The following is a 57,671-nucleotide window of genomic DNA, read 5'->3' on the forward strand; positions in this document are numbered from 1 at the left end:
AGGAGGTCGACCAGCCTGCGCTCCACCGCGGCCGCGCCGAGGCCGGCGGCGGTATACGCGGCACGGATTCTTCGTTCGTAGTCCCGCCGCCACGCGTCGTTGTCGTCGAGGACACGTATCTCCGTCATCAGGGCACTCCTGTCGCAGAGTTGGGGCCGGGTACCCGCAGGCACCGGGCGGGTCCAGGGGCACCCATCATGCAACCTCCCGCTCCGTGCCGGCGCCGCACGGCGAGGAACCTGCCCGCGCCCGGAGGCATGCGCGGCCCCGTGCGGGCGCGGGCCGCGCGCCTCGTGCCGGTCGGTGACCCGGCGGACCGTGACGGCCGGCTGCCACCGCGCGACAATCGGGCATGAGTCTCACCGCGCGTCAGCTCACCCTGGCCACCTTGGACCGTCAACTCCTGCTCGCACGCGAGCGCCTCGACGTGGCGGAGGCGGTCCGCCAGGTGTGCGCCCTGCAGGCGCAGAGCCCGGCGTCGCCGTACCTGGCGTTGTGGAACCGCGTGCGGGATTTCGCCCCCGGGGACCTCGACGCGGCGTTCGCGCAGGGCCGCATCGTGAAAGCAAGCCTCATGCGGATCACCCTGCACACCGTCCATGCCGAGGACTACACGGCGTATCACGCCGCCATGCGCGACACACTGCGGGCGCCGCGACTGTACGACCGCCGCTTCACCTCGACCGGGCTGTCCCCCTCCGACGCGGACGCGCTGCTCCCTGACCTCGCCGGGTTCCTGGCGCGGCCCCGTACCGGCAAGGAAGTGGAGAGCCGGATCACCGCGCGTTTCGGTGAGCACGCGCACCGCGTGTGGTGGGCGTTGCGGACCTACGCTCCGATCCACCATGTGCCGACCGGCGGCCCCTGGTCCTTCACCCTGCCGCATGCCTACCTCGCCTCACCGACGGACCCCGGGTCCGCCCCGCAGGACGCGGCAGCCGGGGTGCGGCGGTTGCTGCTCTCCTATCTGCGGGCGTTCGGGCCCGCATCGGCCCAGGACTTCGCCCGGTTCACGCTGCTGGGGCGCTCCGCGATCAGCCAGGCCCTGCGGACACTCGACGCCCGGCTCGTCCGGGTGGCGGGCCCGGACCGCGCTCCCCTGTTCGACCTCGCGGATGCCACGGTGCCGGCTGAGGACACCCCGGCACCGCCGAGGCTGCTGCCGATGTGGGACAGCACCCTGCTGGCTCACACCGGCGCAGGGCGGATCGTGCCCGAGGAGTACCGGCCGCTGGTCGTACGACGCAACGGCGACGCCCTGCCGTGTGTGCTGGTGGACGGGCAGGTCGCCGGAGTGTGGCGCGCGGTCGACGGCGGGCTGGAGATGACCGCCTTCCACGCACTGGGCAAGGCCGCGTGGCGAGGCCTGACCGAGGAGGCGGAGAAACTGCTGGCGCTGCTCGCCGAACGGGACCCGGCCGTCTACCGGCGCCACGGGCACTGGTGGAACAAGGGGTTCCCGGGTGTGGAGAGCCTGGTCGTCACGGGCTGACGGCCGGTGCGCCCCCGTCATGTGGCGATGTCCCGGGTGAGGGGGATGGCCCGGGAGAGGTGGAAGGTGCCGAAGACGATGAGGAGCACACCCGCGAACTCGGGCACGATCCACCAGCCGGTTCGGATGCTCTCGGAATACAGCACGATGCCGAGGATAAGGCTCACGGTGGCGTCGCCGAGGGTGAGGGCGGGCTGCGAGGCCGCGATCGGGCCCGCCTGCAGGGCGTTCTCCAGAAGGAACACCGCAGCGATGCCGCTGGCGGCGAACGTGTACGTCTGCCAGGACGTCAGGAACGCGACGAAGCCGTGCCGGGAGAAGGTGTTGGCGGCGGACTTGATCAGAGCGGCGGTCAGGGCGTTGCCCACCGCCGCAGCCGAGCCCAGAAGGGCCGCCCGGGCCGCGCCGGACGGCAGGCGGCTCGCCGGCAGCACAGCAAGGCCCATCGCCCCCGCGCATGCGGCGACAGCCGTGATCCACCATGCCGTGGAGGCCGGGGCCCTGCCACCGCTCGGGTCAGCGGCGCCCAGGGCGATCACGAGCCCGGCCACGACGCAGGCGACCGCGACCCAGCCGGACCGGGGCAGGGCCCGGTGCAGTACCGGCAGGGCGATCAGCAGCGCGAAGGGCAGTTCCAGGATGAACACCGGCTGGGCAAGGGCCAACGGCCCCTCGACCAGCGCCAGCGCCTGGAAGAGAGCCGCACCGGCGACCCCACGATGCCCAGCAGCCACACCGGCTGCCGCACCATGTCCAGCAGCAGCCGGGCTCGCAGGGCGTCGCTGCCGGGGACGGCGAGGGCGGCCTTGCGCTGCAGCACCGTGCCCGTCGCATTGCTCGCCGCTCCCAGCACGGCGAAGACCACGCACAGGATCAGCAGGTCGACCTCCCACGACGATTGCGGCCCCCGGGCCGGCTGCGTAGGCGGCGCTCCGGATGGGGACCGTGTGGCCTCAGCATCGCCGCCACGGGCCGCCGAGGGGTTCACTGTCACGCGACCGGCCCCACTCTTCACCCGATCGACGGCCGCGTGCGAGGCGGCAAGGGGCGTGTCTCGTCCGGTCGACGGCCGCGTGCGAGGCGGCAGGGGGCGTGTCTTGTCCGGTCGACGGCCGCGTGCGAGGCGGCAAGGGGCGTGTCTCGTCCGGTCGACGGCCGCGTGCGAGGCGGCAAGGGGCGTGTCTCGTCCGGTCGACGGCCGCGTGCGAGGCGGCAGGGGGCGTGTCTTGTCCGGTCGACGGCCGCGTGCGAGGCGGCAGGGGGCGTGCCTCGTCCGGTCGACGGGCGCGCCTTGTCCGTCGACCCGCCCCACAGGACCCGACCCGGACGGGCCGTCAGGAGCCGTCCGATACCGCAGCGGGCCCCGGACACGGCAGTGCCCGCCGGGGTCGTTCAGCCGGGCGCGCGCCGTTCCCCGATGCCCCGGGCGACACGGACCGGCCCGGCGAAAGCCAGCCGGCACGGTCCCCGGGCGTGGGCGGATCTCCTTCCGGTCCGCTCGTCACGGGGCGTTCCACGCCTGGCCCGTGGGCCCGTGGGCCCGCAACCAGGGGCGAGGTCGTCGGGCCCGCCTGATCCGGCGCCGCACGGCCGCCGCGTCCTGCGCGGTGGCCGGGTCGGCGGGGTCGCCCCGGGCGTCGGGCCCACGCGAGCGGGGACCGGCCAGAGAAGGCAAGGCCTGTGCACAGGGCGGGTCTGCGGAGGGGAGCAGCCCCCGGAAGCGGTCGTCGACATGCGGGAGCCCGGAGGTTCCCCGTGGCCGGGCCCGTGTCACGTGATGATGGGGGCGGGCGAGACCTTGGGCCCTGTTGTGCCGACGTCCGATGCGCGCGTCGGCGGGGTCGAAGCGCGCTGCCGCCCCCCGCGCTGCTCGTTCTTCGCCCCGCCGGTGCGGGAAGGCTGAACGTAACCCGTGATCCATTTCGTACTCCTCGTCGTCTGCGCGGTGGCGATCTACCTGTCCTGCGAGTGGTTCGTCAACGCGGTGGAGTGGCTCGGCCGGCGACTGAACGTCGGGAGGATGGCCGTCGGTACGGTCCTCGCCGCGTTCGGCACCGCGCTGCCCGAATCCGTCGTGACCCTGGTCGCGGTCACCACGGGCGCGAACGAGAACGCCAAGGACATCGGTGTCGGCGCGGCCCTGGGGGGTCCGCTGGCCCTCTCCACCATCGCGTACGGCGTGACCGGCGTGATGCTCCTGCTCAAACGCCGCCGGGGCCGTCTGAAGGAGCCGGCCGAGACCGGCATGCCGCCCGGCGGTCCTGAGGGCGACCGGGTTCTCGGCGACGAGAGGGACATGAAACGCCTGGCCAAGGACCAGCAGTGGTTCCTGCCGATCTTCGCGGTGAAAGTCGCTCTCGGACTGGTCGCGTTCGCCTTCAAACCCACTCTCGGCCTGCTGTTCTTCGCCGCCTACCTGGTCTACTTCTGGCGCGAGATCCGCGGTGGCCATGACGAGAGCGACGACGCGGACGAACTGGAGCCGTTGAAGTTCCAGCCCAGGACCGCTTCCCCCGCGACCTGGGCCGTCGCGGCCCAGACGCTGCTGACCCTGGCGGTGATCTTCTTCGCGTCCCAGCTCTTCGTGAAGCAACTGGACGCGATCGGACCGATGATCGGGCTGTCCACCACGGTGACCGCGCTGCTGCTCTCGCCGGTCGCGACCGAGCTGCCGGAGGTCATGAACGCGGTGATCTGGGTGCGCCAGGGCAAGACCCAGCTGGCGCTCGCGAACATCTCCGGCGCCATGATGATCCAGGCCACCGTGCCCAGCGGCCTGGGCCTGCTGTTCACCACCTGGTCGTTCGACGGCGCCCTGATCTGGTCCGGTGCCGTCACCATGGCGGCGATCGTCTACCTGCTCGCGACGATGCGCGCCCACCGGCTCACCCCGGGCCGTCTGGCCGTCGCGGGGGGCTTCTACGTCGTCTTCGCGCTGGGGCTGATCCCCATCCTGTCCTGACGCGTCGGCGCGCGGCCGGGCGGGCACACCGACGGTGGGGCAGCCCTCGGCCGCGTTCACCTTCCCGCGGTCCGGGCCCTTGTCCTTCCCGGCGCCGTCCCCACCGCGGCGATCCGCTCAGGGCTCCGGCCGCGCCACGCCGGAGGCCGCCCCGCTGAAGTGGCGCCGGGGATTGTCCACGAGCATCGTGTGGATCTGCTCCTGGGTGACTCCCGCCTCACGAAGGGCGGGCAGGATCGTGCTGTTGATGTACGTGTAGTTCCAGTTGGGCATCAGCTCCCCGCGCACACCGGGCGGGAACCAGGCGACATGGCACGAGGCGTCGTGCGAGAGCACCATCCGGTCGGCGAATCCCTCCTCGGCCGGCTTGGCCACCGTTGCCACCCGTCGGTCGGCCGGGAGGAGGATGTCCAGACCGAAACGGTCCATGCCCAGGTAAGAGCCGTTGTCGATCAACCGGTGAAGGTGGTCGAGGTCGTCGGTGTCACCGCGGTGACCGATCACCAGGGCGCTCAGGTCCACGCCCTCCTGCCGGAAGACGTCCTGCGCGATCAGTCCCGTACGCCGCGCGGCGTCGGTGTGCACGGTGACCGGGGCACCGGTGCGCTTGTGGGCCTCCGCCACCGCCCTCATCACACGCTCGACCCCGGGCGTCAGTTCGTCCTCGATGGCGCACTTCAGGAACGCTGCCTTGATCCCGGTACCGGCGATGCCCTCGGTGAGCTCCTGGACGAACATCCCGACCATGCGCTCGTCGCCACCGAGCAGTGTGCCGGGCCCGTTGTACTTGAAGAAGAAGGGGACGTCGCTGAGGGTGAAGAGTCCGGTCGCCGCGACGATGTTGATGTCGACGTGCTCGTTGACCCGGGCGACACGGGAGATGTCCCGCCCCAGACCGATCGGTGTGGGGTCCACGATCGTGTCCACACCCAGCGCCGCCAACTCCCGCAGTCGAACGATGGCGTTGGCGACCTGCTCCTCCTCGTCCCACAGTTCGGGAAAACTCTTACGGATCTCCTCGGTGAGAACGAAGACATGCTCATGCATCAGGACCGTTTTGAGGTCGTCCACGGCGATCGGGCCCCTGACCGTCTCCACCTGTTCCATGGTTGCCTCCTGCTGTCATCAGGCTCGGCTCGTGTCCCGGGGGTACGGGCCGGGGACGGGCGGTGGGAGACCGCTCCGTGCGGCCGGGCCGGGCGGTTCAGTTCGTGATCAGCGACGCTGCGCGTTCCGCTGTCGCCAGCACGCTCGCGTTGATGTTCGCCGACGGGACGGACGGCATGACGGACGCGTCCGCGACGCGCAGTCCCGCGACCCCCCTGACGCGGAGCTCGGGGTCCACCAGTGGCTTCGGTGTCCACGCCCATGCGGCAGGTCCCGGCCGGGTGGAATTACGAGTTCGTGTTGCCCCGGACCTACGCGCGCGTCGAGGCGGCGTCCTGGAGGTCGCCGGGGCGGGCTTCGCGGGACCGCCACGGATCGAGGGCTTCGGCCGCGCCCAGCGCGCGGGCGCGATCGATGCCGATCAGCATGCGGTCGACGTCCCGCTCGTCCGTGAGGTAGGCCGGGTCGATGGCGGGAGGATCGTCTGGATCGGGGCTGCGCAGGCGCACGGACCCGCGGCTGGCGGGAGCCATGACCGAGACGAGGACGGAGTATCCGCCCGCCGCTACCGACCGCCCCGGGCCCACCATCCCGGGGGTGAAGCCCAACTGCAGGTCGGGTGCGGCATCGCCGGCGCTCCGGAAGAGCACGTGCGGTGGCAGCGACCAGGCACCCGGTGCGGGCAACCGGTCCGCCTCGTAGGTCACTTGCGTGATCGGATGATCCTGCAGGTTCGCTCCCACGCCGGGCAGGCCGACGAGCGTGCGCACGCCCACCTCTTCCAGGTGGGCCGCAGGTCCGATCCCGGAGACCATCAGCAGTTGGGGGGGAGCCGACCGTGCCGGCCGCGAGGATCACCTCCTGATCGGCGTACACCGTGTGCATAGTGCCGTCGAGCGCTTACGCGACGCCCCTGCAGCGTCCGCCGCTCACCAGCAGCCGGCGTACGTGGGCCGACGTGACGATCGTCAGGTTCGGCCTGTCGAGCACCGGGACGAGGTACGCGTCTGCGGCGCTCTGGCGTTTGCCGTCAACCACGTTGGCATCCGTCCAGGACACGCCCTCGGCGTCGACCCCGTTGCCGTCGATCGACGGGGCATGGCCCATGTCCACGGCGGCTCGGAACCACGCCTCCTGCAACGGGTCGGGCGGGGGCCGTCGTTCGATCAGCATGGGGCCGGAGTCGCCGCGCACCGCGGGATCGCGCCCCACCGCGTTCTCGCTCCGCCGGAAGAACGGCAGCAGGGTGGCGTAGTTCCAGCCGCTCGCACCGGCCTCCTCCCACGCGTCGTAGCTCGAAGGGTGCCCGCGGATGTGCGCCATTCCGTTGATGCCGCTTGAGCCGCCGAGGAGCTTGCCGCGGGGCCAGTTGTGCCGCTGTCCGGACGTGCCGTCCTGGGGTGTGGTGACGTAGGTCCAGTCGACAGGTGTGGACCACAGGGCGAACCAGGCCGCGGGGTCACTGGCGGACTCGGGGCCCTGGTCGGGCCCCGCCTCCACGAGGAGGACCTCGCGATGCGGGTCCTCCGAGAGCCGGGAGGCGAGTACGCACCCCACCGTGCCCCCGCCGACGATGACATGGTCGTAGGAAACCATGCTGTTTCCTCCACCGGAGGGGTTGCCGAACCATTTGGTTCGGCCCGTTTCTTTGAGGTCTTTCCGAACTGTCCGGTTTGGCGATTAGGTCTCCCCATGCGTGCATCAGGAGAGGCCACCCGGCAGCGGATCCTCGAAGCGGCCAAGCAGGAGTTCTCCCGGCACGGCCTCGCGGGCGCTCGGATCAACCGCATCGCGACCGAGGCCCGGGCCGGCAAGGAGCGGCTCTACGCGTACTTCCCGAGCAAGGAGACGCTCTTCGCCGCCGTCGGGGACCGGCTGATCGCCGATGTGGCCGGGACGGCGGCCCTTCGGGGGGAGGATCTCCCCGGCTATGTCGGCGCGCTCTTCGATGTCTTCGTGGAGGATCCGAACAACGCGCGCCTTCATGACTGGTACAGCCTGCAGGCCGGCGGCGACGTCCCGGACGCGGGTGGCGAAGCGCGACTGCAGCCGAAGATCGACATGATCGGCGAGGCCCGACTCGCCGGTCATGTCGATCCCTCGTGGAATCCCGTCGGCCTTATGCTGCTGCTCATCGACATCGCCCGAACCCTGGCGATCCCGCACGCGATGACGGAGCCACTGGCCCGTGCCGACGGCGAGCCCAGCGATGTCGCGACACGCCGCCGGGAAGCCGTCGCCGCGGCGCGACGCCTCATCGCGCCGGCCGGGCCGGCTCCTGCCGGGGGCCCCGCACCGGACGGGATCGAGGGGCTGAGACCGTACGGAAGGCCGGAGCGCGGCGGCTTCCAACGGATCTGAGACCGGGAAAGAAGCCCGGTGCCGCGCGGCCGGCGGAGGCGGTGCGCGGGGCAGGGGCGGCCCGGTTGGTGGGAAGCGCTATGCGATGGGCGAGGCAGCCGTACGCCCGATGTGGCCGCGATGTATGGCCCGCGCGGGCGGCCTACGCGTCCGCGAAGCGGGTGTCGGCCGGTGCGCCCAGCAGGGACAAGCAGTTGCGCCACACCGCTTCCACCTGGCCCGGATCGTTGAGCAGCTTCGCGAACAGCACCTGACCCTCCAGTTGCGCGACGATCGACCGCGCGGTGTCGCGGGTGTCGGTGGCCTTGGGGGCGTCGCCGCGCTGCCGTGCTGCGACGACGACCACCTCGATCATGTCGATCTGCTCCTCGAAGATCTCCTGCAGCCGGGTCCTGACGGCCTCGTGCTGGTTACTCAGCTCCAAGGCGAGGTTGCCGAACAGGCACCCGATCACGGCGCCGTTGGGCCGCTGGCCGACGCGCTGGACCGCCTCCGTGGCCACGAACAGGTCGTGCAGTGCCCGCAGCGGCGGTCCGTCACCGCTCAGTGCGAGAGTCCAGTCCTGCCGCTGCGCCACCCAGTGCTCGTCGATGACGGCAAGGGCGAGAGCCTGCTTGGAGTCGAAGAAATGGTAGAAGCTGCCCTTCGGCACGCCCGCCGACGAGCAGATCTCGGCGACGCCCAGCGCTGAGTAGCCACGCTCTTCGAGCAGTGTCTGTGCTGTGGCGAGGATCTTGTCTCTCGCGTCACTCGTCCGTCCCATGGTTGCCAGCATACGACCAGTCGGCTACTTTCTTACTAGACCGGTCGGCTACTTCGCGGATCCGGCGAGACGATGGAAGGAAACGGGCTCATGGAGCAGGTTCAGGGTCAGAAGGTCGCGATCATCACGGGTGCCTCGCAGGGCATCGGCGCCGGGCTGGTCGGCGCGTACCGGAAGCTGGGGTACGGCGTCGTGGCGAACTCGCGGTCGATCGCTCCGTCGGAGGACGCGGACATCGTGACCGTCCAGGGTGACATCGCGGAAGCCGACACGTCCCGCCGGGTGATCGAGGCGGCGCAGCGCCGGTTCGGCCGTATCGACACGGTGGTCAACAACGCCGGCGTCTTCATCGCCAAGCCCTTCACCGACTACACGGAGGAGGACTTCGCCGGGAAGATCGGGATCAACCTGGCCGGGTTCTTCCACCTCACCCAGGGTGCCCTGAAGGTCATGGAGAGCCAGGGCGGCGGCCATGTCGTCAGCATCACGACGAGCTTCACGGACAGCGCGAACTCGAACGTCCCGTCCGTCCTCGCCGCGCTGACCAAGGGCGGGCTGAACTCCGCGACGAAGTCGCTGGCCATCGAGTACGCGGCTCGCGGCATCCGGGTCAACGCCGTGTCGCCCGGAGTCATCAAGACGCCGATGCACCCGGTGGAGAACCACGAGATGCTGGGCGGTCTGCACCCCGTCGGTCACATGGGTGAGATCGGCGATGTCGTCGACGCCGTGCTCTTCCTGGAGAACGCCCCGTTCGTGACCGGCGAGATCCTGCACGTCGACGGCGGCCAGAGCGCCGGTCACTGAGAGGGCGCGCCCCCTTCGGGGCGCACGCCCCTTCCCGGGCGGCCGGCCCCGTCGCCGCCCGGTGCGGCATCCGGGGAGGACGGGCATCGGCGGCACGCACGGCCCGGGCGGGCCGCCGGAGCGTGCCGCCGGGCGTGGTTCCGCGGCCGCCCGCCCGCTGACCGGCCGACGCACGGCACGGCCGCACCGCCCACGCGCGGCCGCATCACTTCACGACGCAGAAGGACCCCGCGATGAGCAATCCGATGCACGACGTCCTGGCGGACTGGAAGGCCGCCTTCGACGGCCACCGGATCGACGACATGGCCGATCTGTTCACCCCGGACGCCCTGTTCCAGGGCTTCGACCCCGACGTCAAGGTGGGCAGGGACGCGGTACGCGCGTACTACGCCGCCGTTCCGGACGACCGTGCCGCCGACGTCACCGTGCTGGCCGCCTACACCATCGGTGAGGAGACCGTTGGAGGATTCGCCGACGTCGTCTTCCGGGATCCCGCAGGCTGGCGGGCGTCCGTCCACCTGTCCCTCGTACTCCGGCGGGAAGCGGGCTCGTGGCGGATCCGCCAGTACCACGTGTCCCGGACCGGCGCCGAGGACTGACCCGCGCCGGGGGCGGGCCGGCGTCACTGGCCCGGCCCGGCCCCGTCTGCCGCCGGTGGGGGGCAAGGGGGCCCCGACGGGGCTGTCCGTTCCCGGCCCGGGCGGGCGTACGGGCATCCCGCACGGCCCGCCCCGGCGGCCGGTGTCACGAGGCGCGTACGGATTGAGTGGTCCCGCGTCCGCCCGACGCTGACGTCTCTTCCGTCTCTTGCGTCCCTTGCGGCACGCTCGTGGCAACGGGCGCCGGGATCGGGGGCTTCGACCGTGCGATGGCGACGCGCAGGACGAGGGCGAGCACGGTCAGGCCCAGCACGACGAGCGTGTACACCTCCGTCGTCGGCCGCAGTCCGTAGTGGGTGTCGGCGAAGCCCGCGACGACGGCGGGGATGCTGAAGGCCAGGTACGAGATGACGTAGACGACGGCGATGAGGGCGCTGCGCTCGTGCGGCATGGCGATACGGGCGACCGTGCCGAACCCGGCGAGCGCACCGGCGCCGAATCCGGCGCCGGCGACGACGGTGCCGGCGAAGGCGAAGGCCACGTGTCCGCTGTGGACCCCGGCGAGCGTCAGGATCGTGCCGATGCCGAGGGCTGTCGCGGCGGGCAGGAGGAGGCGCGGTGCCGGTACGGGCCGCAGCAGGAACGAGGTGATCGCGGCGACGCCGCAGAGCAGGGCGATCACGATGCCGCCGATGAGATGGTTGCTCAGGCCGAACACGCCCGCCGCGACCGAGGGGCCGAGGGAGAAGTAGAGGCCGCCGAGGGCCCAGCCGGCGATGAGGACGGGTATGACGGGCGCGAGGTCGGCGCGCAGGTGCCCCGGGATCTTGGCCTTGGGGGTGAGCGATCCCAGTGCGCCGTGCCTGCGGGCCACGGTCTCGGGCATGAGCAGGACGGCCAGTCCGGAGACGGCCATGCCGGCGAGCAGGACGACGTAGACGAGGTGCGTGGGGGCGGGGCCGAACTGCACGAGGGCTCCGCAGCCGACCGCGCCGAGGGCGAGTCCGCCGGTCGGGGCCACGGAGTTGACGGCGCCCGCCCGGTGCTTGGCGTGCGGCGGTGCGAGGTCGACGAGCGCGGCGCCGAGGACCGAGATCGCGGCTCCGGTCGCGATGCCCTGGAGGAGTCGTGCCACGGACAGGGAGGCGGTGTCGCCGGCGAGCAGGAACAGGACGAGGGAGAGGCCCTCCAGAAGGATCGCCCCGGCGAGGACCGGACGGCGTCCGACATGGTCGGAGAGGCGGCCCACGACCAGCAGGGAGCCCAGGAGCCCGAGGACGTAGATGGCGAAGATGACGGTGAGGATCGTGGGGGAGAAGCCCCACATGTGCTGGTAGACGACGTACAGCGGGGAGGGCGCGCTGGAGGCGGCCATGAAGAGGGCGACCACGGCGCTGGTGACGCCGAAGAAGACGGTGTGGCGGCGCGTGTGCGTCTGCTCCGGCCCGGAGGTCGGCGGGCTCGTGGACAAGGGTTCTCCCAGGATTCTTAAAGCTGAGGTCTGTGCGTTTACGGGGAGCCTACACTAAAGCACAGACGGCTGCGTTAGTTTATCGCAGTGATCTGTGCGAACATGGGGTCATGTCCAGTGATACGACCGTTACCGGTGGGACGGGTACGGCTGTCCCCCCGGACGCCATGGCCGGACGGCGCCCCGGTGGCAGATCGGCACGGGTGCGCGCGTCCGTGCACGCCGCGGTGGTGGAACTCCTCGCCGACGAGGGCGGAGAGCCGCTGACCATCCCCCTGGTGGCCGCGCGCGCCGGCGTGCACGCCACCACGCTGTACCGGCGGTGGGGGTCCGTGGCCGACCTGCTGGGCGATGTGGCCTCCAGCAGGTTCAGTGGCGCGAACGGCGAGATCGTCGTCCCCGACACCGGGAACCTGCGCGACGACCTACGGCAGTGGGCCTCCGACGTGGCCACCGACCTCGCCGACCCGGACGTCCTGACGCTGATGCGCGCCACCATCGGCTCGGGGGAGTCGGGCGGCTGCGTGTGCCGGGGCGACCGGATGGACCAGCTGCAGGCCATCCTCGACCGGGAGCGCGAGCGCGGTGGGGAAGCGCCGGACGCGGAGCACGCGTCGGACATCCTGCTCGCCCCCCTGTACTACCGCGCGCTGTTCACCGAGACCCCGGGCACACCCGCGTGGGCCGCTTCGCTCGTCGGCAACCTGGCCTGAGAGCCGCGTCGTCGCGCGGTTCGCGTACGGCCGGCGCGGGGAAGCGGGGAACATCACGCCCGTGCCGCGTCCGGCGGGGAGCCCCGTCGCGGAGGCGGGCACGACGGCGGCCGTAACATGACGGGACGCGTTCGCGTGGCCTGGCGTGTGCCCCGGTGGCAGGACGGCGACGGGCCCGGGAGCTCCGGACACGAACCACCGACGTCACGACTGCCCTGACGGGGAACCCATGCCCTCACATATCGCCCTGGTCGGAATCGGCCGCATGGGAACTCCCCTGTGCGGACGCTTCGTACGCGCCGGTCACCGCGTGACCGCCTTCGATCTGCGCCCCGAACGGCAGGAGGCCGTCCGCGCCTCGGGCGCCGACTGGGCGCTGTCCGCGGCCGAGGCCGCGGCGGGCGCGGACGTACTGATCACGGTGCTCCCCGGACCGGCCGATGCCGGGGAGGCCCTCACCGACGCCGTGTTCGCGGCCCTGGCCGCCGGGGCGGTGTGGATCGACATGACGAGCAACACGCCTGAGGCGGCTGCCGTGCCGCGCGCCCGGGCCCTCGCGCACGGTGTCGATGTCCTTGAGGCGCCCATGGGCGGCGGCCCCGCCGACGCCGAGCACGGCCTGCTCCGCCTGTTCGTGGGCGGTGACGCCGAAGTGCGGGACCGGTGCCTGCCGTTGCTGGAGTCCGTGACGACCCGGGACCGGATCAGCCACCTCGGCGGTCCTGGCACCGGCTACCTGGCGAAACTCCTCGTCAACCTGCTCTGGTTCGGCCAGGCCGCGGCGAGCGCCGAGGCGCTTTTGCTGGGGAGCAGGGCGGGCATCGATCCGGGGGTGCTGCGCGACGCCCTGGCCGGCAGCGCGGCGGGCAGTGACTTCATCCGCCGGGACCTGTCGTCGCTCTTCGCCGGGGACTACCTGCGTTCGTACGGGCTCGGCCGCATACACGACCAACTGGAGGCCGTCACCGACGCGGCCCGCGACCTCGGCACACCGCACGAGTTGGCCGACGCGGTTCTGCGTCTGCACCGGCGGGCCCTGGAGCGCTTCGGGCCCGTGGACGGCGAACTCCTGGCCGTGGCCCTGCTGGAGGAAGCGGCGGGCATCACCCTGCGGGCCTGAGTACCGGTGAGTGGGCCCTGCGGTCGTCGCGGTGCCCGGGAGGCCGAGGCTTCCCGGGCACCGCACCGGACCGGAACCGACCGGTGTGTCACCGCTGTCGGACGGTCACCCCTGGGGGCCAGAGGCCGCGGCCGGCGCGTGGTCGTAGCCCGCGACGCCCTTGACCACCTGGGTGAACTCCTTCCCGCTGGTCGTCAGGTTGAGCTCCACATCGATCTCCCACCGGCCCGCGGCCGGGGTCGGTGCGACCAGGTTCGCGGTCGCGGTCGTGTGGCCCGACGCGTCGGTGGTCGCTGCCGCTGCCACCTGCTGCACGACCGTGCCGTTCGGGTCGAGCAGCCAGAACGTCATCGGGTTGTCCGCGCTCGCGTCCGGCGTCCTGAAGCTGACGTCCAGGTCCGTCTTGCCGGCCGGCACGTCCAGGTTGTACGTGCTGATCTGGCCGACCTGACGTCCCACCGTACTGGTGATCGTCGTGTCGAACGCGCCCCCCGCCGAGGGGATCAGCGTCCGGCGGGCGACCGGAACGGACGTCCGGGCACCGTTGTCGGCGACGAACTGCACCGACTCCGGGTGGTCACCGGGCGCCGTCGGCAGGCTCACCCGCAGCGGGACGGTGGCACTGGAGTGCGCCTTGATCCGCACCCGGTGCGCCGCCGGGGCGGTCACGTAGTGCTGACCCGTGGTCCGGAACGAGACGGTGCCGGTGTACGTGCCCGGCACGATCGGCGGCTCCTGCAGGTGGGCGCGGCCGTTCGCCCAACGGATCTCGGCCCGCCACTTGCCCGCCACCGGTGCGGTGACCTCCACGTGCTGGATGTTGGACACCGTGCCCAGCCGGCCCGCCCTGGTCGACGCCGTGCCGTAGTCGTACGAGATCTGGGTCAGACGGCCCTTGGGGTCGATCAAGGTGTACGCCAGGACGGTGGAGTTGGTCGGGTCCGGGATGATCATGTCGGCGTCGAGCCGGTCCAGGCCCTTGGGCACCTCGAACGTGATCGGCTTGGCCGCCTGGGCGCCCTGGGCCGGGACGGGCAGAGCCGGGTCCGGAGCGCTGACGGGCTCGGTGACGGTCCTGCCGATCTGCTGTGCGCGGCTCAGCGAGCGGTAGGCGGCGTTGACCTCGGTGTCCTTGCCGCTGGTGTTGAACAGCGTCACCGACTGGGCGCTCACGCCCGCGTTGTGGGTGATGTCCAGCTGCGTCGGCGAGCTGACGACAAGGCCCTCGGAGCCGGCCTGCTTGCCCTGGTGGGAGAGCGTGGTGCCGGGCTCCTGCTGGGCGGCCTTGACGGCCGCGTCGACGTTGAGCAGACCGGATCCCTGCTGGTCGGACGGCGCGCCGATGTCGGTCGCGGTGCTGGTGAGGATCTGCTTGACCAGGGCCGGGGCGGGCTTGGCGCCGTGGTGCGTGTCGGCGTATGCCTGGATGACGTCCGCCGCGGCGCCGGCCACGATCGGACACGACTGGCTCGTGCCGCCGAAGGCCTCGGTCTGCGTGTTCGTCGGGCAGTCACTGCCGTTCGGATTGCACGCCGCCTCACCGCCGTAACCGGGCGCGGCGAGGTCGACGACGCGGTTGTTGGGCGCCGTGCCGCCGGAGGACAGCGGGGTGATGTCGTTGTTCGTCCACTTGGTGAAGCCGGTGGCCTGCGCGTTGAGGCGCAGCGTGTTCGTCGCGCCGACGGCGATGGCCAGCGGGTCGGTGGCCGGTGAGGAGACCGTGCCGGAGTCCCCGCTGTCGCCGGAGGAGACGACGACGGTCACGCCCGCCGCGATGGCGGCGTCGTTCGCCGCGTAGAAGGCCGCGTACCGGCCGGGGCGCGGGGTGAAGCCGTAGGACTCGGAGATGATGTCGGCGTGCTCGGTCACGACGGCGTGGTCGATGCCCGCGATGACCGCGGACTCCGGCTGCTCCACGGCGCCGTCGGCGCCGCTGGGCGGGGTGTCGATGACCGAGGTGTCGACCAGCGAGGCGTCCGGGGCGACACCCTTGATCGTGAAGGTGCAGCCCTTCGGCAGACCGGAGAAGGGGAGTTCCTTGGAGTAGTCGTAGACGACCGTGCCCTGTCCGGCGATCGACGAGGCGTCACCGTAGTATTCGCCGTCGCTGTCGTCGGCGGCCGGGTCCGGTGCGTTCAGCACGACGGGCGTGCCGTCCTTGCGGATGAAGTTCGGGTTGCCCGCGAGGTCGTTGATGCCGTCGTTGGCGACGATCACGCCCTTGCCGGTCGCGATGTCGTTGCCTTCGGACCTGTCCTTCGGGTCGTCGGACGAGGCGTGCACGACCGAGAGAGCCTCGGGCTCGGTGAACGGCTTCTTGGGATTGGCGGGGCACAGTGCCGGGTTCAGCTTGGCCGGCTTGGCACGCGCCGTACTCGACCCGGGGTCGACGGTGATCGACGCGTCGGGGAGGACCTCGGTGACGGCGGGGTTGGCGCGCAGCCGGGCGACCTCCGCGGCGGACAGGTGGGCAGCGACGGCGTTGACGCTCACCAACTGGCGTACGCCCGTACCGCCGTTGGCCTTGATGTCGGACACGATCGACCGCTGGTCGGAGCGGGTGGCCGAGGTGCGGGAAGCGCCCTGGGCCTTCAACGTGAGGTTGGCGTGCTGGTCGGCCAGTATCACGATGACCGGCCCGCCCGCGCCGGCGCCGTCCACCGCCGGAGCGAGGGGCGCGGCAAAGGCGCCACCGGTTCCCATGGCGGAGAGGGATATGCCGGCCACGAACGCCGTTGCCAGAGTAGCTGAAAGAGCTCGATTCACAGAACCCTACCTTCGTCCGGGTATGTATGTCCCGGGTGCATACGGCACGGAAGTCAACTCTTTTCACATGCGGCAAACACAATCAAACGAAAGTAATACCATCCGTCGACCAACGAGGGCCACGGCCGTCTCAGGATCATGGATGAGGCTTTGCGAACGGCAGCGGGGCGCGGCGGCGGATGAGGGCCGGGACGTGTTGCGGCCGGGTGTCGGTCATGTCAAATCGCGCTCGTCAGCGCCCTGTTGACGTCGATGCGCGTGGCCCCGACGACCCCGGCCCGCCGCCACCCGACGCCGAGTGGCGGGCGTTGATATCCATGGGGCGTGTGAGACGTAAGGCTACGCGTGCGACGAAAGCGGTGTGTGCGATGAAGGCGACGCGTGCGATGAAAGCGATGTGTGCGACGAAAGCGGTGCGGGTGCCGTGGGTGCCGCGGGTAAATGCCGGCACCGTCCGTCACGTGAAAGCGAATGCGGAAATGCGGTGCCCCCTCACACCAGGGAGCGCGATGTCATGCCGACTTCTTCGACGCCCCGTCAACAGTTCAAGGCACCGGTCCGTACGGAATGGCGGAGGGAGCCGGCTCCCGGAGCGGGCGCTTCGCGCGATGAGCCCCCGTGCCCCGTGCGATGAGCTCCCCGTGCGATGATCCGCGGCCGATCGCCGGACCCTCCCGCGCCCCGGGAACACGACCACCTTCCAAGATCCCTCCCACGCCGTGGATACGTCGCCGTGCGCTTGCCGCCGAGCCCTCGCCCGAACGCCTTCCCGACCTGGAATTCCTCTCCTCGGTCAGGGCCGCCCTGGAGAGGTACGCGCCGGGCGTGGCGCGAGGGACCGAGCTCAAGGGCAACTCCCTGAGCAGCCCCGACGGGTGGGCGATCGGTGTGATGCCGCCCCTGCACGGCGGGCCCCGCCACTACGACCTGATCGCCCTGCCGGACACCGGTCTCCAGCCCGACGTGCCGTGTTTCACGGACTGCGTCGTGGCGATCGGCGGGGATGCCGCCCAGGGCGGCGGACACGTGGGTGCAGACTGCCGGTGCGTGCCTGCTGGAGCTCCTGGAGCGGCGCCATCACTTCGCCGGCCATGCCGGCCCCGATGACGAACGCGGCATCCCCGGCCGGTACTGCGTCGCCTCCGGAGCCGTGGGTCTCGGCGTCGATGCCGCGGAGATCGTTCGCCTGCAGAAGTCCCTGGTCGAGGCGAACGTGTCCGGTGACGCGCCCCACCGGGATCGCGTAAGGCGGACTGCGCGACGCGCCCGGCAGGTCCGGACGCGGTGGCGTGCCGAGAACCGGGTTCACTCCCGGGACTCCGGCCCGTGGGGACGGCGCCGCCCCGGGCCCTTCGGATACGGACCTCGTCCGGGCCCCGCTTCGCGTTCACCGCTCGCGTCGCCGCTCCGTATGCGTCACCGGAGCGGCGGTCGGTCGCGGAGACGTCCTACGCCAGCAGCCCGACGAGCCGTTCGTGGACGCCGTCCTTGCCCTCCGCGCGGCTCGACACCAACTGCGCGCGGTCGTCCGGCTTCCGGGTGAGTACGTGGAGCCGGCCGTCGTGGCGGGCGAGCACCAGGTCGGTACTCTCACCGGCGATCTCGGCCGATCCCTGCGCGGTGTACCGGGTGACGGTGACCAGCGCGGAGCGGTCGGAGACACCGAGCACGGCGTCGATGTCCAGCGCCGGATCGGGGTCCGACGCCGTACCGCGGGGCAGCCAGTCGATGAGCATGTCGAGGCCGTCGTCGAGCTTGTACAGCCCGATCTGGTGGACGCCGAGTGCGTCGATGCGGATCATCAGGCAGATGTGTTCGGGCTGGGGGAGCAGCAGGATCCGCCACGGCTCTCCGGGACCCGAACCCGTGATGCGGGCGTCGAGCACACTCCTCGCCCGCTGCTGGAACGCCACCGCGATGCCCAGGTCCCCCCGTACCTGGACCTGGTCGGCAGTGGAGCCCGCCACCAGAAGCTGACGTGCTGTCAGCGAACGGACCGCCTCGGCCAGCACCTCGTCCGACGGCCGGGCCTCCAGGAAGTCCACCACGGCGTCCACAGCGGTGAGTTCGGCGATGGTGTACGCGCCGAGCAGTACCGGTCCGGTGTTCACCAGGTTCACCACGGCCGAGACCAGCCCTTCGGGCACGGCTGCCTCGCCGGCGCCCGTCGGCGCCGGGGTGTCGGGATGATCGTCGCTCATGGTGAGCCTCCCTTCCGCAGGATGTCCACTTCGGGCGGCCGGTGGTGTTCACGCAGCACCGCGGCGGCGCCGCTCGACGGTGTTTCCGTGATCCACACCTCGGAGTTGCCGAACAGGCCCCGGCCGGACCTGCCGGGCAGCGTCTCGCCCAGCTCACTTGTCAGGTCCGCCCGTTCCGGGGGCGGGAAGCGGGCCGCCAGATCCTGGGACATGGACGTGACGTCGTCGTCCTTCTCGATCCGGTGCAGCGCCTGGGCCAGTGCCCGGGCGACCGGCGGGGTCAGGGACGTGGGCAGGGCGAGGTTGGGGGACAGGTACATCGGGCGCCGTTCCGTCATCCGGGACAGGCCCCAGGGGCCGACGTTGCTGCGGGTGACGCGGTACACCACGTAGTCCATGAGGTGGCGGAAATCGCTCACACTGGGCAGCTTGCTCTGGCCGAAGGCGGCCGGTGTCTTCTCCAGTTGCACCCACGTGCCCTGTGCCGTGCGGCCGTGCAGTTTCTCCCGTACGACATGGCCGCGCATCCCGATGTCGGGATAGACGCTCTTGTCGATGTCGTGGTGGTGGCTGGAGATACGGGGGTGGCTGACCTTGGCGAACCGCCACTCCTCGTACAGCCGGGGATCGTCGACCAGTACGTGGCCCCCGCACAGCACGTCGTGCAGTTGCGGCACCTGCAGGCCGTTGCGCTCCAGGTCGGCGATGATGACGGCTTCCTCGGGGCTGAGGCGCTCGGCGGCCTCCAGCAGCCCCTTCCGGTACGCACCGGCGCGGGCCGTGATCTCGATCATGAGGCGGACCCGGGTGCGTACCGTGTCGGCCCGCCGGGCGCGCGCGGCACCGGCAGGTGTCCCGCCGGGCGGCCCGGCGTGCGCCTTGAACGCGAAGGGGTGCTTTCGGTCCACCCGGCCAGTACAGCACGGGAGGCAGTCACGCGCTTCCCGCGCCGGTGGGGGCCGGTACGGGCAGCCGGTGGGTGCGCCGCGCGCCTCGCCGGGCCGTTGCGGCCGGGCCCGGCGCGCCGCGGGGGCCGGTGGGACGCGATCGTCGACGGTTCACTCCCGGAACGCGCCACCGGCAGTGCCCTCCGTTCGGAGGACGGCCGGTGTGACCCGGCTCGTGGCGCGGTGGCCCGGCGCCCCGCGGCTGCCGGCTCGGCGACGCCGTCCCTCCCGGTGCCCCTTCCACGGCACGCGACGGACCGTGGAAGGGGGGAGAAGCCCGCGCACTCAGCGGCCCGTCCCGCGCGTCACTCGGCGCCGATCACCACCTCGCTCATGCCCCCGTCCTCGCGCCAGCGTTCGAGCAGGGCGTGGAAGGCGACCGGGCCGTCGCTGAAGGACTCCCGCCGCTCCCTGGGCCGGCCCTCGTTGTTGTAGTAGCCGGGAGTGCACTCGGCCTGGAAGGCGTACAGGTCCGGCGCCTTCGCGCGGATCGCGGCCACCCAGGCGGACTCGGCAGCCTCGGTCGGTTCTACGTAACGGGCCCCGCGCTTACGGGCCTCCCGGACGACCTCGGCGACGTGGACGGCCTGTTCGTCGAGGATGTGCACGTAGTTGACGGCGCTGGCGTTCTGCAGCGGGCCGAGCTGGAAGAGGTTCGGAAAGCCGTGGCTGTAGAAGCCGTGCAGGGTCTTTGGCCCGTCGCGCCACGCCTCGGCGAGGCTCACGCCGTCCCGGCCGTACACGGGCAGCCGCCCCGAGAGGATCCCCGACACACCGACCTCGAAACCGGTCGCGAAGATGATGCAGTCGACCGGGTACTCGGTGCCTCCGACGACGACGGAGTCCTCGGTGATCCGCTCGACGCCGTGGCTGTCGGCCGTGTCGACGAGGCTCACGTTGGGCCGGTTGAACGTCTGGAGATAGGAGTCGCTGAACGTCGGCCGCTTGCACATGTAGCGGTACCACGGTGTGAGTGCCGCGGCCGTCGCCGGGTCCTCGACGACGCTCTCGACGCGGGAGCGGATCTCGTTCATCTTCTGGAAGTCGGCGAGTTCGTAGAGGCGTTCGCGCTCCTCCCGCGGCACGTCCGTGTACGCGTCGCTCGGGACGAGCTTCTGCTGCAGCCGTGCGGTGCTGGTCCAGCCGTCGGACACCAGGTCCTCGTCCACCCGGCCGCCGGTGACGAGCCTGAGGAAGTTGTCCCGGCGACGCCGCTGCCAGCCGGGGGTCAGCGACGCGGCGAGCGCGGGGTCGGTCGGGTGGTTGCCGCGCACGTCGACCGAGGACGGGGTCCGCTGGAAGACGTAGAGGTGCCCGGCGTCCGCGCCGAGGTGCGGGACACACTGGATCGCTGTCGCACCGGTTCCGACGAGCGCCACCCGCTTGCCGGTGAGCCCGCGGAGGTCCCCGTCCGCACTGCCGCCGGTGTACGCGTAGTCCCAGCGGCTGGTGTGGAACGTGTGACCCGTGAAGGTCTCGATCCCGGGGATGCCGGGGAGTTTGGCCTGACTCAGGGTCCCACTGGAGATGACCACATGGCGTGCGCGAATGCGGTCTCCCCGGTCCGTGGCGACGAGCCATTCCCACGCCTCGTCGTCCCACCGCAGTTCCGTCACCCGGGTCTGGAAGCAGGCGTCGCGGTAGAGGCCGAAGTGGTGTCCGATGGCGCGGGCGTGCTGCCGTATCTCCTCGCCCGGCGCGTACTTCCACTTCGGGAGGTAACCGACCTCCTCCAGCAGGGGCATGTAGATGTACGACTCGATGTCGCAGTGGATCCCCGGGTACCGGTTCCAGTACCAGGTCCCGCCGAAGTCGCTCGCCTTGTCGATCACCCGGATCGACTCCACACCGGCCTGGCGCAGCCGCGCTCCGGCGAGCAGACCGCCGAAGCCGCCGCCGACGACCACCACGTCGACGCGGTCGTCCAGTGGTTCCCGCGGTGCCGTCCGCTCCGCGTACGGGTCGTCGGCGTAGTAGCCGAACTCCCCCTCCGTGCGCCGGTACTGGCCACTTCCCTCCGGGCGGATCCGGCGGTCGCGCTCCGCGCGGTAGCGGGCGCGCAGAGCCTCCGGGTCGAGGTCCGGGTAGTGCGGATCCCGCGGAACCGGGTCCGGGCCCAGGCCCGGGCGCGGGGAGTCGGGGGACGAAGCGTGGGGGGCGGACATGGGTGTCCTCTTCCTCTGCGAAGAACGGTGGCCGGGTGCCGTGCCGTGGGCTGGGGACCGGGGCGTTGGTCGCTCCGCCGTGCCGTGCGCCGGCGGTGCCGGCGGCGGTGCCGCCGGCGCACCCTGGCGACGCGGCGGCCGTGCCGGAGATCCCCGGTGGAGACCGGTGGAGACCGGTGGAGACCGGTGGAGGACGTCCGCGGCCGGAGGTGTCGCCGCGCTGCGAGGGCCTGCCGCCGGCCCGGGCATGGGGGCCGGTCACCCTCTGTCCGACCCCGGTGTCCATCGCGCCTCCATGCCGGCCTGCTCACGGAACCCGTGCGCCTGCCGGAGTGTCCGGCGGCGTGCGGAGCCAGCCTCACAGAATGATTCCCACCGTGCAAGTTTGCGCAATGGGCAAATATCCCGTTCTCGCGTATGCTCACCCGCGATGACAACCGGCCTGCGCGAACGCAAGAAGGCGGCGACCCGCCAGGCGCTGCACGCCGCCGCCGTGGACCTGGCGATGCGGCACGGCGTCGAGAACCTCACGGTCGAGGCCATCGCCGACGCCGCCACCGTGTCCCGGCGCACCTTCTCCAACTACTTCGCCAGCAAGGAGCAGGCACTGCTGCACGGCGACAGGTCACGCACGGTCCGCCTCGTCGAACTCCTCCGTGCCCGCCCCGAGCAGGAGAGCCTGATGACCGCGCTCATCGGGGCGGCGGAGGCCTACTCGGCCGAGTACGACGCCGAGCCTTCGCTGGAGCAGTCCTACCGGGCCCTGCGCCTCCACCCCGCACTGCTCCCCGAGCTGGTCGCCACCTACGCGGCCGGCGAACAGGAACTCGCCGCCGTCATCGAGCGGCGCCTGCCCGCGGAGCCGGACAACCCGCTGCGCGCCTGGGTCCTCGCCGCGACCTTCCTCGCGTGCCTGCGCGTCGTGGGGCAGGCGGCCCTGGAGAACGGCGCCGAGCAGAACATGGTGGACCTCGTCCGCCAGGCCCTCGCCATCACGCGTGAGGGCTTTCGCTGAGGGGCCGAATCGTTCGGGTCGCGGCGGGGGGCGGCAGGTCCGAGAAGCCGCGGTGGCGGGGACCTGGAAACCCTGCGACGGCCCCGGCCCACCCCGCGCGTGCCAGGCCGAGCGGGCGGCGCGTTCGGCGGAGCGGGATGCCGCCCCGTGTAGCGTGTTCCCCCGTGTCAGCCTCCCGCCCGCACCGTGTCGCCGTACTCGTGCTTGAGGGCGCGAAGCCGCTCGATGTCGGCATCCCCGCACAGGTGTTCACGACGCGCGCGAGCATGCCGTACGAGGTGCGGGTCTGCGGCGCGGCACCCGGTCTCGTGACCGGCGGTGACGGCCTGTCGTACCACGTCGCCCACGGACTCGACGCGCTCGGATGGGCCGACATCGTCTTCATCCCCGGCTACCGCCACCCGGACCGCGACGATCCGCCCACGGCCGTCACCGACGCGCTGATCGCGGCCCACGCCGGGGGCGCCCGGCTCGCCGCCATCTCGACCGGCGCCTTCGCGCTCGCCGCCACCGGGCTGCTCGACGGCAAGCGCGCCACGACGCACTGGCACTACACGCGGGCGCTCGCGGCGAAGCATCCGCTCGTCAAGGTCGACGAGAACGTCCTCTTCGTCGACGAGGGCAGTGTGCTGACGTCGGCCGGCGCCGCGTCCGGAATCGACCTGTGCCTGCACATCCTGCGCGGCGACCTCGGGGTGGCCGCGTCGAACCACGCGGCCCGGCGCCTGGTGGCCGCTCCCTACCGCAGTGGCGGTCAGGCGCAGTACGTGCCGCGCAGCGTGCCGGAACAACTCGGTGAGCGGTTCGCCGGCACCCGCGAGTGGGCGCTGCACCGGCTCGGCGAGCCCCTGAGCCTCCAGCTGCTGGCCCGGCACGCGGCGGTGGCGCCGCGCACGTTCTCACGGCGCTTCGTCGAGGACACCGGGTACACGCCGATGCAGTGGGTGATGCGCGCGCGTATCGACGTGGCCCGTGAACTGCTGGAGCGTTCGGGCCGCAGCGTCGAGCAGATCGCCGGGGACGTCGGCCTCGGCACGGGTGCGAACCTGCGGCTGCACTTCCAGCGGATCCTCGGCACCACGCCGAGCGAGTACCGGCGCACGTTCGCCAGCGGCGAGTAGCCCGCGCGCTCGCCGGGCGAGATCCTTTCGAACCGTGGCGCTCACACCGCTGTCCCCGAGGGAGAGTGCGCGCGAGCATGGACAGTGAACGGAAGGGACACACTCATGACTCGCATCGCCATCAACGGCTTCGGTCGCATCGGACGCAATGTGCTGCGCGCGCTTCTGGAGCGCGACAGCGACCTCCAGGTCGTCGCCGTCAACGACCTCACGGAACCCACCGCCCTCGCGCGTCTGCTCGCCTACGACTCGACGGCCGGCCGGCTCGGCCGGCCGGTGACCGTCGACGGGGACACCCTCGTCGTCGGAACACACCGCATCAAGGTGCTCGCCGAGCGCGAACCGGCCCAACTGCCGTGGGCCGAGCTCAACGTGGACCTCGTGCTTGAGGCGACCGGCCGCTTCACGTCGGCCAAGGCCGCCCGCGCACACCTCGACGCGGGCGCGCGGAAGGTCCTCGTCAGCGCCCCGTCGGACGGCGCCGACGTGACACTCGCTTTCGGCGTGAACACCGACGCGTACGACCCGGCGGTGCACACCATCGTCTCGAACGCGTCGTGCACGACGAACGCGCTCGCGCCGCTGGCCTCGGTGCTCGACCGGTTCGCCGGCATCGAGCACGGCTTCATGACGACGGTGCACGCCTACACGCAGGAGCAGAACCTGCAGGACGGTCCGCACCGTGACCCGCGCCGCGCCCGCGCCGCCGGGGTCAACATCGTGCCGACCACGACGGGTGCCGCCAAGGCCATCGGCCACGTGCTGCCGAACCTGGAGGGCAAGCTGTCGGGCGACTCGATCCGCGTACCGGTCCCGGTGGGTTCGATCGTCGAACTCAACACCACCGTCAGCCGCGACGTGACGTGCGAGGACGTGCAGGAGGCGTACCGCGCCGCCGCCCAGGGGCCGCTCGCCGGCATCCTGGAGTACTCCGAGGAACCGCTCGTGTCGTCCGACATCACGGGCAACCCGGCCTCGGCGATCTTCGACTCGGCCCTCACCCGTGTCGACGGACGCCACGTCAAGGTGGTCGCCTGGTACGACAACGAGTGGGGCTTCTCGAACCGCGTGGTCGACACGCTCCAGCTCCTCGCCGCCGGCTGACCGTCCGGGCCGCTCCGGCGGCTCTGGACAGCCGGAAGCGGCCGGGTCGTGCGGACGACCGGGCCGCTCATGGCGACGGCGGCGCGATGGCGGGGGCGCGGGAACCGACGGTTCCGGTGCCCCGACGGGGGCCCGCCGCCGGCCTGCCGTCCGGGATCAGCCGCTGACGACCGCGCCGAGCTGACGTACGGTCTCCGCGATGGCCTCGCCACCGCGGGACAGGTAGCGCCGGGGGTCGCTCGCGGCGGGATCGGCCGCCAGCGCGTCGCGGACCGCGCGGGTGAAGGCGATGCCGAGCGCGGTGCCGATGTTGACCTTGGCGATGCCGGCCGCGACGGCCCGGCGCAGTTCGTCGTCGGCGACACCGGACGAACCGTGCAGGACCAGGGGTACGGGCACGGCCTCCCGCAGGCGCCCGATCAGCGCGTGATCCAGCGTCGCCGAGCGCTCCGTCATGGCGTGGCTGCTGCCGACCGCGACAGCCAGGGCGTCGACACCGGTGTCGGCCACGTAGCGTGCCGCCTCCTCGGGGTCGGTGCGCACACCGGCCGCGTGCGCGCTGGCCGGGGCGCCCGGCTTGCCTCCCACGTAGCCGAGTTCGGCCTCCAGCCACAGTCCGGCGCCGTGCGCCCAGCGCGCCGCGGCGGACGTGGCGGCGAGGTTCTCGGCGTACGGCTGGGCGCCCGCGTCGAACATCGCGGAGGAGAACCCGGCGTCGGCCGCCTTGTGCAGCAGCTCGATGTCCGTGACGTGGTCCAGGTGCAGTGCGACGTCGCCGCCGCCGGCGCGGGCGGCCTCGGCGGCGGCCCGCGCGATCGGCGCGACCTGCCCGCCGTGGAACCGTACGGCGTTCTCGCTGATCTGCAGGATCACCGGGATGCCCGCTGCCGCGGCGCCCGCGGTGACCGCCTCGGCGTACTCCAGCGTGATCACGTTGAACGCCGCGACGGCCCGCCGTTCGGCGGCGGCCGCCGCGACGAGTTCTCGCGTGGATACCAAGGACATCGGTTGTTTCCCTTCGCTTGTGTGGTCGGCCCGCCGCGTGGGAGCGGCCGGTACGGATGACGCACATCCGTACCGGCCGGTCCCTGGGTGGAGGCGGTCAGGTCTTCTGGACGACCGGGACGCTGTCCGGGATGTCGGCCTGCGCTCCCGGGGCCACGGGGTCCTCCCCGCCCTTCTCGTCGCTGTAGACCATCAGGGTCGAGCCGACGAGGGCCAGCACGATGCCGATGGTGCCCCACACACTGGGCAGGGTCTGGTAGACCGCCAGTGACAGCACGATCGTCAGGACCGGGGCCAGCGCGTTGGTGACGGGAGCCACCACGGAGGCCTTGCCGCGGCTGAGTGCCATGACGAGGAACAGCGCGCCGACCGCGTTGAGGACCTGTGTGACGGCGGTGAGCGCCGGGGCCTGCCAGGGGGCACCGGAGGGGAAGCCGCCCATCATCACGAAGGCCACCGGCACCAGCAGCAGGCCGCTGATGGTCATCCAGCCGAAGGTCGTCGCGTCGTTGACGCCGATGAGCGCCGCCTTGCGCATGCAGAAGGCCTGAGCGCCCCAGGCCACGCATATCAGGATGGCCAGCAGCAGCCACGGGCCGTGCGAGTTCGAGCTCCCGCCGCCGCCGGGGATGCTCAGCAGCACGATGGCGGCCAGCGCCGCGACCACGCCCAGGACAGCGAGCTTGGCGATCCGCTCACGCAGCAGGGCCGTCGCCATGAGCACGGTGATCACGGGGGAGAGGGAGACCACGGGGAAGATCAGGTACGCCGGGCCGTCGGCTAGGGCCTTGAACAGCAGCAGCTGTCCGCCGGCTCCGGTCAGTCCGGCGAGCAGGCCCCACAGCGCTGCCGAGGGCCGCCGGTCGAACCGCTTGCCCCGCATCGCGAAGTACGCGGGGATCAGCATGGTGAAGGCCCAGATGACGTAGATCATCTCGTTGGGGTACCCGTACCGGGTGTTCGGCTGGCTGGAGAAGGCACCCCAGACACCCCAGAAGACAACCAGCAGGGTCGCGTAGAGCATCCAGCCCTTTTTGGCGTTGAGCATCAGTGGTCCTCTCCCGAGGCAGGGGGCACCGGGGCTGTGCGCAAAGCGTCGAGCGCGTTCCGGTCCAGTGGGGTTCCAGCGAGTTTCGCCGCGTAGAGCGCGGCGCCGATGACCGGTTCGTACAGCGGGTGCCGCAGCTCGTAGCCGGTGGTGCGGTGAGCCTTCAGCGCCGTGGTGAACGCCTCCAGGACCGCGGTGGCGGCGAAGGTGCCGCCGGAGTAGGAGACCGGCACGGTCTCGTCCGGGGCGAACCCCAGCCGCTCACGGGTGACGTCGACGAGCAGGGCGAGTTCCCGGCCGGCCTCGGTCAGGATCGCCGCGGCGCTCTCGTCACCGAGAGCGGCGGCCTCGGCGACCTGGCGGCTGAGCGCGGCGATCTGGCCGCGGTTGCCCTTCCAGCGGTTGTAGACGACATCGATAACGTCGAGGTCGGACCCCGTGTCGAGGTGCTGGCGGAGTACTCCGGCCAGCGGGCCCTCGGGCAGTCGGCCGTCGCTCATCCGGGAGAAGGCCGCCAGGCCGCGGATCGCGATCCAGTAGGCGGACCCCTCGTCGCCGAACAGCTCGCCCCACCCGCCGATGCGCACCCCTCGGCCGAGCCGCTCGCCGTAGGTCATCGAGCCGGTTCCGCTGATCACGTTGATGCCGTCGACGGCGCCCAGCGAGCCGGCCCAGCCGCAGACCATGTCGTTGTCGCACGCGTAGCGGTCGTGTCCCAGCACCGCTCGCGGAGCTGCGTCCAGGACGGGGACGTCACCGGACGACTCGCCGTAGCCGGGAATGGCGAAGAACGCGTAGTCGATCTCCGCCGGAGCGAGCCCGGCCGCGTCGCAGACCTTGTCCACGCCCTCTTTCAGGACGCGTCCGACCAGCTCGATACCCTCCGAGAAGTAGTACGAACTTGCCGCCGTCGCCCGCCCGCGCACCTGACCGTACCGGTCGACCAGGCAGAACGCGGTCTTTGTACCCCCGCCATCGACACCCAGGAACATCGTTGTACCTCCGTCCGGCGTCCGTGTTCGACGCCGTCTAGCCGACTTACTCAGTTGTGCAGGGAGTGCAGGATCACGCCCTGCACCACCCGGTTGACTTCACCCGAGGGGAACGGATTGTCCGGTCGGATTCCCCGGCCCAGCGACGAGCGCAGGGCCAGAAGCTGGGCGCACACCACGGCGGGCAGGGCCAGGGCGACATCGTCGACGCCTTCGAGGTCCGGCAGCAGCCAGGTGTCGGCGCTGCCCGCCTGCGATGGGGTGCGGGGGCCGGCGGAGACTGTCACGACGCTGCCGGGCGCGAGGCCCGCGCGCAGCTCGGCGACGATGTCCTGGTCGTACTGGCGGGTGTACGGGTCGTTCGACACGTACACGACGACGGCCGTTTGTCCGTTAAGTACCGCCTTGGGCCCGTGTCGGAAGCCTAGTGACGATTCGGACATGGCCACGACAGCACCGCCAGTGAGTTCGAGCACCTTCAGCGCCGACTCCTCGGCGAGGCCCTTGAGCGCCCCGCTGCCCAGGAAGACGAGGCGCTCGGGGGCGCGGTCGACCAGAGCGGCGATGGTGCGCTCGACACCGGCGTCCTCAAGGACCCACTCGGCGGCGCGCGCCAGGCGCTCGGCGATGCCACCGGGGGCCTCGCCGCCCAGGGCGAGCAGCGCCGCGAGCGTCATGCAGGTGAAGCTCGACGTCATGGCGAAGCCCTGGTCGTTCGACGCGGCGGGCATCAGCAGCACGCGTGAGTTCGGCCGGTCGGCGTGGTTGCGCGCCAGGCTGCCCTGCGGGTTGCAGGTGATCACGAGGTGGTGCACATCGGAGAGCACCTGGTCGGCCAGGTCGGTGGCGGCCACGCTCTCGGGACTGTCGCCCGACCTCGCGAAGGACACCAGCAGTGTGGGTACGTCCGCCGCGAGGCACCCGCGGGGGTCGGCGACGAGATCCGTGGTGGACACCGCGTCGACGCGCCGTCCCAGACGCCGCCCCAGTGCGCTCTGCAGCACCCGGCCGGCGAACGCGGAGGTACCCGCGCCGGTGAGCACGACGCGCAGGTCCGCGCGGGCCGTCAGCGGGAGCAGGAACGCGTCCAGCGACGGCCGGGCCTGGGCGACGATCCGGTCGACCTCCCGCCACAGGGCGGGCTGCTGGGCGATCTCGCGGACGGTGTTGGCGGCCCCGTTGTCGACGGGCAGGCTGCCGGAAAGGGAAGTCACGCGCACTCCTTGTGATTCGGGTCGCAGGCCTGGCCGTAGTCGCGAAGGACATCGCGGACGTGGTCCACGGCCAGGTCTCGGGGGCCGGCGGCGATCTCTCCGCGGCGGACGCGGGCGTACTGGTTCGGAAGGTGGGCGCTCAGCAGCGGCAGCGGGATCTCCAGCGCCGCGAGGTTGTCCAGCAGCCGGGTCTGGGCCGCGGCGATCTCGGCGTCGGGCCAGTAGTAGCGCAGCCGGTCGCTGAAGCTGTAGCGGCGGGCGAGGCGCTGTTCGTCCGCGCTGCCCGGGTAGTAGCCCTCCCACATGGCCGGTTCGGCGAGCATCCGCCGCTCGACGACCTCGGGCAGGCGTGAGCGGTCGGCGGCCGGCACCAGCTCGTCCTCGATCGCGGCGAGCGCGAACAGCGCCTCACGCAGGGCGAAGGTGAGCCCGGGGCCGACCTTGAGGACCGCCCAGTGGTCCTCGACCAGCGCGGTGAGCGCCTCGGGCCTCTGGTAGTCGGTCGAGTGCGCCTCGAAGACCATCGCGGGTTCGTCGTCGAGGACCCGGCGCAGTTCGGCCGTCCCCTCCCGCCGGTAGTCGACGACCCGCAGGTGGTCGAACTCCACCGCGGGCTGGACGACCAGGGCCATCACCCGCGGCCAGACGCCGGTGATGCCGTGTGCGGCGAACGCCTTCCGGTGCTCCTCCAGGGTGGTGCGCGCGGCCTCCGCCGTGGTGGGGGCGAGGACGCCGAGGTCCTCGTGCGCGCCGCCCGGGGTCGGGACCTCGGTCCCGATCACGTAGCGGATGCGCTCGGCCTCCCGCTCGCCCACGGTGTCCTCGGCGGCGCGGATCATCCGCGCGGCGCGCTCGGCGACCACGTCGTCGGTCAGCGGGGCGGGGTCTCCGGCGCAGGGGAAGCTGCAGTCGAGGTGGATCTTGGTGAAGCCGGCCGCGGCGTAGGCGGCGACCAGGGCGCACGCCCGCTCCATCGCCTCGTCGGGCGACAGGGCGCGCCACCGGTTCGGGCCGAGGTGATCGCCACCGAGGATCACCCGGTCCAGTGGCAGACCATGGTCGGCCGCGATGCCGTGCACGAGGTCCCGGAAGTCGGCGGGTCGCATACCCGTGTAACCGCCGTACTGGTCGACCTGGTTGGAGGTCGCCTCGACCAGCGCGTCGCCGCCGCTGTCGAGTGCCTGCACCACGGCCGCCTCGATGACCAGCGGGTGGGCCGAACACACGGAGGTGATGCCCTGCGGCCGTCCCGCCTTCTGGTGCTCGACCACTTTGTCCAGTGGACTGCGCATAGCGCGCTCCTCGCCTTCTCTTGCCACGTTCTGGGCGCATTTGACCGCTTAGCCCGGAACTCGAATGGAACAGTACTGGTCTTGATGGTGGCCGTCAATGGTCCATATCTGGTATGCTTCTGGTATGTCTTCCACGGAATCGACGTCGCCTTTTCCCCGGGGCCTGCTGGCTGACGACACCCTGCCGCTGTACGCCCAGGTCGCGGCCCGACTGTGGGCCGATGTGTCGGCCGACGGGGCCAGGGCCGGGGACCGTCTGCCGTCGGAGCGCACCCTCGCCGCCCGGTACGGGGTGTCGCGCGTCACCATGCGCGCGGCGCTCACGGACCTCGCCGCCAGGGGGATGGCCGAGTCCGCCGCGGCCCGCGGCTGGTTCGTCGCGGGACCGGCCGTCTCGCCGGACCCGGTCGACACCTTCGCGGCCTCCGCAACTCCCGGTGCGGACGCGCACATTGTCGAGGGCTTCGCCGACTATGCGGCCAAACACGGGCTGGTCACCCGCAGTCGGGTCCTGCAGTCCGTGGTCCGGCCGGCGACCGTCAGTGAGTCCGAGACGCTGCGTGTCGGCCCCGGTGCCGCCCTGTTCGAAATGCGGCGGCTGCGCTTCCTCGACGACATCGTGGTCGTGCTGGAACACAACCGACTGCCGCTGGCGCTCTGCCCCGCCCTCGCCGAGACCGACTTCACCGAGGCATCGCTCTTCGCGACGCTGCGCGGTGGCCGGCCCCCCCAACTGCCCAGGGTCGCGGACTACTCGGTGGAGGCTCGACAGCCCGACGCCACCGAACGCGAACTCCTGGAGATCACCGACGCGACTCCGGTGCTCCTCGCGCACCAGCTCGCGTTCAACCAGGACGGCCGTCCCCTCGAACTCACCCTGGCCATCTACCGCGGCGACCGCTACCGCTTCCGGGCGTCCATCACCTCCTGAAGGCGGGGGTGTTGAGTCAGCGGGTGGTGGGTGCGTCGCCGGGCGGGCGAGCGGGGGTGTGTCCGCAACCGCTGCCCGGGGGCCCCGGCACAGGGCCGCTCCCGGGCGGGCGGGACGGAACCGGCGGCCCGTTGGGGGAGGTCGGACGCGACGTCACGGCCCGAGGCCGTCTTCCTCGCCCGTCGGGGCCTGTTGGTCACGGCCGCGCACGGGAGGGTCCGCTCGGTGGCCGACGCGGGGGGCGCGCCGCCGGAGCCGTGGGTACGGTGCGCCGGCGTCGAACGCACACAGGTGTGTGACCCGTGCGGTGGGTGATCCGCCCCACCGCGGTCCGCTCGTCGCGCGGCGCCCGCCCCGACGCTCGCGGATACCGGCGCGCGGCTGTGACGGTACGGGGCGACCGGCTGCCGGGCGCATCGCCTGAACGGCCCGGCCGCCGCCGGGGAGGTCCCACTCGCGGGCCAGGCCCGGCAGTGTGCGCCGGGCCTGGCGGGTGCCGCGCCGGATCTCGGCTCAGCCGCTGTGGGAGACGGTCAGTCCGTAGAAGGCGACGCGCGCTCCGTTGGTGGTGCTGTCCGAGGACGACTGGTTGTAGGAGCCGGCCTTGAAGTACTGCTTGTAGGCGTCGAAGGACGACGGGATGGCGTAGTGCGTCGTGGTGCCGTTGACCGTCAGATCGATCGTGTTGCCACCGGAGACGGCGATCGTGTAGGTCCACGTCTTGCCGATCGACACGTGGCCCACGGTGTGCGTGGTCTGACCGCCGGACGGCGAGTTCTCGGTGCCCGCGATGATGTCGCCGTTCGCGTGGTAGTAGAGCTCGATCAGCGGCTTGGTGGACGAGCCGCCCGTACCCAGGTGGATCTGGCCGACGCACACGTTCGACGTCACCGACACCACCCGCAGGGTGGCGCTCAGCTTGTGGCTGCCGCTGAGCGACCAGTTCGCGGCGCTGCCGTTGGTCATCTCGCGGAGCTCGGAGCGGGCGTAGTTGGAGTTGGGTGTGGTCACACCCTTCTCCGGCGCCCAGAAGGTCATCGCGCCGTCGCGTGTGTCGGTGTAGAAGTACGAGTCCTGGAAGCCGTCGTCCCCCTGCAGCCGTGAGGACGAGATGGTGGTCGGGGAGCCGGGGGAGCCGACGGGCTCCTGCAGTTCCCACTTGGAGAGGTCGAAGTTGCCGCCGGGCGCGACCGTGGGGGACGCGGCGCTGGCGCTGCCGCCGAGACTGAGCACGCCGGCTATGCCGACCGCGGCGGCTGCGGCGAGGAGCTTGGAGTGGAGTTTCATGTGGGGCCCTTCCGACGCTCGAAGTTCAGCTATGTGAACTAGGTCTAGTCCAACGAGGCGCCTGATCTGGATAGCACGACCCCTTCCCGCCGTCAACGAATCGCGCACGCAACGGAGTTGGTCTTCGCAGCTCAACGCGCCCAGCTGGGGGAAGGAGAAGCGTGACAAAGAGACGTTCGCTGCCTGGTCGGAGACTCGCGACCCTCCGGAAAGCTTCTTCGGGCGCGCGTGAATGTTCATATAGGTGAACGATGATCCGTCATGCGACAGACCTCGGGCAGGGTGGGGCGCGGTGCCCTGCCCGGGCCGCATCAGTCGCGTGTCAGGCCTGTTGGGCCCCGCGCGCCGTGAAGACCACGGCCCGTGCGCGGCGCGGCGTCATCACCGGCGCCAGCACCGGGTCGGTCAGGAGGACGACGGGGGCGATCCGGTGCGGTGACGCTGCCTGCCACGCGGGCAGAGCCAACTCGATGACGGTCCAGGCCTCGTCTCCCGATCCGCGGGACGCCAGCAGCCGCGCGGTGTCGAGAGCCTGCTGGAAGGCCGGCGGCTCCGGCAGGGGCGGCGCCTGATAGCGCGTCGCCCACTCCTCCCAGGCCGGTCCGATGGCGGCTCCGGTGGCGGTCAGTGGCAGACCGGGAAGGTCGGGCAGGAAATCGCCGAGGACCCGGGCCGCCCAGCCGGCCGCACCGGGCCGGTCGGCGGCGGCACACCGCAGGAACAGCGGCACCGCCTCGGCGCGGATCTGCTCGCGGCCGATCGCGGCCACCACGTGCGGGCGGTGCAGCACACCCCGCAACTCGTGGTGGGTGAACCTGCTGTCGAGGAACGCGGAGAGGATCACCTTCAGGTACGCCGCGGCCCCCGACCCCTTCTCCGCGGCGGTGCCGAACGCCGAGAGCGCCACGTCCACCTCGCCGCGCAGCGCCGCGTCCCGGCCCAGGGCGAGGTGTTCCTCGGCGCCCTCCGGACGGACGGGACGCCCCTCCTGCCCCCGTATCCGCTCGAACGAGGCACGCTCCTCGGCGATGAGTTCGGCGAAGGAGGCGAAACGTTCACCGAGTCCCGGATACCAGCTGGCCCAGATGTGGGCGGCCCACTCGCCGTCGGGCGACACGTCGGCCGGGTCGAGCAGCCAGTACTGGGCGTCGCCCTGCCCCGAGACCAGGACCACGCGGTCCATGAACTCCCGGTCGTCCGCGTCCTCGTCGTCCTCGCCCCGCAGGATCTCCCACGTGTCGGGTTCGGCGTCGCGCAGCAGGCCGACGGTCGCGGTGTCGCGCAGTTCCGCCATGAAGAGGCTGATGTTCCGCCAGCCGTCGGAGGTCGCCAGGAAGGACCGGTAGCTCGGTGGAAGGACGGAGCCGAGCCGCTTCTCCAGCGCGACCAGTTGCTCCTCGGACGCTCCCGGACGGCCGAGCCAGGACGCGTCGCGCTGTCGCGGTGTGATGTCGGCGAGCTCACCGTCCGCTGCGACGCGCAGCATGTCGCGGCTGTACTCGGCGAGGTAGGGACGCCAGCGCTCGACGGTGTCGAGCCGCACCGACCCCGGTTCACCGGCCACCCCCTCGTAGGGCACCGGTGCCTGCCCCGCCCGGCGGTGGTGGCCGGTGAACGAGACCGGGACAGGACCCGTGGCGTGGAACCGCACCTGCGAGAGCTGGGTGTGCGGGGAGCCGGAGTTGCCGACGATCTCCAGCCGGAGGTACCGGTAGGGCTCGGACCCCGCCCGCTCGGTGATGTCGAAGCCGCGCTCCATGTGCCTGCCGGGGAAGAACTCCTCGGTGCGTATGTCGAGCGTGACCCACGTCCGCCCGTCCGCCGAGCCCTTGAGGATCCAGGAGCGCGGGTCGCGGTCCGGCGCGTCGTTGGCCGAGGAGAGCACATAGTGCCGGACGGTGACCGGCCTGAGCAGGGTGAAGCGGAGCCAGTCGCCGCCCCGGCCCCGGACCGTGAGCCACTTGCTGCTCGTCCTGTCCAGCACGTTCTCCGCGACCTCGCCGGCCGCGGGGTGCTCGCCGCTCGCCTCCACTGCCCTTATCTGGGCGGTGAGTTCGCCGCCATCGAGGTCGCGGGTGTGCAGTGTGACAGCGCCACCGCCGCCGGAGCGGTCGGTCCAGCAGATGCGTACGACCGGCGCGCCGCCGTCCTCGATCAGCACCCGCAGCTCGCCCGCCCCTTGTGGACGCAGGGCCCGGAACCGGTACGGGGGACGCTCCGGCGGCTCGCTGTCCCGCAGGCCCCGCCAGGCGTACGACGTCCCGTCCGGGTCGAGCCGCACCCCGAGGAACCGGTCCATGCCCCCGTCGAAGTCCACGGTGGCCTCCGCCCCGTCCCGGTCCCGCCAGCCGAGCTGGGAGAGGGCGACGGCTTCCCCGGGCGCGAGCATCAGTGTGACCCGTCGGTCACCCACCCACTCCTTTGATCCGGGCCGCTGCCGCTCCGTGCGGAAGGCGAAGGCCCGCGGTGTTGCCGTCATGCTGAGCTCCTGACGCTCTGTGTCCGACTCCGGTACCGCAGAGGCTAGGAGCACCCACTGACAATCGGCCCTTTGAAGGGCGCTGTTGGGGGCGGCCGGCGGACCCGTCCTCGTACGTCCGGCACGAGGGGCCCTGCGCGGGGGGCTGTCGTCCGCTTCGCAGGGCCCGCCGCCCGGTACTACGCGTCGGGCCCGGGGATCAGGACGATCTTGCCGCGCGTGTGGCGGAGTTCGAGCGTCGCGAAGGCGTCGCGGACCTGTTCGAGGGGAAAGGTGGCGGCGATCGGGATCTCGATCCGCCCGGCCGCCACGAGCGCGGCCACTTCGGTGAGGACTTCCCGGGAGGACGCCTCGGCGCTGCCCGCGCTCCTCGTGCCGAACTTCGCCGCCTCCTCGAAGGAGATGATCGTCTCGATGCGCTCCGGCGGGATCCCCAGGTCGATGGCGAGCCGTACGTACTGCGGCCCGAACAGGTCGATGAAGGCGTCGATCCCGCCGGGCGCCGCCGCGGCGAGATCCGCGGCGAGCCCCTCGCCGTACCCGACCGGTCTTACCCCGTGCGCGCTCAGCCAGGCAGCGTTGGCCGGTGAGGCGATGCCCAGGACGCGGGCGCCGCGCACGGCGAGGAGCTGGACGACGATGCTGCCGACACCTCCGGCCGCCGCCGACACGGCGACGGTCTGTCCCGCGGCCGGTCCGATCGCCTCGACGGCGGCCCACGCCGTCGACGCGGCGACGTAGAGGCTGCCCGCCACGGCCCAGTCGAGTGCGTCCGGCTTGCGGATCAGCTGGGTCACCGGCACGACGGTGTGGGTGGCGTGGCTCGATCGGCGCCAGGAGTAGCCGAGGACCTCGTCGCCGACGGCGAAGTCGCTGACGCCGTCCCCCACGGCGACGATGACACCGGCGAGGTCGCTGCCCTGCCCGAACGGGAAGGGCGCGGGAAATCTCTCGTGCAGCGCGCCGGTGCGGATCGAGGTCTCGCCCGGGTTGATGCCCGCCGCTCTGACCTCGACGAGGACCTCGCCGGTGGCGGGACGGGGCATCGGTACGTCGGCGATCCGCAGAACGTCGCGGTCGCCGTACTGGTCGATGCGCACGACGCGCGCCCGCTGGTGGTCTTCCTTCATGACAACTCCTCTGGGGTGGCGGTGCCTTGTCCGGCGCCCGGTCCGGGGCCCGTGCCGTGGGGCACCGGGGTGCGGAGCGTGGCGAGTGCGGCGCCGAGGCGGTCCAGTTCGCTTTTCGGCAGGGGGCCCGCCAGCCGTGCCGCGAGTTCGCGGTCGAAGATCCGCCCGGCCGACTCGGCGAGGTCCCGGCCCGTCCGGGTGAGCCGGACGAGCGAGGAGCGGCGGTCCCTGGGATGGGGCTGCCGCACGCACAGGGCCCGCTTCTCCAGGCGGTCGACGGCCTGGCTCGCGCCGCCGATCGTGATCGACAGGGCGCCCGCGATGTCGTTGACGCGGCAGTCCTGCAGACGGTCGATCACGCGCAGTACCTCAAGGCCGCCCAACGACAGGTCGCTCTCGCGGCGCAGTGCGGTATCGATCCCGTTCCACAGGTCGGTTTCGAGGCGCACGAGGTGGTCGAAGATCTGTCGTAGATCCACGGGCGTCCCCCTTTCCGGCCGTGATGTTTCCGGCCGTGATGCTATAGCGCTGATTAGATCAGCGCTATAGCACTGCGCCCCACGGGCAGATCCGTCGACGCGCCTGTGTACGCCGACGGATCGCCGTCGGGCGGCTGGCCCCAGTTGTCGGGTCGTCGGGCCGTCGAGGTGCCTGGCCGCCCAACTGCCGAACTGCCGAACTGCCGTGCCGTCGGCTGCAGGTCGGGGGCCACCGGCTCACCGGCCCGCCGGGCCGTCCGGCGTCGTCCCATCCGATGACCCGTCAGTCGTGCACGGAACCGGACGCCTCGATCGAGAAGTTCGGCACGATCCGCCGCAACCACGCGGGCATCGCCCAGTTGACGGGCCCGATCAGGTGCATGAGGGCCGGGACGAGCAGGCCGCGGATGATCAGCGCGTCGACGAGGACGGCGAACGCGAGTCCGAAACCGAACTCCTGCAGGACCCGTTGGTCGCCGATCAGGAAGGAGCCGAAGACCAGGATCATGATCCCGGCGGCGCCCGCGATGATGCGGCCGCTCTTGGCCTGGCCGAGGGTCACCGCCTCGTGGTTGCGGCGTACGCGCTGGACACGGCCCGCGGCCGCCTCGCGCCGGCGGTGCCACTCCTCCTGGATGCGGCCGACGAGGAAGACCTCGTAGTCCATGGACAGGCCGAAGAGTACGGAGAACAGCAGTACGGGGATGAAGGCGTCGACCGGCCCGGTCCCGTTGATGTTCAGTGCCCCCTGGGCCCAGCCCCAGGTGAACACGGCGTTCAGCGCGCCGAGCGCCGCGCCCACCGAGAGCAGGTTCATCACGGCCGCGACCAGGGGGATCAGGACACTGTGGAAGACGGCCATCAGCAGCAGGAAGGCGAGGATGACCACCACCGCGATGAACAGGGGCAGTTTGTCGCTCAGCACCCGCGAGAAATCGATGTTGGTGGGTGTGGCGCCGCCGACGTGGATCTTCAGCCCGCTCCCGGCCTCGGCGGCGGGGATGAGCCGGTCGCGCAGTGTGGAGACCAGCGAGACGGTGGCTTTCGCGCCGGGCCCGGTGTCCGGGTAGAGCACGGCGAGGGACACCTCGCGGTTGGGCGAGACGATCGCCCGGGTCACCCTCGCCACGCCCGGCGTCGCGGCCGCGGCCTTGAGGAAGGAGGCGAACGAGGCACGCTGCGCCGGCGTCGACACCTCGCTGACCAGTTGGAAGGGTCCGTTGAATCCGGGTCCGAAGCCTCGTGCCAGGGCCGTGTAGGCCTGATGCGTGGTCGAGGACGGCGGATCGGTGTTCGCGCCGGAGGAGCCGAGTCGGAGGCTGAAGGTGGGCAGGGCGATCGCCACGACCACGGCCAGGGCGGCCACCGCGACGTAGGCGCTGCGTACCTCGACGAGGCGGGCCCAGCGGAGCCAGGGGCCGGCGGCCTCGTCGGGGCTCGGTCCCGCGGCGGCCAGCGCCGCCCTTTCCCTGCGGGAGAGGACCTTCGGCCCGAGGAAGCCGAGCACGGCCGGCAGGAAGGTCAGCGCGGTGGCCATGGTCAGGGCCACGGTCAGGGCGGAGGCCGCCGAGAGGCCGTAGAGGAAGTTGACCCCGAGCGCGAACTGGCCGAGCAGCGCGATGCACACCGTGATGCCCGCGAACAGCACCGTCCGTCCTGAGGTGTTCACCGCCTCCTGTGCCGCGTCCGCGTAGCTCCTGCCCGCCTTCACGGCCGACCGGTGCCGGCTGGTGATGAACAGGCCGTAGTCCACACCGACACCGAGGCCGATGAGCACGGCCAGGTCCCTGGACACGCTCGGTGTGTCCAGGGCGTGGGAGAGGAGGCTGATCGTGGACGTACCGATGACTAGGGCGATGATCGCCGTCAGCAGCGGCATCAAGGAGGCGAAGAGGGCGCCGCCGAACACGATCAGCAGGATGACCAGCGCGGCCACCACGCCCACCGCCACCGACACTCCGGGCCCCGCGCTCTCCTCGGTGGTGATCGCCCGGCCGCCCAGCGAGATCCGCACGTCCGGCCCGTCGGCGGACTTCGCCGCGTCGATCAGGTGAAGGGCGTCGGTCTGCGTCACATCGGCGGACACCGTGGACCAGGTGACGGTCGCGAAGGCGACGGTGCCGTCCTGGCTGATCTGCGAGGCGCCGCGGACGCTGTACGGGCTGACGACGGTTTCGACGTTGTGGACCCGCGCCACCTTCCGCAGCGCGGCGGTCACGGGGTCGCGCACCGAGGACGAGCGGATGCGCGCGCCGCCGAGCGCCTCGATGACGACCTGGTCCGCCTCTCCCGACGCGGAGGGGAAGTTGTGGGTGAGCAGGTCGACCGCCGCTTGCGAATCCGTTCCCGGCAGACTGACGCTCTCGTTGTAGCGGCTGCCGTAGAGCTGGCTCAGGGCCAGTGTGACGACGGCGGCCACCAGCCAGAATGCGAGCACGCTCCGGCGGTGCTCGAAACACCAACGGGTCCATCGCAACATCGCATTCCCTGCTGCCGGTGTCTGCGGTCAAGAGCAGTGCATCCATATCAGCAGCGGGAAGGCGGCCGGTGACGTGCCATTCCATCAAGGACGTGTCGATGTCGGCCAACCGGGTCAACGCACGGGGTGGCCACGTGCCCGGGAGCGGGGGTCGGGCCGCTCCCGGGAGTCCCTACGCGCCACGCCGTCTCAGGCCGTGACGGTCGGACCCGGCGGTGTCCAGCGCTTGGTGCGCGGGATCGCGGAGGAGACGCCGTAGTCCTTCCTGAGGTGTTCCGGGACGGCGTAGTGCATGACGCGTCCCCGGGTGAGGGACGACAGCTCGAACAGGGTGGTGAGGTGGCCCAGGCGGTCCAGGGCCCTGGCCCCCAGCGGCGACCGGTCCTCGATCGTCTCCATGACGTTGAGCAGCGCGGGGGCCGCCTTGACGAGGGTGTCCCACGGCGTACGGGGCACCTCCAGCCAGTCCGCGGCGGTGTCACCGACCAGGTAGCGGATGAGGGCGCCGACGACGGGATCGAGGAACGTGCCGGGGACGACCTCCTCGTACAGGTCGATGAGTTGCCGGGTGAGGTCGGCGCCCTCCGTGCTGGGGCCCATGTGGCGCGTCATGTACAGGTCGGAGAACTGGCGGGCCTCGGCCACGTCCCGCGGCACGTGGTCCTGGTCGACGCCGAGCATGGCGCCCACGACCCGCCAGGCATAGCAGTAAGATTCCGCCCCGTCGACGCTCATGTGGATGCCGAGGCGGTGCAGCGCGTCCAGGACCTGGATCGAGAACATCATCTGCCCGCCGATCATGTCCTCCTGGCAGATCGGCGTGCCGAGGGCCGCCACGTCCCAGCGGTCCTCGCGCGTGAGGTGGTGGCGGATGGACGCGTGCAGCAGCCGCACCTTCTGCGCGGCGGGGATGAAACGGCTTCCGGCCTCGAAGGCGTTCGGCTGCATCAGCTGGACGGTGAACTGCCCGGTCTCGGCCATGCGCTTGGAGGGGTACTTCAGGGAGTGGGTCGCGGACAGCAGTCTCGCGATGTGCGGCACGACGTAGCAGGCGGGCATGGCCGCGAAGGACAGCGCGGTGGAGATGTGCACGTTGTTGTCGATGAAGAACAGCCGGGCCTTCTCCATCTCGCCCCAGTCCACCCAGCTCGGCGGGGTGCTGGTCTCGTGCAGGTACGCGCGGGCCACTTCCGGCAGCCCTTCGGGCAACTCCGCTCCCGCGGTGGAGACATAGCGCATCAGGGTGTTGAACTTCCCGACCTCCCCGCGCTCGAAGAGGGTGGCCACCGTGGCGTCGGCCAGCTCGTCGCCGACGGTGCGCAGGCTGTCGAGGGACTGATCGGTGAAGGTCATGATGGACGGCTCCTTCGGGCGAGGGGACGCGTGTGGTGGTGGGTGGTGGGGGCGGGGGTGGGGGCGGCGGAACGGGTCGCAACGGTGTCCGTCCGAAGGACGCTCCGAGCTCCGGCCCCCGGGGCTCGGGCCCGCCCGTGGCGGGCGGTCGTGCCGTGCCGCGACCGGCTCCGGTCAGCCCTGACGGTCGGTGGCCGCCACCGCGAGCTGTGTCAGGGCCAGGTGGGAGGTACGGGAGAGACCGGCGCCCCGCAGGGCGGCGGTGGCGAGGGTGACCCGTTCGGTGATCATGTCCTCGACGCGGGTGCGTGCGCCGGTATGGTCCACGACGGCGCGCACGCGCTCCAGTTGGGCGCTCGTCAGGCCGCTGCGGCCGAGCAGGGCCGCGAGCTCGCGCCGTTCGGCGGGGCCGGCCGCCTCGTGCGCGAGGGCGACCAGTGCGGTGGGCCGGGCGCCCGTGACATCGTCGGTGTTCGCCTTGCCCGTGGTGGCCGGCTCGCCGAAGAGGCCCATGAGGTCGTCACGCAACTGGAACGCCTCACCGAGCGGCAGGCCGTAGTCGCTGAAGACCTCCCGCAGGCCCGGATCGCCCCCGGCGAGCGCCGCGCCGATGTGCAGCGGGTGTTCGACGGTGTACTTGGCCGTCTTGTACCGGATCACCTTCAACGACCGCCGCACATCGGGTTCCCCGGCGGTGTGCAGGATCTCCAGGGCCTCTCCGGCGATCAGTTCACGGGCCAGCACACTCCACGCGCCGCGGGCCTGGGCCAGGTAGGCGGCGGGCAGGCCGCAGGTCGCGAACAACTGACCGGCCCAGGACATCAGCAGGTCGCCCGCGAGCATCGCCAGCGACCGTGCGCGGGTACTCGGGCGCGGCCGGCCGGCGAGCGTGTCGCGCAGCACGATGTGTGCGGTCGGCAGGCCGTGTCGCAGGCCGCTGTCGTCGATCAGGTCGTCGTGCACAACCGCCGCGGCGTGCACCAGCTCCATGCTCGCCGCGGCGCGTACCACCGCCTCGCTGTCCGGCTGTCCGGTCGCCCGCCAGCCCCAGTAGCAGAAGGCGGACCGCAGGCGCTTGCCGTGCGCGGTGACCGTCCTGAGTACCTCGCCCAGCGGTGCCAGGTCGCCGTCGACCCTGAGCAGCGCCTCGATCTCGGCCCCGACGAACCGCTCCAGTTCTCCGTCCACGCGGGCCTTCAGCGCCGTGTGGTCCCACGCCTCAGGCACCGGAGCCGCCGTCGCCGCCCTGGGAGCGCGCGTGCCGGGCCAGCACTTCCATATGGGCCTCGCCACCCGCTCCCATGCGGTCCAGGGCCAGCCGGCCGCGAGCCCTCAGGTCCCGCTGTCCCTGCGAGGCGAGTTCGCCCAGGTCGGAGCGGCCCAGTAAGCCGCGAGCCGCGCCGAGCGCCGCCGCACATGTACGCAGTGTCAGGTCGGCGAGACCGGCCGCCAGCAGCACCGCCCGGTCACCGGTGTCCTCGCCTCTTCGCGCATCCTGTGACATCGGAACCATCCCCGCCCTCTCGCCCGCGCTCCGGCCCGCCCGGCTCACGGACGCAGCCTGCCCAGGTGGGCAGGCCGACACGGCCCAGGTCATCCCATCGGGTGACCACTCGTTCAGGAGTCCGGCCCTGGCGCCTGGGCGCGCGCGAGCGGCCACCGCAGGCGAGGTGCCCCGCGGTCCCGGGCCGGACCGCGCCGCGCGGAGCGATACGGGCGGGGGGAAGGGCGTCCCGACCGGCCGGTTGCGCGGGGCCGGCCGGTGCGCGGGACCGGCCACCCGCCGCACGGGGGCGGTCGCCGTGCGTGGGTGCGTCGGCGCTCGCTGTCGCCCCTCGGCGAGGTGCCGTAGGCGGACGGTCCTGCCCCGCCGGCCGCGCCGCGCTTCCCGGCCCCGGAGACGGAAGCCGCTCTCGGGGCCGCCGCGCGGATGAGGGCGTTAGGGTGGGAAGGGTGATAAATACTACTTTATATAGTTACAGGGAGGGTGCGATGCGTGGTGTCCCCACCTCCCGGGCGGGACCGCCCGAGTACTCCGACGATCTTGAGGCGGAGTTGCGCGCGGAACTCCCCGGCGCGATGGCACTCAGCGGCATGGGGGCGTTCCTGTGGGACGTGCGCTCCGGACGGGTGTTCATGCATCCGGGGGCGCTGGCCGTGTTCGGTCTGACCCCCGACGAGTTCGACGGGGAGGTGTCGACGCTCGCGGGACGGGTGATCCCCAGGGAGGTCGCGGAACTTCGGAAGATGGTGGTGAGCCGGGGCTGTGCGCGCTCGGGCCTCAGCTTCCACTTCAGGGCGTGCTGCCCACCGGACGGCGACAACCGGTGGGCGCACGCACAGGTGCAGGTGATCCGCGACGAGGCGGGTGACGCGCTGAAGGTCGTCGGAGTGATCAGGGACGCCTCCGCCGAACTCCAGGGCGCCATCGACCAGGCGACGACGGACACGGTGCGCCGCCGGCAGAGCGACGTGGTCCACGCGACGACCGCCGCCCTCGCGAAGGCGCTGACGTTCGACGACGTGCTGACCTCGCTGACGGAGCCCGAGACGCTCCGGGGTGTCGGGGCCGCGGGCATCGCGCTGAGCACCTTCGTCGAGGACGGCGGCCGTTACCTCGTAACGAAGGGCATGCCCGGCGCACCCTTCCGGGCATTCGAAGTCCTTGACGTGCAGGCGCCGCTGCCCATCCCCGAAGCCGTACGCACACAGCAGCCGCTCTTCGTGCGACGGCAGGACGCGCAGGAGAAGTACCCCGCCGTGTGGCCGGCCATCGAGCAGAGCGCCATCACGTCCCTCGCCGTGGTACCGCTGGTCGCCCAGGGACGCCCGACCGGCGCGCTCACCGTGGTCTACGAGGGGCGCACGAACTTCACCACCGTGGACCGGGACCTGCTGCTCGCGCTGGGAGCGGCGGTGGCCCAGTCCCTCCAGCGCGCGCGCCTGTACGACCAGGAGCACGCGGTGGCCGTGGGGCTCCAGCGGGCGATGCTGCCCGCGCGCATCCCGGGGATCGACGGCCTGGCGACGGCAGTCCACTACCAGCCGTCCAGCAACAGCCAGGAGGTGGGCGGGGACTGGTACGACGTGGTCGCGCTGCCGAACGGGTGCACAGGCCTCGTCGTGGGGGACGTGGAGGGCCACGACATCGACGCCTCGGCGGTCATGGGACAACTGCGCACCGCCCTGCGCGCGTACGCCACCGAGGGGCATCCCCCGGCGGCCGTGATGGCACGTGCGTCGGCCTTCCTCGCGGAACTGGACACGGAGCGCCTCGCCACCTGCGTCTACGTCGCCGTCAGGCCCGACACCGGAGAGACCATGTGCGTCCGGGCCGGCCACCCGGACCCCTTCGTCCGGTACGCGGACGGGAGGGTCGTCCAGCTCGACGTCGAGGGCGGCCTGCCCCTCGGGGTCACGGGCCCCGCCGACGCGCCCTTCCCGACCACCCGCTGCTCGCTCGGGCGCGGCGACACACTCCTGTTGTGCACCGACGGGCTGCTGGAGTCGCGCGGACGCAGCATCGACAACGGTTCCCGCAAGGTGCTGGACGCGCTGCGCCGGGGACCGTCCGAACTGGGCGCGCTGGCCCAGTACATCGTCCACGCCACGGCCGACAGCCGTGCGCAGGAGGACGATGTGGCTCTGCTCCTCGCGACGCTGTCCACCACCGGGTCCGGCCTGGTGACACCGGCCGAGGCCTGCTCCGGTGCCGCACGTGAGGCCGCCACGCCGGTGGTGTGACCCGCCAGGGCCGCCGGTGCGGCGGCCGACGGGTCCTTCCCGGGCCGTGCGCGTTCGACGGGGACGCCGTACGGGCGCGAGGCGCGGCGTCCCGCGCCCGCTCCTTCCGTGCCGTCCTGCCGTGCCCCCGTCCTGCCGTCCCGCGTACATCCGTGCCCCGTACATCCGTGCGGGGCACGGGCGTTGGACAGGGATGTCAGCCACGGGCGGATCCCGCGGTACGCACGCATCTTGTCAAAGCCACGTCAGGGCTCTTACCGTGTGGCGGCGTAAGAAAATGCTCGACTCTGTTGTATTCCGTTGATTTCAAGGGGCGCACGCTCCTGCAGTGCCAGGTGTCCGCACACATCCGCACGCGTCCCCGGGCGGCCGCTCGCCCGTGGGGCACAGCGAACAGAGGAATCCGCCATGCCAAGATCCGTCCGCAGGCTGCTCGCCTGCGTGACCGCCGGTGCGCTCTGGGCAGGCCTGCCGGCCCTCGCGGCCGTGACCACGGACGTCGCCGTCACCGCGACACCCGCCGCAGCACTGGACAACCACCTCGCCCTGACCCCGCCGATGGGCTTCAACGACTGGAACTCCTTCGGCTGCGACGTCGACGAGGCGCTGATCAAGCAGACGGCCGACTACTTCGTCAGCTCCGGCCTCAAGGACGCCGGTTACACGTACGTCAACATCGACGACTGCTGGCAGACACACAGCCGCGACGCGGACGGACGGCTCGTACCCGACCCGGTGAAGTTCCCCGACGGCATCAAGGGCACCGCCGACTACGTCCACTCCAAGGGCCTCAAGCTCGGCATCTACGAGGACGCCGGCACCGCGACCTGCGCCGGGTACCCCGGCAGCCTCGGCCACGAGGGCACGGACGCGCAGACGTTCGCTGACTGGGGCGTCGACTACCTCAAGTACGACAACTGCAACAACAACAGCGACGGCTCCCGCGCGGACTACGTCAAGCGCTACACCGCCATGCGCGACGCGCTCGCCGCCACCGGCCGGCCGATCGTCTACTCGCTGTGCGAATGGGGCGAGCAGTCCCCGTGGGAATGGGCCGGGGACGTCGGCAACTCCTGGCGTACGACCGGCGACATCAGCGACAACTGGTCGAGCATGCTCTCGATCGCCCAGAGCAACATGCCGCTCGCCCCGGCGGCGGGACCGGGCCACTGGAACGACCCCGACATGCTGGAGGTCGGCAACGGGGGCATGACCGACACCGAGTACCGCAGCCACTTCTCACTGTGGTCGATGATGGACTCACCGCTGCTGATCGGCACCGACCTGCGCAAGGCCACGCCGCAGACCCTGGCGATCCTCAACAACAAGGACGTCATCGCCCTCGACCAGGACCCGTTGGGCAAGCAGGCCACCGTGCTGTCGTCGGACGGCGACCGCTACGTGATGACGAAGCAGCTCGCGAACGGTGACCGCGCCGTCGCCCTGTTCAACGCGGGCGACCAGGCGCAGCCGATCTCCACCACCGCCACCGCGGCCGGCCTTCCCCGGCACGCCAGTTACGCGGTCACCGACCTGTGGAGCCACACCGCGTACAACTCCGCCGGGACCCTGGCGGCGACCGTGCCCGCCCACGGCACCGTGCTGCTCCGCGTCAGCGGCAGCGCCGTCGCGGGCGCCGGGGCGCTCCTCGACCCGCCGCTGCTCGACACCGGCCTCTCCCACACACCCGGCGCCCTCCAGCCCGGTCAGAGCGGCACCGTCGACACGTACGCCACCGACCTGGGAGTACTGCCGGCCTCCCGTGTGAGCGTCACCCTGCACGCCCCGGACGGCTGGACGGCCAAGGCGACGGGTGCCGCCGAGGGCGCCGTCCTCCTGAAGGGCAGAACGCTCACCACGCCCTGGCGGGTGAGTGCCCCGGCCGGCACGAAACCCGGCTACTACCCGCTGACCGGCACCGTCTCGTACACCGGCATCCCCGGCCGGGCACGCGTCACCTCACCGCTCACCGGCAGCGTCCTCGTGGCGGTGCCGCCGTCCTCCGGTACGAGCGCCCTCAGCGATCTCGACTGGGTCTCCGCCACCAACGGCTGGGGACCGGTCGAGAAGGACCGGAGCAACGGCGAGACGGCGGCGGGCGACGGGAACCCGATCACCATCGGTGGCCAGGTCTATGCGAAGGGTCTCGGCACCAACGCGCCGAGCGCCGTCACCTACTACCTCGGCGGGGGATGCACGACGCTCGACGCGACCGTCGGCGTGGACGACGAGAAGGACGGCAAGGGAAGCGTGGAGTTCGAGGTCGAGGCCGACGGCAAGCAGGTGGCCGACAGCGGCGTCCTGCACAACGCCGACGGCGCGAAGCAACTGCACGCGGACGTCACGGGAGCCGACAGTGTCCGTCTCGTCGTCACGGACGGCGGCGACGGCACCGACAGCGACCACGCGGACTGGGCGGACCCGCAGGTCACCTGCGACTGAGGGGTCCGTTCCACGACGCCGGCCAGGAGGCCGCGGCCCGTCAGCCGCGGCCTCCTGGCACGTGTCCCCCGGATCGGGGGCCATCGACTCCGCCGGGCCGGGTAGCCGGATGCCAGGCTCACTCAAGGAGGACATCATGCGTGAATCGGAGGTACGGGCCGTGGGGTGGGCCCGGTCGCTGCCCCTGACCAGCGGGGTACGGGCGGCCCGGCACTGGGCGCGGGAGCACCTGGAGACGCTTCGCTGGACCGAAAGCGCCCCGGACACCGTGGACGCCGTGCTGCTGACGGTCTCCGAACTCGTCACCAACGCCCATGTGCACGCGCGCAGCAGCGCTCAGCTCGTGCTGACCTGGGACACCGACTGCCTGCACGTGAGTGTGCACGACGCGTCCCCGCGGCTGCCGCAGGCCAGGCCGCCGAGCGAGGACCGCCTCGGTGGCCGGGGCATGTACCTCGTCGAGGCGCTCGCCGACAGCTGGGAGACGCGGCCCTGCCCGAACGGTAAGACGGTCATCGCGTGCTTCCGGCCGCCGACGGGCCGGGCCGCGGCGCAGGAGGAGAGCCCGGCGCCCGGCCGGGCGCCGTCGGGCTCCGACGCGTGAGGTGACGCGGGTCTCTTGAGAGAGTCTTGGCCCGTCCCGCAGGTGTGGACGGCCGTTGCCCGGAAACCCGGCACGTGTGACGCGCATAGGTTTGGTGGTTCTCTCGGTGGTGGCGGCGCTGGCCGCGGTAGGTCTCGCGGTGGGGGACTCCCCGTGGTGGTGGTTCGCCGGTGTCCCTCTCGTCCTGCTGGGCCTGCTCGGTGTGTACGACCTCCTGCAGCGCAAGCACACGGTGCTGCGCAACTATCCGGTCGTCGGACATGCCCGGTTCCTGATGGAGAGCATCCGCCCGGAGATGCAGCAGTACTTCGTGGAGCGGAACTTCGACGGCCGCCCCTTCGACCGGGACACACGCAGCATCGTCTACCAGCGCGCGAAGGGCACGGACGCCGAGGAACCGTTCGGCACGGAACGCGACGTGTACCAGAGCGGTCACGAGTTCCTGGTGCCGTCGATGGCCCCCCTGCCGGTGGCCGACACGCCGCCCCGTGTGCGGATCGGCGGGCCCGACTGCACCCGGCCCTACGACATGGCGCTGCTGAACGTGTCGGCCATGAGCTTCGGCTCCCTGTCCGCGAACGCCGTCCTGGCGCTCAACGGGGGCGCCGCGGCAGGCGGTTTCGCCCACGACACCGGCGAGGGCGGACTGTCGGAGTACCACCTGCGCCCGGGCGGCGACATCGTCTGGGAGATCGGCACCGGCTACTTCGGCTGCCGCACCGAGGACGGGGACTTCGACCCCGCGCAGTTCGCCGAGAAGGCGGCGCACGACAACGTCAAGTGCGTCTCGCTCAAGCTCTCGCAGGGCGCGAAACCGGGCATCGGCGGCGTGCTGCCGGGCGCGAAGGTCAACGCCGAGATCGCGAGCGTACGAGGTGTCCCCCAGGGCGAGACCGTCGTCTCGCCGCCCTACCACCGGGTGTTCTCCACCCCGCGCGAGCTGGTCCGCTTCGTCGCGCGGATGCGGGAACTGTCCGGTGGCAAGCCGGCCGGGTTCAAGATCTGTCCTGGGTCGCGGCAGCAGTTCCTCGCCGTGTGCAAGGCGATGCTGCAGGAGGGCACGACACCCGACTTCATCATCGTGGACGGCGCCGAGGGAGGTACGGGCGCGGCACCCCTGGAGTTCGCCGACCATCTCGGCACCCCCCTCACCGAGGGTCTGCTCACCGTGCACAACGCCCTCGTCGGCACGGGGCTGCGGGACCGGATCAAGGTGGGCGCGAGCGGGAAGATCGCGACCGGCGCCGACCTGGTCAAACGGCTCGCGCAGGGCGCCGACTACGGCAACGCGGCGCGCGCGATGATGTTCGCCGTGGGCTGCATCCAGGCGCAGCGCTGCCACACCAACACCTGCCCCACCGGCGTCACCACGCAGGACCCGCGCCGGGCCCGCGCACTCGACGTCGGGGACAAGACCCAGCGGGTCCGGCGCCTCCAGGAGGCGACGGTGGCGGGCGCGCTGCAGATCATGGCGTCCATGGGCGTCCGCGACCCGGCGCACCTGCGCCCGCACATGCTGCGCCGGCGCGTCGACCCGGGGACCGTGCTCTCCTACGAGGAGCTCTACGAGTGGCTCACCCCCGGCGAGCTGCTGAGCGAACCGCCGACCGCCTGGGCCGCCGACTGGGAGGCCGCCGACCCCGACCGGTTCACCGTGTGAGCCGGGTGAGTCCGCCAAGGGGCGTGCGCAGCCCGGGGACGCGCCTCGTCCGAGCGGACGCGGGGCCGGCAGGCCCGGGTCGCGGGGGACCGCGCTCCGACCGCTTCCTGACGGATGACTATCTCTTTTGCACGCCCAAGCTGATTCTTGTGTTCGAGTTGGAGGAATTCGTGGCCCGCACCGTAGCCCGCGTCATCGTCGACGCCTTCAGTGAACTCGGCGTCCGCCAGGTGTTCGGCGTCGTCGGGGACGCGCTCAACCCGCTGACCGACGCCATCCGCACCACCGAGGACGTGGAGTGGGTGGGGTGCCGCCACGAGGAGGCGGCGGCCTTCGCCGCCAGTGCGCAGTCCCAGCTCACCGGGAACCTCGGCGTGTGCATGGGGACGGTCGGACCCGGCTCCGTCCACCTGCTCAACGGTCTCTACGACGCGGCCAAGAGCCACACCCCCGTACTGGCGATCGCCGGCCAGGTGGCGCTGCCGGAGATGGGCGGCGACTCCTTCCAGGAGGTCGACAACGACGCCCTGTTCAGTGACGTAGCGGTCTTCCGCGCCACCATCTCCTCACCGGACCAGCTGCCCGCGATGCTGGAGTCAGCCGTACGCAACGCGCTCGGCCGCAAGGGGGTCGCCGTCCTCACGGTGCCCGCGGACATCGGGGGCCGGGAACTGGGAACGGACCGGCCCGCCCGCTTCTCGCTCAGTTCCACGGTGACCCGGCCCGAGGAGAGCGCCGTACGCGACGCCGTGAGGCTCCTCGACAGCGCGGAACGCGTCACCCTGCTCGTCGGCAAGGGCGCCCGCGCCGCCCGCGCGGACGTCCTCGCGCTCGCCGACCGGCTGGCGGCCCCGATGGTGCTGACCCTGAAGGCGAAGGAGGGATTCGAGGGGCCGGACAACGCCTTCCAGGTCGGCCAGACCGGCCTGATCGGCAATCCCGCTGCGGCCTCCGCGCTGCACGACGCCGACACCCTGCTCCTGCTGGGTACCGACTTCCCCTACCGGGAGTGGTATCCGCAGGGCAGGACCGTCATCCAGGTGGACACCGACCCCGCGCACATCGGGCGCCGCGTCCCCGTCGCGGCCGGGCTCGTCGGCGATGTCGGCGCCACGGTTCGCGACCTGCTGCACTACCTGCGCCAAGAGGGCGGCGGGAACCAGGGGAGTGCTGAGGGCGCGGACCCGGGACGTACGGACACGGCGGGCACCGGCCGGACGGCCGTGGACCCGGGAGGCGAGGGCCCGGCGCTCACCGGCACCGCCCCGGCGCACAAGGTCCGCGACCGCAAGCATCTGGACCGCGCCCGCGAGCACTTCGTGCACTGGCAGGAGGGCCAGGCGCGGCTCGCCGATCCGCGCCACGACAAGGGCGGTGTCGGCCGGATCCGCTCAGCGCTGGACAACCGGGAGCACGACATCCGGCCCGAGGCGCTCGCGACGGCCGTCGACCGGATCGCCGCCGATGACGCGATCTTCACCTCCGACACGGGGATGGCCACGGTCTGGCTCTCCCGGCTGGTCGAGATGCGCGGTACGCGCCGCCTGATCGGCTCGTACAACCTCGGCTCCATGGCGAACGCCATGCCGCACGCGCTCGGAGCGCAGTGCCTGGACCGGGAGCGGCAGGTGGTGGCGTTCTGCGGGGACGGCGGGCTGAGCATGCTCCTCGGCGACCTGATGACGCTCAAGACGGCCCGACTGCCCGTCAAACTGGTCGTCTTCGACAACCGTCGTCTGGGCATGGTCAAGCTGGAGCAGGAGCAGGCGGGGCTCCCGGAGTTCGGCACGGTGCTCGACAACCCCGACTTCGCGGCGGTCGCCACGGCCATGGGCATCACCGGCATCCGGGTGAGTGACCCGGCGGATCTGGAGGAGTCCGTGCGCAGGGCGTTCGACACGCCCGGCCCGGTGCTGCTCGACGTCCTTACAAATCCCGATGAGATCGCCGTCCCCGCCAAGCCGACGGCGGAGCAGGGCTGGGGCTTCGCGGTGGCCAAGGTCAAGGAGATCGTCCGGGGGCACGGCGGCGACGCGGCCACGGGCTGACCGCGCGGTCACAGGTCCCGGGGACACCGGCCCGGGGGAGGGGCGGCGCGGAGCGGGGGCCACCGGGGCGGCTGGTGGGCCGGCCCGGCGGCCCCGCTCCGCGCCGGACTTGGCCCCACCCGTCCGTGCCCTGGACGGCTGATCGAGGCTCGCTGTCCGCGGGCACCACGAAGGCCCACTGGTCAGAGGGGATCGGTGAACGAGACCGGCTTGCCTGTGGCGTGGGCGTAGGCGATCTCCCTGCTCGTGGACTCGCCGACATATCCGCCTGGGTTGACGACCAGAACCCGGTCAGCCAGATCGATCTTGCGCAGGTGGAGGGCGTCCAGCGCGGTCTTCTGCTCGTCGGTGATCAACTCGTCTGCTTCGTGATCCTCGGCGTGCAGGAAGACGCCCGGCGCGACGACGATGGCACCTGCGAAGGTCAGATCACGGTTCGCCGCGCTCATCTCGTCCACGAACCGGGCAGAGCCGCAGATGCAGACAATCTCAGGTCGGTCGGGCACGGCTCGGTCCTTCGGGTCGAACGGGAAACCGTCAGTGTACGCGTAGCCCTCACTTACGGGCATCCGGGCCGACAGTTCACGCAGCGAGATGGACGCCACGCGGCTGCACCGTCGCAGGCGGGAGGTGCGGCCCGTGCTGGGAATGACGCTGCCCGACGCCGACGTCCGGGGTGCACCCGGCTCACCGGCTTCCTTCGCCACCACTCACTGGGCGGCGTACGGATCCCCGCCGAGCCAGGTGGTGCCGTCCATCAGTTCGCGTACCGCGTCCAGGTGCCCGCTGTGGCAGGCGACTTCGGTCAGTACGTGGATCAGGATGTGCCGCACGTCGGGCAGCCGCCAGGTCGGCCAGATCTTCACGGGCCAGGCGGCGGGCTCCTGTTCGGGTCCCGCGGTGGCGAGCACGGCGTCCGCGCGCGTGATGGCCGCCTGGTAGCCGGCGAAGACCTCTCCGGTGCTCATCCCCTCGGGGACGTACCAGTGCGGCGCCGAACCCGCCCGCAACTGACCGGCCACATCCGCATCTCCCGCGATCACCCCGGAGAACCAGAAGAGTTCGACATCCAGGGTGAGGTGACGCAGCAACGCCAGACAGCTCCAGCCGCTCGGCAGTACCGGCCGCCGCAGATCCTCCTCCGTGAGCCCTTCGAGGATGCCGACGACGTGGGCACGCTGACGGTCCAAGGCGGCTTTGAGCGCGTCGAGTCCGGCGTTCACCGGGCAGCGCACAGTTCAGCGAGCCGTTCCAGGGTGCCCGCCATCTGTGTCTGCCACCAGGCACGCCCCTCGGTCACTTCCGTGCGTCTGTCCTCGGGCATGCGCGAACCGTCGAAGGTCTCGGTCACGACCGTGGCCCCTGCTCCGTCGGGGAGCAGGTCGAAGATCCACCGGTGGCCCCACGCGCGGACGGGCGCGGTGGCGTCCGGGTGTCCGCGACCGGGCCTCGTCTCCCAGCCGATGCGGCGGTCCCGCTCGTACTCCACGATGTGGTTGTTCGTCTCGTACGCGCCGTAGCGCTCGTAGTGCATCCGCATCACGAAGACATCCCCGACACCGCTCACCGCGCCGCCTCGGACGCAACCGCGCAGCATCCCCGAGCCGTCGAGGTCCAGATGCCGTCCGGGGTCGCTCAGGATCCCGAAGACCTCCCCCGCACGGGCCCCGATGCGCCGGGACACCGCCACCACGGCCTCGCCTGTCGTACCTGCCATCCCCGCTCCTCCGTCAACCGCAGAGCATCAAAGTGACTGTGACCCGGACGCTACACGGGGGGTATGACAGCGCTCGCTCGGTGTGTTCGCCGGGCCGTCCACTTCCGGCCGACGCGACGGCGGGTCTGGTGGACCCGGCGCGGCGCCCCCTCCGGCCGACGACGCTCCGTATCGGCACGTGCGGGCCCCACCGCTCCCGGCCGGCGCCTGTGACCAGGCCGTTTTTGTTGTGTGTTCTTTTGAGGCATCTTTGTCACCTTAAGGACCATATTTCCCTGCGGGAAAGGCGGGCACATGGTCGAGCAAGGGGAGCCAGGGGCCGTGGCCACGTCCGAGACGGCACTGACACCGTGCGATTCCGCCGGCGCCGCCGTGATGCTGGTCGAGGGGGAGCGCGGCAGGGTGACCGGATGGACGGGCGGCGCGGGGCGCCTGCTCGGGTACCGGGCGTCCGAGGCCGTGGGCCTGACTCTCGCCGAACTCGTCGTGGAGACGCGGGAGACGACGCGGGTACCGCAGCCGTCCCCGGGGGAGCGAAACCCCGACGACGTGCCGGAGGCGGCGGTCTCCGGTAAGCGGCAGCAGGTGGTGACCGGGCCCGGCGCCGTACGGGCCGACGCGCGGACGGCTCGCTCCGGTGGGAGCGCGCTCGCCCGGCGGCCGGGCGTGCCGCGTGCGATCGCCGCGGTGGAGCCGACCGCCGGCGCGCTCGCACTGCGGCACCGCGACGGCAGGACCGTACGCGTGCGGGCACGGTCCGTGCCGCTCCGGAGCGGCACGGACGCGGTCCGGTGGATGGTGCTCCTGGGCGGGGCGCCGGACGGGGACGGCGCGGGGGCGCAGGACGGCGCGAGGTCCGTGGACGGTGTGGACGGTGAGGGGCTCCGCCACGGCCAGGGCTGCGTGGACGGCGCGAGGCTCCGCCAGGGCCGGGGCGGCGCGAACGGCGTGGCGGACCTGGGCTGCGTGGGGGACCCGGACGGGGGAAGGGCCGCCGACGGCGCGACGGCTCAGAACGGCGAGAGCGGCGCGGACGGCGAAAGTGGCGCGGACGGCGCGGACGGCTTCGACGAGTCCGTGTTCCCCCTCGGTCCGATCGGCCGCTGCCTGCTGGAGAACTCGCCGGTGGCGCTGGCCATCTGGGACGCCGACCTGCGGTGCCGGTGGATGAACACCACGGTGAACCACGCGCGGAGCCCGTTTCGGAACCGGCGGATCGGCGTCCCGGTGCGGCAGGCCCTGCCCGGTTACGACCCGGACAACGTCGAGGCGGTGATGCGGCAGGTCCTCCTGGACGGGCGGCCCGTGATCGACCACGAGTTCCGGTGGCTGACCGAGGACAACGAGCAGCGGGAGCAGGTGACCTCCTCCACCCTGTTCAGGCTCGACGACGCGGACGGCACCCCCATCGGGGTCTGCACGTTCTCCACGGACATCACCAGGAGCGGCAGCCGGGAGCGGCTCGCCCTGCTCAGCGACGTGGGCCTGCGCATCGGCACCACCCTCGACGTGACCACCACGGCGCAGGAGCTGGCCGATGTGACGGTGCCGCTGCTGGCCGACTTCGCGACCGTCGATCTGGCCGAGTCGGTCCGCCTCGGTGGCGAACCGCTCGATCACCTGCGCCCGCGCAGCAAGCACATACCGGCGTTCCGGCGGGCCGGCGCGGCCTCGCTGCACGAAGGCACCCCGGAATCGGCGTACGCCGTCGGGGATCCCGTCTACGTGCCGGAGGGCTCGCCGCTGCTGGAGGTGCTGAAGACGGGGGAACCCTTCTACGCGCCCGCCATGGACACCTCGACAAGCACGTGGTTCGTCCACGACCCCGTGCGAGCGGAACTGGCGAACGCCTTCGCCATGCACTCCATGATCGTGATGCCGCTGGAGGCGCGCCGCACCATCCTGGGGGTCGCCGTCTTCATCCGCACGAAGGACCGGGACCCGTTCACGCGGGACGACCTGGAGCTGGCGCGGGAACTGGCGGTGCGGGCCGCGCTGCACCTGGACAACGCGCGGCGCTACACGCGCGAGCGGAGGGCCGCGCTCGCCCTCCAGCGCAACATGCTGCCCCGCGGCCTGCGGGGCGGGGACGCGGTGGAACTGGCCGCGGAGTACGTACCCGCGGACGGTTACGAGGCCGTCGGGGGCGACTGGTTCGACGCCATCGCGCTGCCGCGCGGCCGCGTGGGCCTCGTCGTCGGGGACGTCGTCGGCCACGGTGTGGAGGCGGCGGCGTCGATGGGCCGCTTGCGGACGGCCGTGCACGCCCTCGCGCTCCTCGACCTGCCGCCCGCCGAGGTGCTGACCTGTTTCGACCAGGCCGCCGTCAAGCTCTCCGACGAGAACAGGCGGCCTGACGGCTTCGCCGAACCCATGGTGGGCGGCACCTGCGTGTACGCCGAGTACGACCCCGCCACCGGGCTGTGCACGTTCTCCTGCGCCGGGCATCCGCCGCCCGCCCTGGTCGACCCCGACGGCGGTGTGCGCCACCTCGATCTGCCGGCCGGTACGCCGATCGGCTTCGGGGAGGGCGGGTACGAGGAGAGGGCCGTGCCCGTCGCGGACGGCACGCTCGTCGCGCTGTTCACGGACGGCCTCCTCAACGGCCGCGCGGCGGACCTCGACCGGGGTCTGGAGCGCCTGCGCACCCAGCTCGCGCGTCCGGCGGACGACCTCGGCGCCTACTGCCGGGGCGTGACCCATTCCATGACCGGCCACGAGCCGCAGGACGACGCGGCGCTGCTGGTGGCCCGCATACGCGGCAGGGCGGCGGTGGGGGCCCGCTGAGGGATCGTCCGATCGGGCCTCGCCCACCGGGGCCCGTCGCGCATCCGGTCCGGCGCGCCGTCGCGCGCGGGGACGCGGGAGTTACCGCGCGCCCGCCAGTACCTCGGCGGCGGCGACGCCTGAAGCCGCCGTGGCGCCGTGCGTGAAGATGTGCAGCGCGCCGGGGGCGCAGGCGCCGGGCAGGCCCATCTCCACCACGATCGCGTCGGGCCGTGCCACGGTGAGGTCCGCGAGCGCGCGGCCCATCCACGCGTGGCGTGCCGCGTCCCGGACGACCACCACGATGGGGCGCCCCGCGGCGGGCGCCAGCGCGTACTCCTGCAGGAGCGCGGCGCGCTCCGCGAGTTCCTGCGGGTGGACGCGGACGAAGGTCGTTCCGGGGAGGCGCTCGCGCAGCGGGACGGCGACGCCCCAGGGTGTCTCCTTGGCGATGGCGAGGTTCGTCGACGGCACGAGTTCCACCACGTGCGGCGCCGCGGTCAGCGGCAGGACGTCGTCCGCGGGTCCGCTGAGCCGGATGGCGCGGCGCGCCGCGACGTAGCCGATGTCGCCGCTCACCGGGTCCACCGGGACGGCGCTGCCCAGGCGGACCGACCAGTCGGCGAACTCCCGCACCCGCTCCGCTGCCTCCACGAGGCGCTCCTCGGGCAGTTCGCCCGAGCGGACGGCGTCCACCAGGGCGTCGGCGAGCAGTCGCGTGGTGGACTCCTCGGCGCTCTCGCCGCCGACGCAGACCGCGTCCGCGCCCGCGAGGACGGCCTTCACGGTGGCACCGCCGATGCCGTACAGGTTCGTGACGGCACCCATCTCGATCGCGTCGGTGACGATGAGGCCGTCGAAGCCGAGTTCCTTGCGCAGCAGTTCGACGAGGATGCGCCGGCTGAGGGTGGCGGGCAGGTCCGGGTCGTAGGCCGGTACCAGGAGGTGGCCGCTCATGACGGCGCGCACGCCGGCGTCGAGGGCGGCGCGGAACGGCGGCAGCGCCTGTTCGGCGATCCGGTCCAGGTCGGCCTCGTAGCTGGGCAGGCCGTGGTGCGAGTCGACGGCGACATCGCCGTGGCCGGGGAAGTGCTTGGCGCAGGCCGCGACACCGGCGGACTGCAGCCCCCGCACCCAGGCGCCCGCGTGCCGCGACACCACGGCGGTCTCGATGCCGAAGGACCGGACTCCGATGACGGGGTTGTCCGGGTTGGAGTTGACGTCGACGCTGGGCGCGTAGTCGAGGCTCACCCCGGCGGCGTGCAACTGGCGGCCCAGGTCGCGGGCGACGCACTCCGTCAGCTCGACGTCGTCCACGGCGCCGAGCGCGAAGTTGCCGGGCCGGGTCGAACCGGTCGCGGACTCCAGGCGGGTGACGTCCCCGGCCTCCTCGTCGATCGCGATGATCAACGACGGATTCTCGGCGCGGAGCTGAGCCGTCAGCCGCGCGACCTGCTGGGGGGAGGCGATGTTGCGCGTGAACAGCACGACCGATGACAGCCCGGCACCGATCGCGCGCAGGATCCAGTCCGGTGCCTCGGTGCCCGCGAAGCCCGGTTGGAGGACGGAGAGCGCGAGAGCGCGCACGTCCTGGTTGTGCTTGCTGGAGGACATCGACCGGGCCTTCCGGGGGAGTGCGGGACATATCGAGAGCAGCGGTGTGATTGGTACAGGCCAAAGGGATATTGGCCTAGGCCAATCGGGGTGTCAAGGGTGCGAGGCGTCGTGCGCGGTGCGCCTCGCGCGTGATCGCCCCCGCTGCGGTAGCCGGCCGCTCCTTCCCACGGGCCCCGACGCCGGGCCTTCCCGCGGGCCCCGACGCCGGGCGGGCGTGTGTGCTCGGGAACTCGGGGCCCGGGGTCCCGGGGCTCCCGTTTCTCGACCCCGGAACTGAACCTTCGCGGCTGCGCCCACGTCTGACGGGTGGGCAGTTCTTCCGCGACAACGCTCCGTTCTGGCCCGGATCGTTTCGAACGGGTGTGACGCTTGTGCGTTCCGGGTAACGGATGTGCCCGATTTCGCTATTGACAGGGGAAGTTGGTCTAGTCCATTTTGGTGGGACGCGAGTGACGCAAGAAACGGATGTGACGAACCGGCCCGCCCGGTCCCGACCATTCACCGAGCGGAACCGAACGGACACCCTCGGGTGTCCATGGCCCGTCGAGGGCAGCAAGCGCAAGGGCAAGTGCAAGGGGCGAGAAGCTGGTGCTGTATGCGCGGAGAACCACACCGACTGCGGCTGACCGCTCGACGCGGCAGTGCGCGCCCCCCGACTCCCCGTCGCTCT

At 71.8% G+C, this 57,671-nt stretch carries 42 protein-coding genes and 2 pseudogenes (1 of these 44 running past the window's edge); 17 read left to right on the plus strand and 27 right to left on the minus strand.

The features are described 5' to 3' along the window. A protein-coding gene (locus OG310_RS30475) for a GNAT family N-acetyltransferase (protein ID WP_329459047.1) crosses the window boundary here: on the minus strand, positions 1-128 show its beginning. The gene continues 817 nt to the left of window position 1, outside the view; only the first 128 of its 945 coding nucleotides appear in the window; the start codon lies at positions 126-128; the stop codon falls past the left edge of the window. Between the two features lie 224 nt (positions 129-352). Here OG310_RS30475 and OG310_RS30480 point away from each other — a divergent pair, with 224 nt between their 5' ends. Beyond that, positions 353-1,492: a winged helix DNA-binding domain-containing protein gene (locus OG310_RS30480; protein WP_329459048.1), complete on the plus strand. Its 1,140-nt coding sequence runs from the start codon at positions 353-355 to the stop codon at positions 1,490-1,492. 17 nt (positions 1,493-1,509) lie between these two features. On the opposite strand, the pseudogene OG310_RS30485 reads toward OG310_RS30480, so the two are convergent. After that, positions 1,510-2,372 (minus strand): annotated as a pseudogene (locus OG310_RS30485) (DMT family transporter). Positions 2,373-3,404: 1,032 nt separating this feature from the next. Here OG310_RS30485 and OG310_RS30490 point away from each other — a divergent pair. Continuing rightward, complete coding sequence (locus OG310_RS30490; RefSeq protein ID WP_329459049.1) at positions 3,405-4,454, plus strand: sodium:calcium antiporter; 1,050 nt, start codon at positions 3,405-3,407, stop codon at positions 4,452-4,454. A 117-nt stretch (positions 4,455-4,571) separates the two neighbouring features. On the opposite strand, the gene OG310_RS30495 is transcribed toward OG310_RS30490, so the two are convergent. After that, a complete protein-coding gene (locus tag OG310_RS30495) occupies positions 4,572-5,561 on the minus strand; it encodes a phosphotriesterase family protein (RefSeq protein WP_329459050.1) in 990 nt (329 codons plus the stop codon). Positions 5,562-5,658: 97 nt separating this feature from the next. After that, positions 5,659-7,157, minus strand: a pseudogene (locus OG310_RS38610) (GMC family oxidoreductase). A gap of 96 nt (positions 7,158-7,253) precedes the next feature. Between OG310_RS38610 and OG310_RS30515 the strand changes: the two are divergent. Next, positions 7,254-7,922, plus strand: a complete 669-nt coding sequence (locus OG310_RS30515; RefSeq protein ID WP_329459054.1) for a TetR family transcriptional regulator — start codon at positions 7,254-7,256, stop codon at positions 7,920-7,922. A 142-nt stretch (positions 7,923-8,064) separates the two neighbouring features. On the opposite strand, the gene OG310_RS30520 is transcribed toward OG310_RS30515, so the two are convergent. Further along, positions 8,065-8,685, minus strand: a complete 621-nt coding sequence (locus OG310_RS30520) for a TetR/AcrR family transcriptional regulator (RefSeq protein WP_329459055.1) — start codon at positions 8,683-8,685, stop codon at positions 8,065-8,067. Between the two features lie 90 nt (positions 8,686-8,775). On the opposite strand from OG310_RS30520, the gene OG310_RS30525 reads away from it, so the two are divergent. Together OG310_RS30525 and OG310_RS30530 are read left to right on the plus strand one after the other, a co-directional pair. Continuing rightward, on the plus strand, positions 8,776-9,492 hold the full coding sequence (locus OG310_RS30525; RefSeq protein ID WP_329459056.1) for an SDR family NAD(P)-dependent oxidoreductase: 717 nt from the start codon (positions 8,776-8,778) through the stop codon (positions 9,490-9,492). 233 nt (positions 9,493-9,725) lie between these two features. Beyond that, positions 9,726-10,091, plus strand: a complete 366-nt coding sequence (locus tag OG310_RS30530; RefSeq protein ID WP_329459057.1) for an SgcJ/EcaC family oxidoreductase — start codon at positions 9,726-9,728, stop codon at positions 10,089-10,091. 145 nt (positions 10,092-10,236) lie between these two features. On the opposite strand, the gene OG310_RS30535 is transcribed toward OG310_RS30530, so the two are convergent. Beyond that, positions 10,237-11,562, minus strand: coding sequence for an MFS transporter (locus tag OG310_RS30535; protein WP_329459058.1), 1,326 nt, complete (start codon positions 11,560-11,562; stop codon positions 10,237-10,239). 110 nt (positions 11,563-11,672) lie between these two features. Here OG310_RS30535 and OG310_RS30540 point away from each other — a divergent pair, with 110 nt between their 5' ends. Together OG310_RS30540 and OG310_RS30545 are read left to right on the plus strand one after the other, a co-directional pair. Beyond that, positions 11,673-12,275, plus strand: a complete 603-nt coding sequence (locus OG310_RS30540; protein ID WP_329459059.1) for a TetR/AcrR family transcriptional regulator — start codon at positions 11,673-11,675, stop codon at positions 12,273-12,275. Positions 12,276-12,504: 229 nt separating this feature from the next. Continuing rightward, on the plus strand, positions 12,505-13,395 hold the full coding sequence (locus OG310_RS30545) for an NAD(P)-dependent oxidoreductase (RefSeq protein WP_329459060.1): 891 nt from the start codon (positions 12,505-12,507) through the stop codon (positions 13,393-13,395). Positions 13,396-13,500: 105 nt separating this feature from the next. Here the strand turns inward: OG310_RS30545 and OG310_RS30550 are convergent, their stop codons facing one another. From OG310_RS30550 to OG310_RS30565, 4 genes are all read right to left on the minus strand, one after another. Next, the gene (locus tag OG310_RS30550; RefSeq protein WP_329459061.1) at positions 13,501-16,122 is read right to left on the minus strand and encodes a S8 family peptidase; all 2,622 of its coding nucleotides are present in this window, start codon (positions 16,120-16,122) and stop codon (positions 13,501-13,503) included. A gap of 1,487 nt (positions 16,123-17,609) precedes the next feature. After that, the gene (locus tag OG310_RS30555; protein ID WP_329459062.1) at positions 17,610-18,362 is read right to left on the minus strand and encodes a hypothetical protein; all 753 of its coding nucleotides are present in this window, start codon (positions 18,360-18,362) and stop codon (positions 17,610-17,612) included. Further along, the gene (locus OG310_RS30560) at positions 18,359-19,270 is read right to left on the minus strand and encodes a hypothetical protein (RefSeq protein ID WP_329459063.1); all 912 of its coding nucleotides are present in this window, start codon (positions 19,268-19,270) and stop codon (positions 18,359-18,361) included. The genes OG310_RS30555 and OG310_RS30560 overlap by 4 nt, the downstream gene beginning before the upstream one ends. A gap of 344 nt (positions 19,271-19,614) precedes the next feature. Continuing rightward, a complete protein-coding gene (locus OG310_RS30565; protein ID WP_329459064.1) occupies positions 19,615-21,474 on the minus strand; it encodes a flavin-containing monooxygenase in 1,860 nt (619 codons plus the stop codon). Between the two features lie 430 nt (positions 21,475-21,904). Between OG310_RS30565 and OG310_RS30570 the strand changes: the two genes are divergently transcribed. The 3 genes from OG310_RS30570 (at position 21,905) to gap (ending at position 24,714) form a co-directional block, all read left to right on the plus strand. After that, positions 21,905-22,489: a TetR/AcrR family transcriptional regulator gene (locus tag OG310_RS30570; RefSeq protein ID WP_329459065.1), complete on the plus strand. Its 585-nt coding sequence runs from the start codon at positions 21,905-21,907 to the stop codon at positions 22,487-22,489. Between the two features lie 137 nt (positions 22,490-22,626). Beyond that, on the plus strand, positions 22,627-23,610 hold the full coding sequence (locus tag OG310_RS30575) for a GlxA family transcriptional regulator (RefSeq protein WP_329459066.1): 984 nt from the start codon (positions 22,627-22,629) through the stop codon (positions 23,608-23,610). 105 nt (positions 23,611-23,715) lie between these two features. Then, the gene (gap, locus tag OG310_RS30580; protein ID WP_329459067.1) at positions 23,716-24,714 is read left to right on the plus strand and encodes a type I glyceraldehyde-3-phosphate dehydrogenase; all 999 of its coding nucleotides are present in this window, start codon (positions 23,716-23,718) and stop codon (positions 24,712-24,714) included. 156 nt (positions 24,715-24,870) lie between these two features. Here gap and OG310_RS30585 read toward each other — a convergent pair whose 3' ends face one another. From OG310_RS30585 to OG310_RS30605, 5 genes are all read right to left on the minus strand, one after another. Further along, complete coding sequence (locus OG310_RS30585; protein WP_329459068.1) at positions 24,871-25,719, minus strand: class II fructose-bisphosphate aldolase; 849 nt, start codon at positions 25,717-25,719, stop codon at positions 24,871-24,873. Between the two features lie 97 nt (positions 25,720-25,816). Further along, positions 25,817-26,767 carry a DMT family transporter gene (locus OG310_RS30590; RefSeq protein ID WP_329459069.1) on the minus strand — a complete coding sequence of 317 codons (951 nt, stop codon included), beginning with the start codon at positions 26,765-26,767 and terminating at the stop codon, positions 25,817-25,819. Continuing rightward, the gene (locus tag OG310_RS30595) at positions 26,767-27,759 is read right to left on the minus strand and encodes a BadF/BadG/BcrA/BcrD ATPase family protein (RefSeq protein WP_329459070.1); all 993 of its coding nucleotides are present in this window, start codon (positions 27,757-27,759) and stop codon (positions 26,767-26,769) included. The genes OG310_RS30590 and OG310_RS30595 overlap by 1 nt, the downstream gene beginning before the upstream one ends. 50 nt (positions 27,760-27,809) lie before the next feature. Further along, positions 27,810-28,973: an SIS domain-containing protein gene (locus OG310_RS30600; protein ID WP_329459071.1), complete on the minus strand. Its 1,164-nt coding sequence runs from the start codon at positions 28,971-28,973 to the stop codon at positions 27,810-27,812. Then, entirely contained in the window at positions 28,970-30,265 is a 1,296-nt protein-coding gene (locus OG310_RS30605; RefSeq protein ID WP_329459072.1) for a D-tagatose-bisphosphate aldolase, class II, non-catalytic subunit, read from the minus strand. The genes OG310_RS30600 and OG310_RS30605 overlap by 4 nt, the downstream gene beginning before the upstream one ends. A 124-nt stretch (positions 30,266-30,389) precedes the next feature. Here OG310_RS30605 and OG310_RS30610 point away from each other — a divergent pair, with 124 nt between their 5' ends. Continuing rightward, positions 30,390-31,196, plus strand: coding sequence for a GntR family transcriptional regulator (locus tag OG310_RS30610; RefSeq protein WP_329459073.1), 807 nt, complete (start codon positions 30,390-30,392; stop codon positions 31,194-31,196). Between the two features lie 513 nt (positions 31,197-31,709). Here the strand turns inward: OG310_RS30610 and OG310_RS30615 are convergent. The 8 genes from OG310_RS30615 to OG310_RS30650 form a co-directional block, all read right to left on the minus strand. After that, entirely contained in the window at positions 31,710-32,483 is a 774-nt protein-coding gene (locus OG310_RS30615) for a polysaccharide lyase family 7 protein (RefSeq protein WP_329459074.1), read from the minus strand. A gap of 322 nt (positions 32,484-32,805) precedes the next feature. After that, positions 32,806-34,962: an SMI1/KNR4 family protein gene (locus OG310_RS30620; RefSeq protein ID WP_329459075.1), complete on the minus strand. Its 2,157-nt coding sequence runs from the start codon at positions 34,960-34,962 to the stop codon at positions 32,806-32,808. Positions 34,963-35,141: 179 nt separating this feature from the next. Beyond that, positions 35,142-36,092 carry an NADP-dependent oxidoreductase gene (locus OG310_RS30625; RefSeq protein WP_329459076.1) on the minus strand — a complete coding sequence of 317 codons (951 nt, stop codon included), beginning with the start codon at positions 36,090-36,092 and terminating at the stop codon, positions 35,142-35,144. After that, the gene (locus tag OG310_RS30630) at positions 36,089-36,571 is read right to left on the minus strand and encodes a MarR family winged helix-turn-helix transcriptional regulator (protein ID WP_329459077.1); all 483 of its coding nucleotides are present in this window, start codon (positions 36,569-36,571) and stop codon (positions 36,089-36,091) included. The genes OG310_RS30625 and OG310_RS30630 overlap by 4 nt, the downstream gene beginning before the upstream one ends. A gap of 283 nt (positions 36,572-36,854) precedes the next feature. Next, positions 36,855-39,008: an MMPL family transporter gene (locus OG310_RS30635; protein WP_329459078.1), complete on the minus strand. Its 2,154-nt coding sequence runs from the start codon at positions 39,006-39,008 to the stop codon at positions 36,855-36,857. A 231-nt stretch (positions 39,009-39,239) separates the two neighbouring features. Continuing rightward, positions 39,240-40,403: an oxygenase MpaB family protein gene (locus tag OG310_RS30640; RefSeq protein ID WP_329459079.1), complete on the minus strand. Its 1,164-nt coding sequence runs from the start codon at positions 40,401-40,403 to the stop codon at positions 39,240-39,242. Positions 40,404-40,577: 174 nt separating this feature from the next. Next, positions 40,578-41,630, minus strand: a complete 1,053-nt coding sequence (locus OG310_RS30645; protein ID WP_329459080.1) for a polyprenyl synthetase family protein — start codon at positions 41,628-41,630, stop codon at positions 40,578-40,580. After that, positions 41,623-41,907: a polyprenyl synthetase gene (locus OG310_RS30650; RefSeq protein WP_329459081.1), complete on the minus strand. Its 285-nt coding sequence runs from the start codon at positions 41,905-41,907 to the stop codon at positions 41,623-41,625. Before OG310_RS30650 ends, OG310_RS30645 begins: the two co-directional genes overlap by 8 nt. Positions 41,908-42,395: 488 nt before the next feature. Between OG310_RS30650 and OG310_RS30655 the strand changes: the two genes are divergently transcribed. The 5 genes from OG310_RS30655 to OG310_RS30675 all read left to right on the plus strand — a co-directional run bounded on the left by OG310_RS30655 (position 42,396) and on the right by OG310_RS30675 (position 50,901). Further along, complete coding sequence (locus OG310_RS30655) at positions 42,396-44,147, plus strand: SpoIIE family protein phosphatase (RefSeq protein WP_329459082.1); 1,752 nt, start codon at positions 42,396-42,398, stop codon at positions 44,145-44,147. A 408-nt stretch (positions 44,148-44,555) separates the two neighbouring features. Beyond that, positions 44,556-46,589, plus strand: a complete 2,034-nt coding sequence (locus tag OG310_RS30660) for an NPCBM/NEW2 domain-containing protein (protein ID WP_329459083.1) — start codon at positions 44,556-44,558, stop codon at positions 46,587-46,589. Positions 46,590-46,725: 136 nt separating this feature from the next. Next, positions 46,726-47,193, plus strand: a complete 468-nt coding sequence (locus OG310_RS30665; RefSeq protein ID WP_329459084.1) for an ATP-binding protein — start codon at positions 46,726-46,728, stop codon at positions 47,191-47,193. Between the two features lie 76 nt (positions 47,194-47,269). Beyond that, positions 47,270-48,853 (plus strand): FMN-binding glutamate synthase family protein, encoded by a 1,584-nt coding sequence (locus OG310_RS30670; RefSeq protein ID WP_329459085.1) that lies wholly within the window; start codon positions 47,270-47,272, stop codon positions 48,851-48,853. A gap of 170 nt (positions 48,854-49,023) precedes the next feature. After that, the gene (locus tag OG310_RS30675; protein ID WP_329459086.1) at positions 49,024-50,901 is read left to right on the plus strand and encodes a thiamine pyrophosphate-dependent enzyme; all 1,878 of its coding nucleotides are present in this window, start codon (positions 49,024-49,026) and stop codon (positions 50,899-50,901) included. 182 nt (positions 50,902-51,083) lie between these two features. Here the strand turns inward: OG310_RS30675 and OG310_RS30680 are convergent, their stop codons facing one another. The 3 genes from OG310_RS30680 to OG310_RS30690 all read right to left on the minus strand — a co-directional run bounded on the left by OG310_RS30680 (position 51,084) and on the right by OG310_RS30690 (position 52,618). Next, a complete protein-coding gene (locus tag OG310_RS30680) occupies positions 51,084-51,506 on the minus strand; it encodes a hypothetical protein (RefSeq protein WP_443078767.1) in 423 nt (140 codons plus the stop codon). Between the two features lie 105 nt (positions 51,507-51,611). Beyond that, a complete protein-coding gene (locus OG310_RS30685; RefSeq protein WP_329459087.1) occupies positions 51,612-52,124 on the minus strand; it encodes a DinB family protein in 513 nt (170 codons plus the stop codon). Further along, entirely contained in the window at positions 52,121-52,618 is a 498-nt protein-coding gene (locus OG310_RS30690; protein WP_329459088.1) for an SRPBCC family protein, read from the minus strand. The genes OG310_RS30685 and OG310_RS30690 overlap by 4 nt, the downstream gene beginning before the upstream one ends. A gap of 321 nt (positions 52,619-52,939) precedes the next feature. Here OG310_RS30690 and OG310_RS30695 point away from each other — a divergent pair, with 321 nt between their 5' ends. After that, the gene (locus OG310_RS30695; protein WP_329459089.1) at positions 52,940-55,405 is read left to right on the plus strand and encodes a SpoIIE family protein phosphatase; all 2,466 of its coding nucleotides are present in this window, start codon (positions 52,940-52,942) and stop codon (positions 55,403-55,405) included. Between the two features lie 81 nt (positions 55,406-55,486). Here the strand turns inward: OG310_RS30695 and OG310_RS30700 are convergent, their stop codons facing one another. Further along, positions 55,487-56,998, minus strand: coding sequence for a glycoside hydrolase family 3 protein (locus tag OG310_RS30700; protein ID WP_329459090.1), 1,512 nt, complete (start codon positions 56,996-56,998; stop codon positions 55,487-55,489). Positions 56,999-57,671: the final 673 nt, after the last annotated feature.

Source organism: Streptomyces sp. NBC_01497 (assembly GCF_036250695.1).
Lineage (GTDB): Bacteria > Actinomycetota > Actinomycetes > Streptomycetales > Streptomycetaceae > Streptomyces.

What these genes read in the sequence shown, in the direction of transcription:
- OG310_RS30565 (WP_329459064.1), bottom strand. Translation starts at nt 21,474, where the DNA reads ATGTCCGCCCCCCACGCTTCGTCCCCCGACTCCCCGCGCCCGGGCCTG.
- OG310_RS30525 (WP_329459056.1), top strand. Translation starts at nt 8,776, where the DNA reads ATGGAGCAGGTTCAGGGTCAGAAGGTCGCGATCATCACGGGTGCCTCG.
- OG310_RS30545 (WP_329459060.1), top strand. Translation starts at nt 12,505, where the DNA reads ATGCCCTCACATATCGCCCTGGTCGGAATCGGCCGCATGGGAACTCCC.
- OG310_RS30540 (WP_329459059.1), top strand. Translation starts at nt 11,673, where the DNA reads ATGTCCAGTGATACGACCGTTACCGGTGGGACGGGTACGGCTGTCCCC.
- OG310_RS30480 (WP_329459048.1), top strand. Translation starts at nt 353, where the DNA reads ATGAGTCTCACCGCGCGTCAGCTCACCCTGGCCACCTTGGACCGTCAA.
- OG310_RS30625 (WP_329459076.1), bottom strand. Translation starts at nt 36,092, where the DNA reads ATGAAGGAAGACCACCAGCGGGCGCGCGTCGTGCGCATCGACCAGTAC.
- OG310_RS30495 (WP_329459050.1), bottom strand. Translation starts at nt 5,561, where the DNA reads ATGGAACAGGTGGAGACGGTCAGGGGCCCGATCGCCGTGGACGACCTC.
- OG310_RS30585 (WP_329459068.1), bottom strand. Translation starts at nt 25,719, where the DNA reads ATGTCCTTGGTATCCACGCGAGAACTCGTCGCGGCGGCCGCCGCCGAA.
- OG310_RS30605 (WP_329459072.1), bottom strand. Translation starts at nt 30,265, where the DNA reads ATGCGCAGTCCACTGGACAAAGTGGTCGAGCACCAGAAGGCGGGACGG.
- OG310_RS30615 (WP_329459074.1), bottom strand. Translation starts at nt 32,483, where the DNA reads ATGAAACTCCACTCCAAGCTCCTCGCCGCAGCCGCCGCGGTCGGCATA.
- OG310_RS30620 (WP_329459075.1), bottom strand. Translation starts at nt 34,962, where the DNA reads ATGACGGCAACACCGCGGGCCTTCGCCTTCCGCACGGAGCGGCAGCGG.
- OG310_RS30700 (WP_329459090.1), bottom strand. Translation starts at nt 56,998, where the DNA reads ATGTCCTCCAGCAAGCACAACCAGGACGTGCGCGCTCTCGCGCTCTCC.
- OG310_RS30640 (WP_329459079.1), bottom strand. Translation starts at nt 40,403, where the DNA reads ATGACCTTCACCGATCAGTCCCTCGACAGCCTGCGCACCGTCGGCGAC.
- OG310_RS30660 (WP_329459083.1), top strand. Translation starts at nt 44,556, where the DNA reads ATGCCAAGATCCGTCCGCAGGCTGCTCGCCTGCGTGACCGCCGGTGCG.
- OG310_RS30595 (WP_329459070.1), bottom strand. Translation starts at nt 27,759, where the DNA reads ATGTTCCTGGGTGTCGATGGCGGGGGTACAAAGACCGCGTTCTGCCTG.
- OG310_RS30590 (WP_329459069.1), bottom strand. Translation starts at nt 26,767, where the DNA reads ATGCTCAACGCCAAAAAGGGCTGGATGCTCTACGCGACCCTGCTGGTT.
- OG310_RS30665 (WP_329459084.1), top strand. Translation starts at nt 46,726, where the DNA reads ATGCGTGAATCGGAGGTACGGGCCGTGGGGTGGGCCCGGTCGCTGCCC.
- OG310_RS30530 (WP_329459057.1), top strand. Translation starts at nt 9,726, where the DNA reads ATGAGCAATCCGATGCACGACGTCCTGGCGGACTGGAAGGCCGCCTTC.
- OG310_RS30575 (WP_329459066.1), top strand. Translation starts at nt 22,627, where the DNA reads ATGCCGCCCCGTGTAGCGTGTTCCCCCGTGTCAGCCTCCCGCCCGCAC.
- OG310_RS30655 (WP_329459082.1), top strand. Translation starts at nt 42,396, where the DNA reads ATGCGTGGTGTCCCCACCTCCCGGGCGGGACCGCCCGAGTACTCCGAC.
- OG310_RS30555 (WP_329459062.1), bottom strand. Translation starts at nt 18,362, where the DNA reads ATGAGCGACGATCATCCCGACACCCCGGCGCCGACGGGCGCCGGCGAG.
- OG310_RS30515 (WP_329459054.1), top strand. Translation starts at nt 7,254, where the DNA reads ATGCGTGCATCAGGAGAGGCCACCCGGCAGCGGATCCTCGAAGCGGCC.
- OG310_RS30690 (WP_329459088.1), bottom strand. Translation starts at nt 52,618, where the DNA reads ATGGCAGGTACGACAGGCGAGGCCGTGGTGGCGGTGTCCCGGCGCATC.
- OG310_RS30610 (WP_329459073.1), top strand. Translation starts at nt 30,390, where the DNA reads ATGTCTTCCACGGAATCGACGTCGCCTTTTCCCCGGGGCCTGCTGGCT.
- OG310_RS30570 (WP_329459065.1), top strand. Translation starts at nt 21,905, where the DNA reads ATGACAACCGGCCTGCGCGAACGCAAGAAGGCGGCGACCCGCCAGGCG.
- OG310_RS30650 (WP_329459081.1), bottom strand. Translation starts at nt 41,907, where the DNA reads ATGTCACAGGATGCGCGAAGAGGCGAGGACACCGGTGACCGGGCGGTG.
- OG310_RS30520 (WP_329459055.1), bottom strand. Translation starts at nt 8,685, where the DNA reads ATGGGACGGACGAGTGACGCGAGAGACAAGATCCTCGCCACAGCACAG.
- gap (WP_329459067.1), top strand. Translation starts at nt 23,716, where the DNA reads ATGACTCGCATCGCCATCAACGGCTTCGGTCGCATCGGACGCAATGTG.